The sequence below is a fragment of the Clostridium sp. UBA4395 genome (genome assembly GCF_002390995.1).
GTDB lineage: Bacteria > Bacillota > Clostridia > Clostridiales > Clostridiaceae > Clostridium_J > Clostridium_J sulfidigenes.
Genome location: NZ_DGRF01000073.1, coordinates 1 through 57671, shown reverse-complemented (window position 1 = coordinate 57671; position 57671 = coordinate 1). Strand labels below are relative to the sequence as shown.

Genomic DNA, 57671 nt, shown 5'->3' with positions numbered 1-57671 from the left:
TTTAGCAATCTTAGATAATGATTTGCTTCTCTTAGAACATGATCTCCTAAGAGCGGTAAAATTATGGACTTAATCTTACAATTTAATAATCCTTCTGTTCCTTTCATCTTGAAATCTCTAATGTCTTTAGTGGCCTCTCTACTCTCCTCAGTCACAGTGGATATATGTGATAATGAAATTGTATTATCGTGCATAGTAAGTGCTTCTTCTGTCAATCTATCAAATTGCTTACCAAACATGTCAGCAACATTAAATAATTCCTCTTCTGTTGGATCCAAAAAGCCTCTAATAAATTTAGAATGTTCAGCCATAATTCTGTTCCAGAAAGCTTCTTGATCAACCATTTCCTTATTAATGTCCATCTCAACTCTTTCTTGTAACCTTCCTAACATTCTAAGATAGAACATTGCTTCTCTTAAAATATGATCCACTAAAAGGGGATAAGAACCTGTAAACATCTTGCACTTTAATACATTTACTTTTATTTTATTTTTTAACTTAGCTGTTTCATTTACTACAGGAATAATCTCTTTATTTAAATAAAATACTTCTTCTGATAAACCATCTAGAGTTTTACTATTTTGATAATCTCCTAAAGATAATTCCATTTCAGTTGTATTTGTATTGATATTAATTCCAGTGTAAAATTCTGTAGCTCTTTCTGCTTCTAGTGTATAGTTTGTAATTATTTCTCCTGTATTACCAATGTTGGGATCGATAATTCCACTAGATAATTTTATGGTTTTTCTAAGCAATCCATCTAGTTGTTCCTTTAACATATCTGCATAATGAAGGTAATTTTGAGATCTAGGCATTAATGATGCACCAACAAAAACTAGATGCTCCTTCATTATTCTTAAAATTAATGGCAGTATCTCCACTTACCTTTTCATCAGATTGCCCTTTAGACTTCATTAATTCATTAATGTATAAAGAATCTGCCATTGTTAAGCATTTCACCCTTGCCAATAATTCCTTTGATGCAGATTTTGCTAGAATACTCTTTATACACTTAGGTGGATTTTTACCATCACTAACATAAACTTTTATAATACCACCTTCAAGTATATACTCTATTTTCCTTTTACCTGGTGTTTTTATTTCAGTATTACTAGCTTTTGATTCTTCCAATAATTTTAAAAATTCTCCTTTTGAATTTTGCTTTTTATTTCTATCTTCATAATTTTTTATATAATAATTATTTAAAGTAACTTTCATTATGAATACTCTCCTTAAATTTATAAACTTAATAACTCTTTCTAAATCCCATATTCGTTCTAAAACTATTTCTTTGATAAAAGTCGTCCGCTCCATCCGTTGAAAGTAAATCTAATCTTGTATTCGGATATAAATTATGACATATATCAATTAAAGCTTTTCCTATGCCCATTCCTCTATAGCTATTATCAACTATAATTTCAGCTATATAAGTAGTAATTTCTCCATCTGTTAATGCACGAATTAATCCAACTATTATATTTCCATCTAATGCAACAAGTGTAATATTCGAATTTTTCCACGCCTTTAATGCATCTTCTGATCTTTTTAAGAATGTCATCCATCCTTCTTTTTCATATAATACTTGAATAGAAGAAAAATCTATTTCATTAAATTGTCTAATATAAATTCCTTTTGGCAATTTTACTTGTCCAATTAATTCCTCTGTTAAAATAAGTTTATTCATAAAACCCTTCCTTTGTAATATTTATAAGTTTAGCAACTTCATTGAATTATCAAAATGAATGCCAGACATATTATTTACTCTTGCAATATATTTATTAACTTCATCAATTTCACACCACATAATATCATCAACTTCATTAGAATTATTAAATGGTTTTGCCTTAACAAAGGCAATGAATCCAGCCATTATTAATTCATTTGGCTTAAAGTAATAGCTTTCTACATACTGCATTTTTTCAACTTGTTGACCTGTTTCTTCTAAAACTTCTCTTATTACTGTCTCTTCCAATGTTTCACCATTACTTACATAACCAGAAATTACTCCCCAATGAGTTTTGGAAATATAATTTTGCTTTAATAGCAATATCTGATTATTTTCGTTAATAACTAGAACTTCAACACAGCTGGCAGGACCATCAAAATATGGTTTATCACAATCTATGCAATATCTTACTAATCCTTCATCCCCAATACTTTTTTCGTCTAATTCTTTACCACATATAGGACAATAAATAAATTTCATAAAAGAATTCCCCTTTATATCTTTCTACTAACTTGTAAATCAAATTCTGGATTTGTAACATATGCTAAATATTGAACATCACCATCAAAATCTAAATAGGCTTGAAATCTTTGACGAATTGTTGGTGATGTAATCATATCAAGAACTTTATCCTTCTTTACCCAACGTGATTCTGAATTCTCATCTGAAATACATAAGTCACCATCTACAAATGTACAAATAAAATCCATCATCACCTTTGTAGGTACTGTCTTAACTCCATTATATCCTTCATGTGTGGCTGTATTTGAGGAAATAGCAAAAAGTTTTTTTACTGTAACATTAATCCCACTTTCCTCTTTTATTTCTCTTACAACTGCATCAATAACGTTTTCTCCGACTTCAACTTGACCACCAGGAAAAACCCAGCCCCCATGATGAGCTTTGACTAATAAAATCTCTTCTTTATCATTTTCAACTACTCCTGCTCCTGTAACAATATGTGTTGGCATAATCATAAATATCACTCCTTAGTCAATTACTAGCAATTACTTTACATAATAAAAATTAACTATAGCCTAGCCTTTTATTTTCCTCCATGAACTTTCTTCTAATCCATCTGCTTTTAGATACTTACAGAATCTTTCAAAGCATCCCATCATAGCAGCTATAGCCTCTTCTGTTACTTGATAGTTCTCTTCCCACCACCAATTTTTTATTATCAATGGTTCATTTCCTCGATGTATTTCAGGTTCAAATCTTGCTACAAGCTTATCTCCATATAAAACTGGTAATACATAATATCCATACTGCCTCTTTGAAACAGGTTTATATACTTCCCAACTATATTCAAAATCAAAAATATCTTTAACTAACTTTCTGTCCCAAAGAAGATTATCAAGTGGAGCCAGAAAACTTGCTTTTTTATCAATACTAGAATTAAGATTATCTAACATTGATGTATCGTCAGCCCTTATATAAAAAGTTTCATTTAGTCCTTCTACTTTTACAAGTATAAGCTCACCATCCTCTAGTAGTTCCTTTAATATTTTCTTTCTAAGATTTTTATCGGATACAAAATGACCAAGCCATCCTTCACCATTTCTCTCCCAATAAATCCCTATAATTCCTATTCTCCTTTTAAAATACCACTTATAAAAATCATTATCATTATTAAAAGGTTCCTTCATTTCCAGTAGTTCTTTTGGCAATAGGTTTTCTATCAAATCATAAACCTTTTGTGTGTTCTTCTTTTCTTTAACGCCCAAAATTCCGCTGTTCCACATATAGTCCATGGTAGCGCTGGAAAGTTTCCCATGACCCCAAACTCCACTTTTCACACGTCCAATATCCAGCTTTGAAGGCAAGGTAGCACCATTTTTCTCTATATATTCCTTTGCTACATCAACATAGTTAATTGCTTCAATTGAATTTCTATGATTCAATACTCTCTCAATCTCTTCTTTTCTTCTTAATCTCACTTTTTCAAAATAAGGCCAGTCTTTAACGGAATAGATAGCCATCATCTTATCCCAGCCATCTATGAGTTCTCTTTTATTATAAAGAAGAGTTTCTAGCATCATAGGGTTATAATTTTCAACTCTGGACTGAAGCACCAAATCAGCATTTCTCCCTACCATATTTAAAGGATCATATTGTATGCACCCTACTCTATTTATAAAATTCTTAATACCTTCTTCACCCTTAAAAGATTTTGGTGAAGATAGCCCCTGATACATCACCAGGAATTTTCTCAATTCGCCCTTTGACATGGTAATTTTTTTCATATTACTTCCTCACTAAAATTTTTATTTATTATATTTTCAATTTTAAGACTAGATTTTAAAATAAGTTCCCCTAACAAAACTTCTTATAATAATTATATTTACATGAAAATATTGAGCTTATGAGGTTTTATTTCTTTTACAGGCATTACAACTTCAACAAAACCAATTTCTTCATATCTACTATTTGGAAAAACCTCATAGTTTTCGATTACGTATTTTGTAGCCTCCACTAATGCTGATTCTTTATCTTCACTACCCAGCATAACGGCACAATGTGGTACCCATTGTCCAGTTATGTAATATTCCCAGCCACTATGATCACAAAATGCAAAGGTTTCGTGTATATTTTTGTGTAAATCAATTAATTCGTCACATACAACTGGTGCAAGATATACAGTTCTAGTATTATTAAACACCCCAATACTAGAAAGCAAAGCGGGAAATGATTTTGTATCCTTAGCTATTTCTTTTAATAGCTTGTCACATTTCTCAATATCAATATCATTAAATATAGCTATGGTAATATGAGGACGAGTCTTCCATTCTAAATATTTTTTACTAATTCCCTCTCTTGCAATTCCTTTAGCTAATTTAATAATTTTTTCCTCTGTTTCCTTATCAAAGTATAATTCTATTGCATATTTCATACTAATTCTCCTTCCATATGTAAATATAATTTATTATGAATTTGGCTATAAACAGAGTTCTTTGCTTCAGAAGGAGTTTTTACTCTCTCTGAAGGTTACTAACAGAATTATTATCATCAATTTATTTGATACTTAGAAGTCGTTGTCCTTTAGTGGAAATCTTTATCCAGGTCGTAGCCGCTCTTTACTCCCACTTTGAAGAAGATGGGAGTATTAGAGCGGGTAGTCATCGGATAAATTTCATGTTGTTCAAATATAAAATTCGCTGAAACCCTTGGTATGACAACAACTATTTAAATAGTTAAATAGTTGTATAGTTTCCTATGTAACTATTTTCATATGTAACTATTTTCATATATAAATAGTTACATATTTATTTTATTCTACTTAAAATTTAAAATAATTTCATTAACATAGTCATTCATAACTGTTCTATATTCTTCAGGTCTGTAGTCCATGGATTTTATCAAATTAATCATCTCTTGGGCTGAAATAAATTTAACATCGTCTACCTCTGACTTTTGTAAGGTTAAATCTGAAGTATCAATATCTTTACATAATACAAAAATATCAATGAAATGATTGTATTTTTCCCATAAAACTCTTTTAAGAAAAATTATATCATCTATCTTTATACCTAATTCTTCATGTATCTCTCTAATAATAGCCTCTTTACTTGTTTCTCCAGCTATAACGTGTCCCATGTGAATATCCCATCCACCAGGTAAGAACTGTTTTGATTTTGACCTTTTCTGAATTAAGAATTCTCCCTTTGAGTTATGTATATATGCATGTGCTCCTAAATCATATTGTCCTTCTAAAAGCTCTTCATCTTTTGGTGCTATTTTACCACTTCTACTACCATCTCTATTTAAAATATCAAAATACTCCATGTGTTTTCCTCCTATAAAAATGTCATTATTTTATCACCTACATAAACACTCCTTAAGCATGTTTTCATTGTAACATTTATTTTAATGCTATGTATATATTTTATATATAAGTTAATTTATTCTACAAGAAAAAGCAAAGTGGTTACTTCAAAATGGAAGTAGCCACTTTTATAATTTTTAGAATAAATATAAGATATACCTATATTAATAAATCTCCAAGAATGATGTTATCTTTCCATCAGGATGACATTCTTCAAGAAGTCCAAACTCCAGGTCATAAAATTTGCATTCTTATTCAAAACTAGAGATTAATTTTTCAGGATTTAGTATTTTTCCCTTATATTTTTCTGTTCCTTTTTCGATTTGTCTGCTATCTCCTGTTGCAAGAGCTTGTTTCCAAAATTCTTCTGGCGTAATATCTGGTTTTACTTGACAAGCTAAAGCATAAAGTCCAGCAAGATAAGGCATACACCAGCTCCATCCACCTTCCCTATAAAATACATAATCCTTCTCTCCTGTAGGGCTAGCCACCGTTTTAGAATCAATAGGAATAAGTAGTAATTCTTCTGGTTTGTCCATATTAAATTTCTCTTCATAATACTTATTAAGCTCATCAACATGCTCTATTTTTGATACCCACTTTTTCCATTCTGTAACTTTATAATTAGAAATATCATCTTTATCTGCAAGGGAATCTATATCTAATCCATGGAAATAAAGCTTATCCTCATATGTGTCAAACATATTTACTGTTATAACAAATATATTTTCTTTAATTGCTTTTTTAATTGCTTCTATAAATTCGTTATACCCCTTACTTTCAGGCTTGCATCCTGCTGATATAGATAAAACTCGTATCTTATCATCCTTTGGCAAAGATTTATTTACTTCAATAATTCTTTCAATTGCTTTTGCTGTCCAAGAAAAGTCTAGTTCCATTTCACTATTAACAAAGTTATAGTTTTCGCATGCTATAAAATACAAATCTGCTTCCGATGCAACTCCAGTATTCTTACCTGCTGCAATTGATGCCACTGCTGGAGCATGCATCTGTGCTTCTTCTGGTTCATAATGAACTTCTTCATACATCTTTACTCTATCATGATATTCCTCATGATTTACTAAAAGAGAATAATCGATAAATGCTATGTTTATCCCCTTACCAGTTATACCTCTTTCATGAAGTTTTTTTATTTCAAGACCTGGATTTTTATGAAACTCTAAAAAACTTTCAGGGTTAAACTCCTCTGGAAGTTTACCTGGCCATTTTGTTTTACTATCAAACACTGAATTTAAAAGCTTATCTTTCTCCCCAGATAAATCAAGTTTCTCAAGGTCATATCCTCTTAAATCACTACTATTTTTTCCCCACTGATCTTTGAGTTCTTCAATGTTATTTATACTCCCTCTTCCAAAATCAGCCATGTATGGAAATCTTTCAATTTTCACCTCTTCTTTAACATTATCATTAGTAGAAATTTTTTCTTTGCTGTTAACTTTATTATTGCAGGCAGTGATATTTATTACAAATACTGCTACCAACAACACTATTGCTAACTTTCTTTTCATTTAATATCCACCCTTTCATTTTTTACTTTTCTCTAACTTCAATAAATATAATTTTTAGTTATTTATATAGATGTTGTCTTTATTCTTGAATTTCACGTTCAAATATAATTTCATGATCAGTAGGTTTTCCATAAGAATTATAATAAGTAGGCAATACTTGTACTAACTTCCAACCTTCTTTAGCATATTTATCTATTATTTCATGATGATTACCTTTCGTAAAGAAACCATCTAAAGTTGCTTCAACATATTTATACTCATACACATAAACCCCTCCCTTGTAAAATAATTGTAAACATCCATTACTATCCACATTGGGTTTAGCCATTGTCCCCCCAATATTAACCTCTTCTTTAGTTAGTACAGTACCTCTGAATTTCTTAATATATAATTTAGCTTATCTTCCCATCTATCATGCATATCATAAAAATGCTCTTCTCTATTTATAAACTCGAATCCAAATTTATTAAATATACTTTGCATTCTCTTATTTGAGCCCATCGTATCAGCATATATGCATTTAAGTTTTAATGTATTAAATACATAGTCTATTGCCAATTTAACTGCTTCAGTTCCATACCCTAATCCCTTATAATCATTATTAGCAAGGGCAAGTCCAAGTTCACATCTGCTTTTTTCATAATCAATTCTTTTGAAAGATAATTCTCCAATAATCCTTCCATCCCTAAAAAAAATTCCAACCCTAGGATACCATGATTCCTTTTCTATAATAGAATTATACTTTTTATCAACCTTTTCTTTATCATAAATATAGGTATTTGGATCCATAATTGGATCTGCAACATAGAATTTATAGTGTTCATGATATTCATCTCTAGTACATGTTTTTAAATAAATCTTGTCTCCTTCAATTCTAATCATAGACTCCTCCTTAAAATAAGGTATACTCCAGTTTTCCTAGCTTTACAGTTCATGAATATTATTAGTTAACCTTTTTGACCACATAAAATATTTTATATGCCTTATCATCAATTGGAGATAATCTGAAATCTTTATACCTATTCATTATTTCAAAGCCTGAATTCAAAAGAAATGCGTCCATTTCTTCAACAGTATATGCCTTTTGAATATGTGTTTCACACTGATTATCACCAAAGTCAAAGACAGTTTTACCTATTTTACTTGCCTTATCATATTCTAATATTTGTTTGAATTCTATATTATCAAACTTTCTATCAATTATTCCAAAATGCCTTTCTTCATATAAAACTGGAGTATTAATATCAAATATAAAAATTCCGTTATCTTCTAAATGTAAAAAAACATTTTTTAAAGTTTTTTTCATGTCTGAATCCGTTACTAAATAATTTAGTGCATCAAATGCACAAGTTATAAGCTGAAATTTTTTATTCAAAGTGAAATTTACCATATCTGCAACTTCAAATTCTATTCCCGTTGTAGTCTCCTTTGCTACATTAATCATATCTTCCGAAATATCAATTCCACTAACTTCAAAATTTTCATTATACAATTTAGATGCTAGTATGCCTGTACCACAACCAACATCTAATACAGAATTAATATTTAGATTGTAAATATTAATTACATTGTAAATTAAATCTCCGTATTTAATACTCTCTTTTCCCCAACCTTTTTTATAAAACTTTGCTAATTTCTCATAAGGTTTCATTGATTATACTCCCCCTTTTTACTTCACAATATAATCTACAGATTGTTAATAAATCTATGTATTATAATTTATAAACATATGTTCTTATAGTGTTACACAAACTTTAAAAGTTCGTGAAATCTATTAATTACATAATCATATTCTTTAACTTCCCCAAAACCATATTGTGCATAAATGAAGGGTATATTAGCAATTCGTGATGCTTTTAAATCTCCATCAGTATCACCAACATATACTGAACTAATTAAGCTATTTCTTTTTATTATTAGTTTTATATTCTCACCTTTACTTAAACCTGTTCTTCCTACATTCTCATAATCTATAAAATATTTATCTAACTTATGTGATTTAAAAAAGGCTTCTATATATCCACATTGACAGTTACTAACAATAAATAATTTATATTTTCTAGATAATTCCTTTAAAGTTTCCTCTACCCTATCATATAGAATTGCACCATGTTTGCCTAAATGATTACATTCATCCTTACAGCAATGCTTAACTATTTTAAGTCTATTTTCTTCTTCTAAATATGGGAAAAACTTTAATGCAACATCCTCTATTACTAACCCCATAACACCCTTCATATCATCAAGCGTAAGTTTATTTATCACCTCATCATAGTTACCTATAGTTTTATTCCATGAATCTATAACACTAGATGTTGAGTCCCATATAGTTCCATCTAAATCAAAAATAATACTATCTATGTCCATATTTTTACACCCCATTTAACAGAATAAATGTATTTAACTCTATAAATCTAAAGCCATAATTATTTCATCTTCATCTACTTCTCCTGTATGAAGAAAGCCTAACTTTGTATAAAGATTTTTAGCAGCAATATCACCATCACAGTAACATAAAACTATTCTGCTGTATTTTGCATTATTTCTCATCAGTTCTATTGCTTTGAATACCGCTTCTTCTCCATATCCATTTCTCTGATATCTTCTATCAATCATCATTTGATCAAATACAAAGGCTTGTAATTCATCACACTCTCTATACATTAATAATCCTACTATTTCACTATCATTATATATTGCTTTAGCTTGACTTCTTTGAGATCTAAAAGCATAAGCTCTAGCCAAAATACCAACATTAGAGCATACATAATGTTGCTGTTCTTTTTCCACTTCTAGTAAGTTAACATCTCTCCAATTTTTCTCCGTAACTTCTTTTAAAAGTATCATTAAACTCCCTCCCTAGCATTCTCCAGAAACAGTAATCTTAATAAAATTATACCATATTATATCGGATTATCATCCATATATTTGTATATGTAGTAAAATTAGAAAATAAAAAAATATCGTATACTCATTTCTGAATAATCCGATATTTTATAACCTTACTATTTAATATAATACATGTTCAACTCTAAAGTACTTCCACAATTACTTTCTGCTTTATTGAATCCAACTTCTATTCCACCTAGCGCTTTAACTAACTGAATACTATTAGGATTACGACGATCTGCCTCATAAATAAAATAATCTAAATCCATATGTTCACGAAAAAAGTTAGTTAGACCAGTAATAGCTTCATATCCATATCCCTTACGTTGCTCATTCTTTCGTATCCATAAACCCACCTCAGGAGTCTTAGTATCTATCAGATGAATCTCTATACTTCCAATGAATTTATATTCCTTATCTAAAATACAACACACCAAATTTGTTCCCATTTCTTTAAGTTCTGTAAACTCATCAATAAATTTTCTTGTACTATCTAGGCTTTTAAAAGGCTCTGGATACTGGTATTTTGTTATTTCATCATTAAATTCAGTAAAATAATCATATGCAAATTCTTCTGAAATAGGCACAAGAAGTAACCTACTTGTTTCTATATTAAATCCTTTTTCATTAATAATATCCTTTATCATTCTTACCTCCGTTATATCTGAAAAACCAAATATCTTATCTAACTCATTTATCTACACTAGAGTTTTATCAACCATTATTTTTTGTTTCTTAACTATTTAGTTGAATTATGTATTATAACTGTTTCAAGTCATTAACAGTCATTCCCATTAATCTAGTACCATGGTTTTCACTATCAAAGTGAACATTACTATGTTTAGGATACATAAATTCGATCATTGCGAAGTTTGCAACATCAACTAAAAATTCTGTATTACCAGTTTCTTTATACTTTTTTAGTCTTATTTCTAGATTTTCAACTGAATTAATTAAACCCTCACCATAGTTATTTTTTATAGGACCGTATTTATGATAACTGACAAACATTCTATTTTTTCTTAGTTTATCAAATTCTTCACTATATTCTGTCTGTAATACTTGTTCTATATCATTCATAATTTCCTCCTTAAATTTACTTTATTATCTCAAAGATACACTATTTATACTACTCCTTCCATAACATGCTTATTCTTCTGTATATATGGTTTCCCATGGATATTTAGAGTAAGCCGTTTTATGCCTTTTAAAACCAATTTTTTTATAGAAATCCTCATTTCCAAAGGTAGCGGTAAGATGAATAGGTATATAGTCTTCTCCTTCCAAAAGTGTGTTCATTAAATTCTTTCCTACACCCTTTTTCTGATATTCAGGCAATACCCCCACATCAAATACTGAGCCATAACATATGCCATCTGATATCATTCTACAGGCTCCTATTAATTTTTCATTATCCCATGCTATAACAACTTTATAACTATTTTTAAATGCTGATTGAATTTTATAGTATTCATTATTTTCTATAAACCGTTTCAATAATCCAACTCTTTTATATAGGTCAAAAAGTTTATCCCACTGAATATTTTCTAATCCTACTTTATATGATATCATCTATACTTGCCCCTTCCTACTTTTCATTATTAAAATAATTATTTTATTTTAAATAAACATCACATTAAACACTAAAACTCATAATACTTTTTCCTATATGTGACCTATAAAACAAGTAAACTTAATGAAATTATACCATATTGAACTAAATTATTTTCTATATATCTTTATAGTAATTTATATTTTAAATACCATGTTATTCAACTCTCAAATAATATTATTTTAATTATACAATTTACTATATAGTTAAATCATAAAATAAAAACACCTTGTAATCATTACTGAATACTACGGTATTTTAACCAATGAATATTTATTTTTTATAGATATTTTTAAGTTTAGAATATATATATCTACTTCTTAGTAATAGGAACCCATATTTCGCAGGCATAATCATCATCATTTGTATCTCCTGGTAGATAAACTTCAAGTTCATAGTCTGCTGCTCTTTCATATCCACAGTTAGGAAGCCATTCTGCTGTTATTTTTGTCCACATGACATCAATTGGGTGCGCCTTGCCATTGAGGCTTCCTCTTGCAGTAAATACTGCCCACTTTCCTGCTGGTATAGTATAACTTTGCAAATCCGTTACAACATTTTCATCAGCTTCAGCACCAATAGCCAGTATAGTTTCTCCATTTTCTAAAGTTTTGGTGAAACCCATCTGCCACATGGGGCTGCGATAAAGTTTGTATTCACATGCTATCTTCCTATCAATATCACCATCCAAAAATTCATCCCAAATATCCCATACTTCACCTAAAGCTTCTTTCCAATCATTAGCTTCAGCATTAGCAGACTGCCTCTTTATTTGTTTAACAAGTCCAACCAATTTTATTTCTTTCTTTTCCTCAATACGATACTCCATCTCAACATCTCCTTTTATTGAAATATGAAAAGTGATGGGTGGATAGGCTTTAAGTTTTACTCCCAAAGTGCGCGCTACCTTAGGAGTTACACCATGCATTCCGACGAAAGCACGAGTAAATGCATCAGGCGAATTATATCCATACTTTATAGCAATATCAATAACTTTTTTATTGCTACTTTGTAAATCTAATCCTGCAAGGGTTAATCTTCTACGACGAATATATTCAGATAGAGATACCCCTACAACATAAGAAAAAACACGTCCAAATTGATGCATTGAGCAACAAGAAACTTTTGCTACTTCATCATACATAATATCATCAGTCAAATGATTCTCAATATAATCTATTGTTGCTGTCATTCTATCAACCCATTCCATTTTACCTTCCCCTTTCATATTTAATTGTAACAAAGGAAATATAAGACTACCCTACATTCAGAGTACAAATATGTAGGGTAGTCATCGGATAACGATTTACCCTAATGGACAACTAGTTCTAAGTATCGAAAGTACTGATACTAAGAACTCTATTTATAATTCTTTTGACATGGTTATAAATTCCATTTCTCCCTTAACTGTTTTTCCTATGAATTCATTTATAACTTTAAAATCTAAACTTTTATATAATCTTATAGCTCTTTCATTAAATTTAAGAACTGAAAGCTCTATATTTTTTAAATCGTACCTTTCCTTAGCAAATTCTAAAATAGCTTGTAAAAATTCCTTTCCCATGCCCTTGCTTGTTAAACTTGGTCTCATTTGAATTGAAAAGCTTACTTTATCCTTAAGGTAAAAAGCACAATTTCCTACTAATTCATTTTTATCATTATAAATTGCGTACACATTATCATCCGTAGGAAAACTTTTTACATAATTTATTTTTCCTTCTGAGAAGTCATTATCAAAAAATGAGTAAATTCCTTCATACTTCCATGTAAGCATATCTTCAACATCATTATTTGTTACTTTTCTAAATTCATATTTTGTAATTTTATTCATCCCTAAATCCCCCTAATTAAAATTTAACATTTTGTAAGTTTCATCGCTTATATGTAATTTGAATTTATATATATTACATATTTATACATATTGTAACATACTTTTCAATATATTTATATCTATTATCAATTCAAAGAATACTGTTCTTATTCACCTTTCTAATGTACACATTGCTATATTCTTATAATTTCGCCTTTATTCCTATAAGCGAAATTAATCCATGTGCCAAGGTTTCTCCCCAAGATAAGTAATCATGTCCTCCATTAAACCATTGCAAATCAACTTTATATCCTTTAGATATCAATGTATCTCTTAAATTTATATTGGGATGTATAATTTTATACTTAGTTTCTAAAACCCCCATATCTAGGTAAAATTTAAGATTGAGCGTATTTACTTCTTTAAAAATTTTGCTCATCCAGCAATCCTCATTAGGTACATAGTCTTCTGAATTATACCAAAAATAACCTGATTGAGAAAGGACATTTCCAAAAATTTCTGAATAGTTTAACCCTAAATAAGCTGCTGTTAATCCTCCTAGACTAAGTCCACAAATTATAGCTTTTTCTGGCATGCTAGAAATATTATAATTTTTTTTAGCCCATGGGATTACCTCCCTTGCAATGCACTTACAAAATGAATCATTACACTTTAGTTCTTTTCCTCTATTTTTTGTTGAATCAATAAATATGGCAACTATAGGTGGTATTTCTTTAGCAGCAATAAGATTATTCAAAGTTTCTATTGCAGAAAGAGTAGAGATATAATCATCACCATCAGTTAAAACCATAAATCCATAAGGTTTTTCTTTCTTATCATATCCATAAGGTGTATAAACTCTGATTCTACGCTTATCCTCTAAGTTTTTACTTTCAAACCTATGTTCCTCTATTTTTCCTTTTGGTACATCTTCTATTTTTGTTGACCAAATATCTTCAGGTGACTTAGGCATTAATACATAAGAACCCTTATCTTCTGGATTCTCTTTATCAAAACTCAATGCTCTTTTACAAAACTTATCATACTTAACTCTACTACCAAATCTTTCATTCCAATCATCATCCAATGGATCATTTGGTGAAAAGTAATATATAAATCTTAAATTATTTCTTACTTCATAAGTAATAAACCATAGATCCGTTTCCATTATTTTTTCCATTTGAAAATCTCTATAGTTATCTTTAAATCTATCTAATCCTATATCAGGTATAAACAAAATATTTTTACACTCTTTATTCCCTTCATATATAAAAGTAACTAAACTATTCTTATCATCATTTTCTATATGTTCTATTATTGGAGAACCCTTATGTTCTAGATTCTGTATAAATTCTTCTACAACCCCATGCCCATACTGTTTAATTCTTTTTTCTAATTCAATAATAACCTTACTTTTCAATAAAGATTTTTTCATATCACTCTTTACTCCCTTGCTTTCATTCACTACTTTCTAAATAAAGTGAATCCCCATTTTATAATTCATGCTGAAAATAATTAACTGCTCATTCCTATCTTTAATCCTTATCATAATCCTATACTAATTAATGCTTAAAATATATATTAAAACTATATATCATAGAGTAAATTGTATAAATTAATTTATAAACAGTAAATATTTACAATATAAAATCAGATTTAAGAAAATTATACCATATCATGCAAAATATCTATACATTTGTAATTTACATAAGTCATACTTCTAATGCATACAAACAAATTTTTACAATATGTTATACTATAGATAAAATAGTTAATTTAAACTTAAATTTCAAGATATTAATAACAAAATGAGGAGTAATTTAATTATGAATGATTTAGAAAATATACTTAATTACTATAAAAATGAATTAAAGTGGAGTCCTCCCTTTGCTGAAATACTATCTAAATATTCTCCAGATAGTTTAAATGGATATTTAGTAATGCGTGAGTCAGTCCAAAATGGGCATTTATCTAAAAAGACTAGGGAATTAATTTTTACAATATTAGATAGTTTGGATGATGAAGTAAGTGGGGCAAAAGCACATGCAGTTACTGCCATAGAAGCAGGCTTAACCATGGAAGAATTAGTAGAAGCCTTTGTCATTGTAACTATTGTTAAAGGTATTAATCCTTTATGCAAAACAGGTGTTGAAGCAATAAAAGCTGCTGAGAAAAGACTTGAAGAAATAAATTTAGCAAAAGAAAAGCAAGAATAAAATTTTTATTATATTTAACCATAAAATCATGATTACACATATGATTTCACTACCAATCTAAATAAAACAATTTAAAATACCGTATATTCATTTTAAAGAATAATACGGTATTATAATATTCATTTTCTATTTATCTTTATATACATTTGAGTAGTCTATTTTTATTAAAAATTAATCATATTAATTTATAGGAAATTGTAGCTCTGTTACATATTCATTGGGATCATCTGTTACCCATTCACCTTCATGGTATATTTCACGCACTGGTCCACAGATTGAATACTTATTTTCTGAAATCCATTTGTACATTATTTCATAGGTTTCTCCAATTGTAGCAAATGAGCCATTATGAACTATACAAGCCATTTTTTCTATCATGGGCAGTTCATATACTTTGATAGTATCACCTTCTGGGATTAATTTTGTTATAGGTTCTACAACTTCCATATCCTGTATTGAAGTATTATCTTTATGATAAAGTGTCATACACGGAATTGTACGTTTTCCTTTTACTTTATCTATATATTCATTAACTTGTGCCCATAGGCTTTCACAAAATTCATCATAAGTTTGATTACCATCCTTCACAAAACATTTTCGCAATGATGCAACTAAGATTTTTTCTACTTTTTTAATTGAAATTTCATTCATAGTAGGTATGCCTCCATTCTTTATTAAAAATATATTTGTACGAAGACGTTGAAGCCTACTTGTTTCTAGTTCTAGTGCCTTTTCAAGTAAATCTGCTTTCACTTCCAAAACCTCTATAAGCGACTCATTACTAGAATTATTATTAAAGAAATTGCTAATTTCAACAAGTGAAAATCCAGCATCCTTTAAAGCAATTATTTTATTTATGGTTATAAGTTGACTTGCATCATAGTATCTATAACCAGTAAATTTGTCTATATATATAGGTTTTAAAATCCCTACATTGTCATAATGATACAGTGTATTAATTGAAAGTCCACTCATACGCGAAAATTCACCAATCTTAAACAAACTTCACCTCAACAAATAAGCTCTACAAGTGTGCACCTTGCCATCTATTATTATTATAAACCCTTCGGTAACCCAAGAGTCAACTACTATAAAAAAGTTAGAGGTTAATCCAATTTCCTCTCTTTGCATAAATTTATATCAGCTTCTAATAAAGTAAGAATATAAATTATAAAACATATAAAGTAAATCGAATTGTGACGATAATAATAGAGTGATATCAAAAATATAATACTATATTATATTTAAAATTTATTTTATTTGAAATTTTTGTAGAATAATAAACTCAGTAGAATATATTTTTTATTACATTTATAATTTTTACATATATATTGTATCATTTTGTTTATATGTAATATATATATTTAAACATCAAATTCAAATGTGAATGGGGAGGACTTTATGGGAATAAAAATTCAAGAAGTATCAATATATCATCCTAAAAAAAGAATAGACAATCAACACTTCATTAACAAATATGGACAAGATTTAGAAAAACTTTTAAATCACTTAGGACGGAAGTCTAGGTATTTAGTTGATAATAATACAGAAAATTCTCTTACTATGAGTGTGGAAGCTGCTAAATCCTGTTTGAAAAAAGCTAATATTAAGGCTTCTGAATTAGATATTATTGTATTTGTTAGTGATTCTGTAGAACATTTAATACCTACTAACGCTCTTTTGATACGAGATGCTATAGATGCATGTAACTGCGATTTAACTTATGACATGAACGATAATTGTATAGGAATGATAACAGCTATAGATAGCATTGCAACCTATATGAAATCTAAAAGTAAATATAAAAAATCTTTAATCGTTGGTGCTTCATATGGCTCACTCCTTGCCAAAAGTGATTGTGAGTTAGTAAATTCTACTGTTGGAGATGGTGCAGCTGCAATATTGCTTACTAATAATGAAGAAACTGGTGGGGTTCTTAATTCTGCCTTCCATACTGATTCTAAAAATCATAAATATATGGTTTTCCCTGAATGTGGATTATCCCATATATATGATGAAGAACTGCCTATAGATAGTAAAAAGTATGCTTGGGTAAATCATGATGTGTCTTACTTTAGCGATGAATGGGTAAAACTTATCAATAAACTCTTAAAGGAAGGAAATGAATCTATAACAGATGTAAAACACTTCTTATTTTCACAGTTTTCCCATGCTGATATAAAAGAAACATTAAATAAATTAAATTTAGAGGTTAGTAGTGACACTTATACCTTTGTTGCAGATGAATATGGTTATACTGGATGTACCAGTCCGTTTTTTGCGCTTAATAGAGCTATAGAAACTAAAAAGATAAATAAGGGAGATCTCGTTATTTTTTGTTCAGTTGGTTCTGGATACACAATGGGAGCTTTTTTATATAAATTTTAAAGGAGGAATTTTAAATGTATAAAGTAGAAGTTAATAATGCTAAGAAGGTATTATTTATCACTGTGGGAGGATTTTTTCAAGAGGAGGATGGCAAAAATTTCTTAAATGATTATAATAATGCTGTAAAGTCTATAACTCCATCAAGCTTTACTCTTGCACTTGAAAGCTCTGAATTATCAACATCAAAAGCAGAAATGATTCCAATTCTTGAGAACTGCATTAAAATGTATAAAGCTACTGGGTTCAAAAATATAGTTTCAACACCACCAAGCTCAGCTATTGCTGCAATGCAATTAAAAAGGGTGTTAAGTTCATTAAATGTAGATATTGAATTTATATCAGATTTATCTAAATTATAAAATACATATAGTATAAAAAGTACCCCATAAGACGGACACTTTTATAAGTCTTTCTTATGGGGCACTTATATATCTAATAATTCTGTAGCTACACTACTGAATATTCCCTTTAATTATATCATTTATATTTTTACTCATATATTCCCAAGTATCCACAAAATCCTTTAGTTCTTCACGGCCTTTATCTGTTAAATTATAATATTTCCTAGCAGGGCCAAGGGGAGACTCCTTCATTTTTGACGTTATAAAACCATTCTTTTGTAGGCGTGTATACAGTGGATATAAGGTTCCTTCAGAAATATCAGTAAAACCATTATCCTTTAATATTCTGGCAATGTCATATCCATAAATCTCATCTTTTAAATCTATAATTTTAAGAACACAGCCCTCTAAACTTCCCTTTAATAACTGTGATTTATTATTCATGGTTCCCTCCTTCTATTGATTTTTATTTTCAAAGAGATACTGTATCAAATAAATAGTTATAAGTATGCCCATGAATATTAAATAGTTTACTTCAAAAAGTACCTTTGTCAAAAATAATTTAGTTAATACAAATATAGCTGTTATAATGCAAAAGCCTATCCATAATAAAAATGTTATCTTTCTATCTTTCTTTTTATCCTCTCCATTAAAAACATTATACATATATTGTATTTTAGATAATAAATAATTGGATAAGATAATTACAAGTAATGTATTCACTAACATTGAAACTGTAACTGAAACTGTAAATAGTGTTGTTTTATTTACCCAGCCTTCAATTAATTGTCCAACAAACATTTCAAATACGCCTGTAAAAATAATTAGTATTATAGGTAGTTTAGAAATCTTCCAGTATACTTTTTCTAGCACTGAGTACCCTTCTATTGTTTCTGATATAAACTCATCACAAAAGGAATTTATATCACTATTTCCTAGTACTTCTTCTACGTCAATTCCTCTTTCCTCAGCTTGTAAAAATAAATCTAAACAATGGTGTATAAACTCCTCAGCATCATGATCATTAATATTTGAAAACCGTATTTTAAATAATATATTTTCAAACTTTTCCTCATTTTCTTTACTTAGTTTATTAATAAACTTATTAACCTCTTTTATATACTGTTTTGTTTTCATAAACTGCCCCTCCAAAACTTATTTCCAGTACTATTTATCACAAGGTATATTGTAATGCATAATAGTCCTTTTCTATATTGTATTGCATGGTAGCTATATTGTCAATAGTATTTATACTATTGCAACTCTATTAATCTCTTTGCTCCGATTATTATGTATTCCTTATGTTGTTAAATACTTTTTTAGATATTTTCCTGTGATTGATTCATTACAGTTTATAATATCCGACAAGTACCCTTCAAATATAACTCTGCCACCATCTTCACCAGCACCAGGACCAATATCAATAATCCAATCTGCATGGCACATTACATCTAAATTGTGTTCAATTATAATTAAAGTACTTCCTTGATTAACAAGCTTATTAAAAATATTAATTAATAATTCTATATCTGACATGTGCAATCCTGTGGTTGGTTCATCTAGTATATACACTTTGCCATCACTCTCTAATTCTGCTGCCAGCTTAACTCTCTGTAACTCCCCACCTGATAAAGTGTTTAGTGGCTGACCTAATGCCAAATAACCAAGACCAACTTCCTTTAGTTTTTCTAATACTACCTTAATCTCTTTTTCGTTAAAAAATTCTATAGCTTCGTCTACAGTCATAGTAAGTACTTCGCTAATATTTTTACCACGAAGAGTAAATGAAAGAACTTCTTTTTTAAATCTCTTACCTTTACATGTCTCACAGCTACTTGTCACTGTGTCCATAAAAGCAAGTTCTATATCAACAACTCCAAGTCCTTTACAGTTTGAACAAGCTCCCTTTGAGTTAAAACTAAAAAGTGAAGCATCCATTTGACTTTCCTTTGCAAATAAATTTCTAATAATATCAAATATATCAGTGAAAGTTGCTAAATTAGAACGCTTAGTAGCTCCAATTGATTTTTGATCAATAAAAATAGCCTCAGGATAATACATTGGTAAAACGCCATTTATAAGTGTACTTTTTCCTGAACCCGCTACTCCCGTTACAACATTTATAACATTTTCTGGAATATTCACAGTAATATCTTTTAAATTATGCAAATTTGCATGTGATATTGTTAACCACCCTTTAGGAATTCTAGGCTTCTCTTTTAAAATTGGTTTACGCTTCAGAAATTTTGAGGTTAGAGTATTTTCTAAGGCTAACTGCTGTAATTTACCCTGATATATGATATTTCCTCCACCTCTTCCTGACTTGGGTCCGATTTCTATAACATGATCTGCAACTTTTATTATATCTGGGTCATGCTCCACTATAATAATTGTGTTGCCTTTATCCCTTAACTCCTTTAATAATAGATTTATTCTGCTAATATCATGTGGATGGAGGCCAATACTTGGCTCATCAAAAATATATGTGATATCCGTTAAACTGCTTCCAAGTTGTCGAACCATTTTAATCCTTTGAGCTTCACCACCTGACAAGCTAGACGTTCCACGATCTAAATTTAAATAGCCCAATCCAATAGAATTTAAATTTACTAATCTTTTCAATAAAGCATAAATAATAGTATATGCTTCAGGCTGTTGAATCGCTTTAATAAAATCTATCAAAGCACTAACCTGCATTTTTGCACAGTCAGCAATATTCTTTCCGTTTATTTTACAGGATAACACTCTTTCATTTAATCTGTCACCCTTACATAAAGGACAAACTTCATGCGATACTATTCGCTGAATATGACTTTTATATAATTTGGAATCCCTTGATTCTTTATCTAAAAAAGTACGCTTAATTCTTGGAATAACTCCCTCATATTGTGATGTAGATGGCCAATCTTTTGTAGGATTTGGCGGCTTAAAGCCAGTTTTATATAGTAAAATATCGAGCTCCTCATCCGTATAATCCTTTACTTTTTTATCATTATCAAATAAGCCAGTACATACATACCTCTTCCATCTAAAATCTCCTGGGTAAAAGGTTGGAAACAAAATTGCTCCCTCATTTAAAGATTTATTTTCATCAATTAACTTATCTATATGAACTTTTCTTTTACTTCCTAAACCTTGACATTCTAGACACATTCCCTGTGTACTATTAAATGAAAACATGTCTGAATATCCCACAAAGGGACTTCCAAAACGCGAAAATAGCAGACGTAATAAACCGTAAATATCTGTAACAGTACCCACAGTGGAACGTGCATTATCTCCAATTTTTTTTTGATTTATAACAATTGCTACAGATAGATTCTCTATTGACTCTGCTTCAGGATGTCCATAATGTGGTAATCTATTTTGTATAAAACTAGAATACGTTTCATTTAGTTGACGTTGAGATTCTGCAGCAATTGTATCAAATACTAATGCCGATTTTCCAGATCCAGAAACACCAACAAAAACAGTTATTTGCTTTTTAGGAATTGCTATATTCACATTTTTAAGATTTTTTTCCTGTGCACCTCTTACATAAATAAAGTCATTATTGTTCATTTCTAATTCCCTCCTATTGTATATCCTCTAAAAATAATATATATTAAAACCATGACAATAGTTGTCATGGTTTTAATTTTAGGAGGTGATAATTTGTCAAAGACAAAACTTTTATTCGATTTGATTCTTTATGTCAACACAAAGCGTATTTTTACTGCACAGGATGTGGCACAAGAATTTGATATTTCTACCAGAACAGCACATCGCTATCTAATGGACTTAAGTGAAATGGGAGTTCCTCTTTATACTGAACCTGGTAGAAATGGTGGCTACAGAATATTAAACAACAGGCTACTTCCCCCTATTGTATTCGATGAAAATGAAGCCCTCTCAATTTTCTTTGCTTTTCAGTCCCTAAAATATTATCAATCATTACCTTTTACAATTAATATTGACTCCACTTCTAGGAAGTTATACTATAACCTTCCTAATGATTTGCAACAGAAAGTAAATAATCTTGATTCTGTCCTATCCTTTTGGAATAGAAAAAGAGAAACTCCAACCCAATTTTTAAGAGAAATTATAGAAGCAGCAATGGATAAAAATATATTAAAAATTGAGTATCTGTCAAAATCAGGAAGTAATTTTAGAGAAGTTGCACCAATTGGATTATATTCCTATGATGGTTTTTGGTATATGCCTGCCTTTGATTTTAAATACAATGAAATTCGCCAATTTCGTGGTGATCGTATTTTATCTTTACAGGATACTAATACAAAACATGAAATAGAAATGAGTATTAATGATTGGTTTCGCAGCTATAAAATAGAGTCCCCTATTAGACTTTATGTAAATCTCACTAGCGAAGGTGTTAGACAATGCAAAAGTTCTCCTTGGCTAGAGTCTCATATTATAGCTTCAGATCAAGGGGATGGTTATATAGATACTAAAATCGATAAAAGTGAACTTCAGTTTACAGCTAAGTATTTTTTACAATTAGGTACTGATGCAACAGTAATTGAGCCACAAGAAATTATAAATTATATAAAACAGGAAGCATATAAAGTAATAAATCATTATTCAGATTAATTATATTAATATAAAAGAAGTATTATAAAATCTTCAGTGATATTTAATTATTAGTGAAGATTTTTATATAATATTCTATTTAAATAATTACTAACCTTAAATATCAGTTTCTTACTATGTAAATGAATATAGGTTTAAACACTTTAGAGATTATCAATAACCTAGTTGTTCTCCCACAATAATTACTTTTATTCTATTTTTAATAAACTGACCTCTTATAATTGTGAAATCATTACATATTCTGTTGGGACTTTTACAATCTACACAATAGCCTAAGGTAGTACATGGAGTATCTTTATTTAACCTCTTAGCATCAATAGGAGCAGCATAATTTCTAACTCTCTTTTCCGCCTCCTCTATATCCTTTACAATTTTATTTATTCCAGCTACTAAAATAACTTGCTTTGGACCATATAGCATTGGTGCAACTCTACTTCCATTACCATCAATATTATATAGCTCACCATCCTCTGTTAATGCATTAGTGCTACACATGAATGTGTTTGCAGAAAAATTTTTTAGATAAATTTCCTTCTTCTCTTCACTAGTAATTCCATCTCTATACTTGTCCAAAAATACATAATCACCTTTGCGTAGAAAATCTATAACTCCTGTTTCAAAAAGTGTCATAGAGTCTCCTACTCCAACTGTGGAATTATCATCTATTAGCTTCTTTAAAAGCGTTATTAGCTCATTTTTATCTTTAACAAAGAATCCATCCATGTTTCTTCTGTTCAGATTTTTTATAGTTCTATCAATTCTCTTCTCCATATACCATAAAGTATTGTTATCCATTTTAAGTGCTCCTTTCTAAAATAGAATTTTACATTTTAGTTTCTTTTGTAGATTGTGTTTTTTCATAATACTGTCTTTTCATCTTGTCATAATTTATAAATAACTAGCTGCTATTCTAATAATCTTTTTGAATTTACTTTTATATTTCACAATATGATTGAAAAGTTCTTCATGAGTTGGTTCTTTGTATCTATGAGCAATTCTATTTCTAATTAACTTAGATTTTTCTAAGAATTCATAAGTATCCTGATCTAAAATTCCCTCTTCTCTAAATATTTTTAAGCTATCACTTAAGCTTATACCTATCTTAAATCTTTTTATTTCCTTTAGTATAATGGAGCATAAATCCTCAAGGATGGTATGAAAACTAACAAATAACTGCCTTAAACTTGATTTTGCTAACTTTAAGAGTAATCTATCATTGCTAGTTTTAATAATTTCTATACATTCTTCTATATCACTACTACATTCCTTTAAATCCTCAATTATCCTCATAAGTCTTTCTTCATTCATACAAAACATCAACCTTTCTAAAATGAATAAAATTTTCATTTTCTCTATATATCCACTCCACGTCATCGCAAAACTCTTCAAAGACCTTATTATCAGTTGAATATATAATTTCGCAAGAGTTTAGAATACTTATCTTAACAAATATATCTAAAGTTTTACTCTTTAAATCTACAACATCAATTTCTCTTTCTAAAAACCTTTCTAAAAATAACTCTATTTCTAAAATATCATCTAAAGAGAAACTACCTTTTCCTAATACTGCAATATCTACATCTGATTCTTCATTAAACTCTTCAGTTAAAACACTTCCAAATACAACTATATTTATAATGTCAAATCTCTTTATAAAACCAGTAAATTCTTCTGATTTTAACTTATTTAAGATTTCTTCTTTAATTAATTGGTTTGACAATGTGATCACCAACTTTTCTAATATTCATATCTTTATTATATACAACATTTGTAAAATAATAAACCGTATTGTAAAATAAAATACGCTATACTACTTATCATTTTATTTATTTTATATACATATTTTATTAATATTTTTAATGATTACTTAACAACTTTTGAAATTTATTGTAAATAGTTAATTTAATTAATTTATTTATAGTGTTTTATGTTAAAATAAAACTATAATATTACTTACATTAAAATTTTACGTTTTACATTTTCATTTAATTTTAAACTCTTATGAGATGAATGCTGGTTATGTTTTCGTTTCCATTTCCAGCATTTATCTTATAACCTAAATGTATAGATAATCAACATACCCTAAAAATATATAAGAGTAGTGCTAACTTAATTGTGGTACTACTTTTTTATTTAAGCTTATCTTAACTTTTAGTCATAACTCTGCCTTTCTAAAAATATATTTTTAAAGAAAGGAGCGATGAGAAAATGGGTAAGCAAAGAAGAGGTAAGGTTATTAAGAAAATAGTAGGTTGGAGAGGTACATGCCCTCTATGCGGTAGAAAAGAGTAAAATTGGTATGGACTAAGAAATGTGAAGACGGAAAAACTATAAACATCTGTAAAATCTGTTCATCAACAGTAGCTCAATAATTTTAGAACTTAAAAGGATGTTTTGAAATAACCTTATTTCTAAACATCCTTTATATTTATTTTTAAACTCACTCTTTTAACTTTCTTTAATGTACTTAACTATTGCCCACACTAATCCTTTATTTGATATAACATAATAAATCTTTCCGTCTTTATATAACTTATTTATCATTTCAAGCTTTTCAAGATAGACTAAGTGGGACATACACTCCCCTAGCGCAAAGAATCTTTGAGTTATTGGGAAGTCTTCCCAGTTTTTAATTGTTATACTCCAGTGCATTCTTCCTGCAATTTCATAAGGCGAAAGTTTTTCTCCATTAGCCAAAATATCCATGATTTCCTCTAACCTAAGATCATAATGGTCCTTGAGTTCTCTTATTCTCTTTTTAGTATTCCTTATAATAGCTCTATGAGAAGACAGTGTCACGTCTATAGGTAGAGATGCAACTCTATCTAAGCTATCAAAGTATTCCTGTAAAGGGTTTTCCATCCATTGATCAAGATTATAGGCTATATTGGGAGTTATCTTTGCTAATATTAAATCTCCACCAATTAAAATCCTATGGTTTTCTTCATATAAGCAGCAATGAGCTGGGGTGTGCCCTGGAGTCAAAATGCATTTAAACTCATACTTTCCTACCTTTAATGTTTCCCCATCCTTGATATCTGTATAGGTTGGCTCAGTGAAACTTTCTTCAAAACCTTCTTGATCTCTTAGAGCTTTTAGTGCTGATACCGCCTCGCCCTTAGGAAATCCCATTGCTTCATTAAATATATTAATTTCTTCCATATAAGTTACTTTTCTTAAATTATATATCTCTTCACTTTCTCTTGGATGAATATAAGCCTTATTATTGGAATTTAAAAGAAATGGTACAAGACCTGTATGGTCATCATGAAGATGAGTTAAAAATATATCCGTATTGGCCATATTCACATTCAATTCTTTTAAACTTTGTCTTAAGCTTTCTAAAGATTTAACCTTGCGAAAGCCTGTATCCACAAGTAGATTTCTTTCATTACCTTTAATTAAATAGGCATTTAGTGCCCTTAAAGGATTATCCGGAAGTTCTACCTCTATTTGATATATATCTTCAAATAATTCTCTTATCATCAGTATCTCCTTATCTTTTGCCTCATTATTAAAAACTAAATAAAAACTTTTTATAACATTACGCTCTATAATTTTAATCATACCGACTAAAATATAGTTTATATTTTTTACTTAACAGACTTAAGAACAATTCCTTCCTTAAATCCCCCACGCTGATTCAACTTGCAATTTCTTTTCTCCACTAATTCCTCTTCAGAATATCCTAAATTATGAGCTATCCCAAACAGCACTTCCATAATATCCGCTAGCTCCTCTAAATTTTTATCCTTTAGATATTCATTTACCTCTTCTTTTAGCTTATCTTCTAATAAAGAAATCATGTCATCTTTAGATGCAATTTTTATATCGCACTGATTTCCATCTTCAGCTATCACCTGTGGAATCTTATCTCTTACTAATTTATTATATACTTTCATAATCTATTACCACTGCTCATAATGAACTATTTCTTCTAAATTCTTTCTTGGACGAGGACTTGGTGCTTCATCTGGATAACCTAAAGTTAACACTGCAACCACATACTTATCATCAGGAATATTAAAAACTGGTCTAAAGTCATTCTGTTCAAACCAAGCAATCCAACAAGTTCCCAACCCTAAATCTGTTGCTTCAAGTGCCATATGTTCAATGGCAATAGATGTATCTCTAATAATTTGCTTAACTTCGAATTCCTTACTATATTCATCAATATAAAGGCCATCACACTTAGGTAACCTTGATTTTATATCTGCAACACACACAAGGTGGACAGGTGCACTAACCATCCACTTTTGATTATACGCAGCAGCTGCAATTTTTTCTCTATTTCTCTGCTCCTTAACCACAATAATTTGCCATGGTTGTGTATTACTACCTGATGGTGCTAGTCTTGCACTATGAAGAATTTGTAATAACTTCTCATCTTCCACTTGTTTATCCATATATCTTCTTATGCTTCTACGCTCTTCAATTGCTTTAATCATAATTCTACCTCCAAACTAATTTTTATATTAAATTATGTAGGTATTCTATCTTTAAAATACGCATTTACATGTATCTATTATAACATGTTTGCTACAATTATATAAATCATCCATAACACTTATTGATTGCCTTGTATATCTTTGTAATATGAAATATGATGAAGATATTATATTTCTGTGTTTGTTTTAATAAAATTCCCCATTATACCTGCCACTATAACTGGAACTATCCAGTTAAAACCCAAATTCGCAAATGGAAGTTCAGTTACTATTGGTACTCCTATTGAACTGCCTATTCCCATATCGTTTAAAACCGTTAATACACTTATAAATAAAGCTGTATATGTTGAAAAAATAAACACATAATTGTTCTTAATTTTTTCTTTAAATAATGTTAATATTACCAATGTAACTGTTGGAGGATAGATAACACTTAATATTGGTGCTGAAAATTTTATTATAGTACTTACTCCAAAATTAGCTACTATACTACTAAACACGCATACGAATATAACTATATCTCTATATTTCCATTTTCCCTTTGATACTTTACTAAAATACTGGGCTGTTGCAGACGTAAGTCCTATTGCTGTTGTAAGACATGCAAGACCTATTATTATTGCTAATAATATCTTTCCTGGTTTTCCAAGTAATATATCTGTTATATGTACTATTAATGCAGTTTGAGATATTTCTCCTAATGGTATGTTTTCATATTGATTTGAAATGGTAGCTCCTAAATAAGTCAACCCACCATAGACTAAAACTAGTCCTATTGAGGCAACAATAGATGCTTTTAAGGTTAATTTTATTTTTTCCTTTATTCCTTTATATCCTTTATTACTTAATGTTGTTATTACAACAGTAGATAATGCTATAGCTCCTAATGCATCCATGGTTTGATAACCTTGGATTACTCCTTCTGCAAATATACTTTCTACTCTTGGCGCTATACTGATAGAATCAATTGGATTTATTATTCCAACTAATATGAGTAATAGTAGAGTTATGAGAAGCATTGGGGTTAAAAACTGACCTATTATATCAATTACTCTAGATGGTTTTATAGATAAAACCAAGGCTATAGCAAAAAATATTATTGAAAATACTACTGGGCTAAATCCTTTGAATATTGGCACAATACCCATTTCATAGGTTGTTGCTGCTGTCCTCGGTATGGCTAAAAGTGGTCCTAAGCATACCATTATAACAGCACCCAAAATTATTGATAATTTTTTACCTACCTTCCCAAAAATCTCACTTACATCTCCATTGCATTTAGCTGCAGCTATAATTGATAGTATAGCTAAACCCACATCAGCTAAAACAAATCCAAACAATCCACTACTCCAACTTATCCCTGATTCTAATCCTAAAAATGTTGGAAATATAAGATTTCCTGCTCCAAAAAACATAGCAAATAAAGCAAAACCAATTACTATAGCATCTCTCGTCATATCTTTAGTTTTCATTTAACCTACTCCTTAACAAATTCTGTCTTTAAATATAATTATTTAACCTCTTAGGTATACGTTCAACCAATCTTAAAATGGAATTTTAATTCATTCTAAAATTCAGTTGATATTGCTCATAAATAAAAAAAGATTATCTCACTATAAAAATATGAGACAATCCTTTTAGCTCTAATTTAATAGGTCTATTTTAATTTTATCTCTATCTTGTCTACACTTGGAGTTAATTGAGTTAATTTCACATTAGCCTTTTCAAACATATATTTAGAGGCTTTTATAGAATCTGTTTCAGCATACTTATCACTAAGATAATAAACTTCCTTTATGCCTGATTGAATGATGTTTCTAGCACATTCATGGCAAGGGAATAAATTTACATATAGTCTACAGCCTTCTAAAGACTTACCTCTAGCATTTAAAATAGCATTTTGCTCAGCATGCACTACATAAGGATACTTAGTTTCTAAAAATTCTCCATCTCTACTCCAAGGAAAATCTTCATCACTACATCCATTAATAAATCCATTATATCCAATAGAAACTATCCTATTGTCGCAATCAACTATACAAGCCCCAACCTGTGTTGATGGATCCTTACTTCTCATTCCTGATAACAAAGAAATACTCATAAAATAATCATTCCAAGAAATATAATCTTCTCTCTTCATACATAACCTCCTTGAAGTATTTATTACTATTTTATATTAAAAACCTTCATAATTAAAGATACTTTTCTAAATCTGTTATGGATTTCATATAAAAATATCTGTTTATTGTGCTCATTAATATTACATGGTAAAGCAAAGATCCCAAATATATTGATTAATTTTTTTCTATAATGACAATAATTATTATACGAGGTGATTCTTATGAACAAATATGAAATTTTAGTACTACTTATAGTACTCATAATACTTATAAAGAGCTTTACTCAATTTATTGAGAAAATAAGAGGCTTTAAAGATGAACAACTAAAATTTACTATGAGGATTAAAAAAGAAAATATTAATAGATTAACAGGACTTCAATTTGAAGGCTTCTGTCAATGGCTTTTTCATAATAACCCTGAATATAAGGATATAAAGCTTACACCTCCTAGTAATGATGGTGGAGTTGATTTAATTCTTACAAATTCAGACGATGAAAAAATATATGTTGAATGTAAAAGATATGATTCTAGTAAAACTCTAGCCTCTAATGATGAAGATAATGCTTCTGATGAGTTTTTTATAGGAAGAGTTATATGCCAAAAACTTGTTGGTGCTATGATGGCAAACAATATAAAAAAAGGTATTATTCTTACTACAGGCAGTGTGTCCCCTAATGCCCTAGAATACATTGGTAAACTAGAAGACAACAGTGATTTATCTCTTAAAATATATACTATGGATTATATTTTAAAGCTTATTGAAGAACGAGAAAATCAAGATGACTATGAACTCGCCGTAGAGATTTAAAGACTCAACTACTCCTTAGATAAATAGAGTTCTTAGCTTCTATGAGCTAAGAACTCTATTTATTTATAAGGATTTATAAGTATTTATAGCAATATATAACTACTATTCTCTTAATTACTTTAACTGTTTTAATATATTTTCATAATAATAATTAATAAGAAGTTCTTGATAACCTGCCTTACCATGGATGAGCATCTCATCAACTAAGGGTTTTAACTCCTTTGATGTAATAGTATTTAATTTTCCTAATCTTTCATGAAATGAAATATTCCCAATTATCCTTAGATAATTATCTACATTCATTCCAAAAAAGTTTAAACCTCCATCATATCTATATTTTAAATTATCAGCTATTTGTAACCCTTCAGGATCAAGATCTCCACTATAGTATATTTCTGTACCGCTTTTATAGAGTTTATCTAAAATAATTAGAGAACTATAATTAGGCTGTCCACTAGTGCAAAGTAAAGTAACTGAGATGTCTTCTGTCATCTTCATTAACTCATAAAATACTGTTGGATTTTCAAAAACGAAAACTTTACTTTTAACGGCTTTAATTTCCTTTATTGAATTAAGATTATAAGTATTTAAAATTATTGGTTGCCTTTCTCTTCTAAACCATTTATACCCCTCTAGTTCTTCATTGTCATCATAGATTTGCAATCCATATGTAATAGTAAAATTGGATATTTCATCTCTTATTATTCCCACTTTAGCTAAAAGCTCATTGATTCCATAAACTGTTGAAGCCTTCATGCCATGTAGATATCCAAGAGCAGCTAAAAATAGCTTTCCTGGAATGTTATCTACATCAAAGTAATGAGAATCTCTAGTTATAAGGGACGAAAATTTGGCTAAGGGTATATACTCTCCTGTAGGTGGCATAAGAAAGCTTAAACCCTTATCTATATTTAACATTATATCTTTTAGTTCCTTAGAATTAGCCTTGTAACACCTAACTATTGAATTATAACCATAATTTTTATACTGCAGGGCACCTTCTAACCACAATTTAATTCCTTCACATTTAAATAAATCTAATAATTCTTGAAAGAAATCTTCTTTTAGAAAATCTTCTTCCTCTTTCTTTTCTTTTTTAGTTTTTATATCTCCACCAAAATAACATTTTAAAACCGCTAAAAAGTCTACTTCATGAAATTTCCCCTGGGAGAAAAAATCCACAAACTTTTTTACATTTAGACTCCCGCCCTTTTCTTCATACAATGTATAATCAATATCCCCTAGGAGCACTCTTTCTTCATAGGAAAGATTAGTGAGCATTACTTTTCCAGTTAACTTTCCAGTATTTTTATACTTATCCTTCAAGGCTTTAAGAACTTTATCATACTCTTTTCTTTCTTTTAAATATTTCACAGCCTCTTTTACTATTTCATCTTTTTCCATAATTCCTCCTAGGGTAACAGAACCTTTTCTTTTCCATTCCAATGATATCTAAGTACTGTCACCACATCATCATTTTCTTCCCTTATAAGTTCACAAATAGATAAATCATCTACAGTATCATAATCTCCCCATAAAATTTGAGAATTTAATATATACTGTAGGTCTAACTGCTTAAGCAATCTAAACATATCTCTAATATTATTTTCATCTACACCAGCAAAAGCTTCATCCATAGAAATTATCCTAGGACAATCCCCTCTTCCCTTTTCATAACGAGCATAAATAGCAGAGAAAAGTGGAATGTACATAGACATCGCCTTTTCTCCTCCGGAAAATTGGAAGAAGGCATTATTTGTTAGTTCCTTTCGTCTCTCATTGTTTTTTACAAAATGAAGTTTAAATTCATACCACTGCCTATAATCTAGAACTTCTTTAATGATAGAGTGATAATTTCTAACCTCACCTGTACCCTCATACTTTCTAAGCTCAGTTCTTATCTTTTGAGAAAAATGTTTCTCTAGTTTACTAAAATCACTCTCAGTATTTCTATCTCCACGTTTTAAAATTTCTATTATCTTTAAAGTATCTAATTGACCTTCTTCATCAGCCTTTTTAGGATTCCAAGATAGATTTAATTTTAATGAAGAAGATGTATCCATACTATTCATTAACGCATTAATTTTCTCTACCCACTTTTCAGATTGATTAATCTTGGCTTTAATCTTCTGACTTATAGTATTCATGAGAATTTCCTCAAATATCTTTTTTTCCTCTTCACTAATTAAAAGGTCTAATTCCTCAATAGACTTTTTAATTTCCTCTAGAAGTACTGTAAATGAAACTTCCTTCCCTTCAACTTTGCATCTTAAATCTCTTCTTTCCCTTAACCACTTAGTTTTATCTTCACTTTCATTAGAAAATAAATTAATAAATTTAAGATTATATTCTCTTAATTCTCCTGAATTTTTATTCATAGACTCAATGAGGTTATTAGAATAAAATTCCCTATTCTTATCTTCACTACTTGGAAGTTCAGATACTATAGTCTTACAAATTTTAAGGAAATCTCCATCTTGATTTTGAGTTACATATCCAAGATTATACTCTTCCTTAAATATATTTATAAGTTCATTATAGGATTTTATTCTTTCCTCAATTATAGCTTCAAGTTCCTTAATTTGCCCCTGTAATAAAGCCATTCGTTCCTCTTGTTTGCCTAGTTTTGAGCTTAGCTGTTTTATCCTCTCAGGGTTTTCTCTTTTAACCCTTAAACAGGAATCTATTTCTTCTTCTATTTCCTTCATATCTACTTTCTGTAAGGATTCTATAATGGCATCTCTTCTTATTTCATCCTCTTTTAATTTCCTAGTAATTAAGCTTATATCATAGTACAGATCATCAACATCCTTCAAAATATTCCTTAGAGCTTCTTCCCGTGCATCTAGTAAATTTAGTGACCCTGTAAGCTTACCTAAATTCACCTTTATGCTATTCATCTCTTCCTTATAAAACTGAATGGATTCTAATACTTCCCTGATCACCTTTAGATTATTAATCTCCCCAAGACCATCTAGGCTTTTCATTACTAAAACCTTTATAGAATTTAACTTTTCTTTTTCTTCAAACTCCTTATTCCTTAAAACAATAATTCTATCATCCATATTTTTAAGCTTTACCTCTAATTCCTTTATTAGCTTTAGAGCTTCATGGATATTTTCAGTACTTGGTAATCTTTCATATTCTCTTTGAAGTATAGAAATATCATTAGTTAATAATTCTATACTTTTTTTATGCTTATCTATATTATTCTCTATGTTTTTTATTTCTTCTTCATTATCTTTTATAAGTTCTTCCCTATGTCTTCTTCTAGAAGCTTCCCCTATATATTTTTGTACATATCCACTTGTAGTTTTACCACCTAGTATTCCTAACTTATAAAATCCCTTTTCATCTAAATAAGTAGAACCACTTTCATCTAAAAACACACTTTGTAAAACATTATAGACTTCTTCATGTAATTTATTTTCCTTTAACTGCTTATCTATAGTTAAAAGATTACTTAGATTATAGCTCATTAAATTTGGATCTGAAAAAATATATTTATCTGCCATTCCCTCTTCAAACTTAATGGCTACCTCCTTATCCTTTGGATCTATAACTAAAGCATCTAAAAGTCCCATATCTATAAGAGCTGATTCAATATTTCCCTTTACTTTTTCTTCAATGTCTTTACTAAAATCTAAAGCCCTATACAGTGGAATAAAGTTTATACCACTTTCTTTTAGTCTTTCTCTGTTTTTCTTTACTTCTTCACTTCTTTCAGGTTCAATTTCCTTATTATTTTTTAGTTCATTAATATATTCTTTAATTTTTTCAATATCTTCAAGATATACTTCTATGAATCTATTTTCTAACTGTATATTACTTTTTATCTCATTAATTTTACCATTTACAAAGTCTTGCAACAAATTCTTGCAATTTTGAATATGAAAAAAATCATCTATTATATCTACAGCTTTAAATATATCTAATTTTTCTTTCTCTTCTAAGGAAAATAAAGTACTTTCTTTCATTACCTTATTAATTTTAACTTTATAGTCTTCCTTTTCTTCAAGAAATATCCCCTCAACTCTTGTCATATTCTTCTTTTCTACTTCATAATCCTTTTCAGTGCTATCTAATTCCTTAGTTACTTCAATTAGTTTTTTCTTCTGTTCTTCAAAATCATTTAATGCTTTCTCAGCTTCTTTTAGTTTCTTTTCATATAATTTTATAGCAACTTCTCTATAAGTAATATCCTCTTCCTTTAAACTACTAATATCTTCATTACTAAGTCCTAACCCCTGTTGAAAATGAATTTCTTTTCCTAAGTCCTCAGCCTCATCTATACTTTTCTTTAAAGCTATTAATAATATATCAGTTGCATCCCTTTGAACCTTTATATCTCTGTTTAAATCTACTTCTAACTTCTTTTTATTCTCAAGGGCTTCTTCCTTCTGTAACTTGCCTCTTAAATTTTCTTCTAACCTAACCTTAATACTTTCTAACTCTCTTTTGCTTTTAAGTTCTTCCCTATCTATAAGCCTTTCATATTTTTCTTCAGCAATTTTCAAGGTGGATTCTTTCTCATCTAAATCTTCACTAAGTGTTTTTTTATAACCTAAACAATCCTCATATTCTTTACTTTTTTCTTCTTTACTTTTTTCAGCTTCCTTTAAACTTTTATAGGATTCTAAAGTCACCCTTCCTTTTTCAACAAGAACCTGGCTATTATATCTATCATAGTGATATTTTATATTATTAGCTGCCTTTAATGCACTTTTACTTTCATCTAAGGAATCCTTTAAGCTATCCATATTTTCCATAGAATCTGAAATTGGTCTTAAATCTTCATCACTTAAAACCTTTAAGGAATCTGTAAGTATCTTATATATTTCTGTAGGTTTAAAATCCTTAGATAGCTTTGGACTTCTTATGCTTATTAAAAGGTTTAATAACTCCTCATAAGCTTCTAAATCATCAAAGCCAAAAAGATATCTATTAACAGCTTCCATATAACTCTTTTGACTTTCAGTAAAGAAATTTCCTTCTCCTAATTCATTTTGCAGCTGCTTTTTAGTAAGAGGAATAAGTTCTCCAGCATCTTTATATAGAAATAGTTCTTTATTGATCCTTCTACCATCACTTAGTATAAAGTACCAACTTTGCAGAGGTTTATTTTTAATAGCCTTTAATCCTATACCTATAGTTATGTAATTTTCATTATTTCCCTTTTTAAATTCCATATATAAATAAGCAGTTTTTTCAGTATCATCTTCATTTAAAAGATAATTTCCAATGGTTCTAGCCTTAGTTCCAAAGGGGTCTAATCTATCAGGAGCCTTGTTACCATCTAATAATAAGGGTATAAAACTTTGCATTGTAACAGATTTTCCACTTCCATTACTTCCTCTTAACAAAAGCTTTCCTGAAGATAATTCAAACTCCTCCATATCATAATACCAAAAGTTTACTAACCCTAGTTTATTAATAAAATATCTATCCTTCATTCTTTTCCTCCCATACATAGTCTTTAGGATAATCCCCCATAACTTTACCGCATAAGGGTAAAATTTTTATAGTTTCTTTTTCTTCTCTTATAAAAGAAAATTTGGCAAGTTCTTCTATAACTTCACTTAAAAATTTACCTTGAGTCATCTCTCTAAATTCCTTACTCCATCCATGACTCTTGCTTAGTCTTACCTGTATAATAAGCTGTTCAAAGTCGATTTTATTCATCACTGCAATATCTTCTTCATTAAGTGATATAACTCCCTCTTCAACTTTACTTCTTATTTCACCTAAAACATGTAGCATAACGTCACTAATACCTTTTCCATTAGGGAACATATAAAAACCATTATCCTTCTCTTGTGGAATTAACAATGCTCCATTTTTATGTACATGAAGGTTCCAACCTAAATACTTATTAAAATCCTCTTCAATATAATTTCTATAATTTCTTATATATTCATAATCTTCCGGAGAATCTTCTCTATAAACTATAGGCGATAGTAATAACCTCCTATAAACTCTATTTTTTCTTAAAATCCCCCTATCAGCTTCGTGATTTTGAGAAATACATAAAATTAAATCCTCAACATTTTTAAACTCTAGTATATCTTCATCAAAATTTCTAATTACATATCTTGAAACTCCTGTACTTTCAAAAAGTACTTCCTTGGAATTATCTAGTGCAAAATTATCTTCATCGCCATCAGTTATAGAAATAAGCTTATTTTTTATGACAAATCTTAAAACTTTAATAAGACTTTTTCTAGTGGAATAATCAGTCCAATCAAACTTTTCATCTATATCATTGGAAGAAAGTGCTTCTGTAATATGAGATAATAGAAATTGCTCATCTTTCCCCTTATCCTCTAAAAAAATCAAAAGAAGCATGACCATTACATATTCAATTTTATTATCAAAGTTCTCAATTCCCATCCACCTTTCCGGCTTACCTGGTAACTTTTCCAACTTAATAAAATCACTTCTTAAGATAAGATTATATCCAAGTTTTTCTGTAATAAATGGCTTGAAATATTTATAATTATCCTTAATTGAATAATAAAGCTCTGTTTTATCTTCCTTTAATATGATGTAGCTTTTTAAAAGAGCCTTTAATTCCTCCATCTACTTCTCCCCCTTAAATATTATCTTATAATGAGGCATTGAAAATTCTCCATCCTCACATTTTACAATAACATTGTCTACTCCTTGAAGCTCCACCCTATAATCTAGACCCATGTCGCCTCTATGCCATTGCCTTTTTTTGCTTATACCCTTAGTAAGAAGTCTAAGTAGCAAAGCTCTATCCTTTGCCGGAATTATAGGTAATGTGCCAAAATCAATGGATTTATCCTTTATATAGGTATATATTACCTTTTGTTCCCCTAATCTTCGCTCTAAAACCTTAGCTAATTTTTCCTTCTTCTTTTCTTCCTTATTTTTTATAGGATTTTTAACTATTTTTTCTCTATATGTTCTTATTTTGGGTCTTATAACAAACTCCCTTGGAGTTTCATCATATATTGAACTATTTATGCTCTCAGTATCTCTATTTGCATTAGCTATCACCTTCATAACATTAAAGGAACCTAGAACCAAAGAAGAAATTTCATTTGCTTCATGAATATTATTAGACTCTTTAAAAAATCTAGCTATTTTTTTATATTCCTCTTTTCTATTTGCATTATTAGCCTTTTTATCCGCTATGGCTGCTGCATATCTAGTTATTCTTCTTATGATTTCATTTGTATTGTTTATAAGTTGATCTACTAAAGGTTCCCTTTCCTTAAAGGTTACAAACCACTCCATCATGGATGTAATTCTACCCTTGTTTAACTCTTTATACTCTTCTTCATTTAATTGCAATCCCACACTTTGAATTTTCTTTTCATAAGTAAAAAGTTTATTTATTAAATTATTAATTAAAATTTCATCTACTTCCGCAAATACATCTCTAATAGGCGTACTATTTAGTTGCAAAGTTCTTATAAACTCCCTTAGATACTTTATAAATCCCTCTTTATAGACTAAAAATTCTGTAGTCTTCATAAGCTCGTCATTCTTTGAGGAATAAAATTTAGAAATATAGTCTTGATAATTTCTATTTAACTGTTGAAAGCTCAGATTTAACTCTTTAAACCATTCATAAACGCCCTTTTCTTCTTCCTTTATAATTATAGGCAACTTTTCTATAAGCCCCCTAAACTTTTCAACTAGTGAACTTTCCAAAGAAGATGTATTTTCTATAGACATATGTTCTAAGGATATAAGCATTCTTTCAATTTCTACAGTTACAGGAGATAAATCATATCTAAACTCTCTGTTTTTAAACTCCTCAATAGTATTTACCTTAGTAGTATCTGCAGTTGCATTTAAGTTTCTCCAATTCACCAATTGATCTAAATCACTTTTTAATTGATCTATGGTATAATTCTGAAAATCTTCATAAGATTTTAGAGCTTCAAAAATATCTTCCTTGTATATGGAATACTTCATCTGCTCATATTTTTTATATATAGTTCTTATAATAGTTCTATATCTCCAAGTATTTTCTGTGGCTAAATATTTAGCTTCTTCTATCTGTCTTGTAATGGTTCTATCAATTTTCATACTCACTCTCACCCTATAATTCTATTCTACATAATTATATTTCTACATAATTATATCATATATGATACTTAACTTTATTATAAAAACACTACTATAGAACCCCGTATAATTACTTAATATATTTTCTATTAACTTACTTTCTATACCTTTATCTTAATACTCACAACTAACATATTGAATTAGTACTATGCTTTTTTAATTATTGACAATTTAGTTTCTTTTAAACACTTGTTCGTATAAATTCAATTAAACATTATTAAAACAATTAATTTTTAGTCATTTCTAGTGGTTTATTTCATTAATCCACTAAGTACTTTATAATTTTGTAATTTTTACGTATATGAAATCAATTACTGCAAACACTAACCTTGTTAGTATATTAAAAACAAGGAGGAGTAAATATGGAAGCAATCGTGAACAAAGATACCTGTATAGGCTGTGGAGCTTGTGTTGGTGTCTGCCCTGAGATTTATTCATTCGATGATGATGGTAAAGCTGAAGCTATAGATGGAGATGTTCCTTCTGATCTTGAAGCTGGAGCTGTTGATGGAAGAGATCAATGTCCTGTAGATGCCATAGATATTAAAGAATAATGAGCTAGGCTTACTGCCTAGCTTTTCTTATCTTAATACTTTTTTGTGATTATATTATTAATTTTAATAGTTAAAAATTAAAAGTATAATTTAAATTTTATAACATACAATAACTTTACTAGTTCATAGTGAAGTTATTTACTTCTTAGTGATAATAATTATATATGGTAAAGAAATTTACTATGACTAAAAATTAAATTAGATATTAAATCTTATCTTAATATCTAAAAATAAAACTTAGGAGGAAATTATTATGCAACAAAATCAAGGAAAAAATGCAAGACAACATGTTCAAGATGTACAAAGTAAACTTCAGGATTCAACAAACTGCTTAAATCAAGCATTAAACTCTGTTGAAAAACCACAAAACAGACAAAAAATCCAAAATACTCTTAATTCAGTAGAAAGTGCATTAAACTCAGTAAATAGTACTCTTTCTAACTATCAAGAATAGCAAAACACAAGGTTAATCCAAAAACCTTGTGTTCTATATGAATATCAATTAATTTTATAGAGAGACTGAGATATTAAATAAAACAATTAATATCTCAGTCTTTTTCTATATTATATTTCATCATTTTAATAAGCAAAATTTATCTTTTTATATTGGTTATATCAATAGATAGATGTTATATATAGGATAATTCAATTATACATATTTATTTTTGTCTTATATAATTACTTTAGAGTTATGTAATTAATATGTAAAATATATTTTTGTTAGGAGGGAACCTTTAAGTGATTAAAGAAGAAATGACTCCAAAAGAAAGAATGGATGCATTTTCTAAAGGATTAGAAATTGATAGACTAATTTGTATCCCAGACATGGGAGCAACTATGGCGCCATTCATTCGTATAACAACTAAGGATTACTATCATTCTGCACGACTAATGGCAGATTTAGAAATAGCTTTGTTTAAAAAACTTCGTCATGATAGCGTAGGCATATCTACTAGTCTTAGAGGAGTTGCCGAAGCTATGGGAGCCAAGGTATGCTATCCTGATTATGCTATCTCCTATTTACTAGAACCTGCTATTAAATCAATAGATGAAATTGAATCTCTCAAAATAGTAAACCCTCTAAAGGATGGAAAATTACCTTTACTACTGGAAGCATTAAAACTTACTAAAGATGCACTTATAAATGATGTAGATATCAGTGCCTCTATGTCTGGTCCTTTTAGTGTTGCAGCCTCTGTAGTAGGAACTGAAAATTTATTAAAATGGATGATTAAATATCCTAAAAAAGTTCATACTCTTATGGAAATAGTGTCAGAATCTAATAATAGATACATAGAAGAAGTTGCTAAACTGGGTATCTCAATTAGTTTTGCTGATCCAGTCTCATCAACAAGTCTTATAAGTCCAAAGCAATTCAGAGAATTTTCCTTACCTGCTCTTCAAAAAAACATAAATAAAATAAAAGAAAAAACTGGTAGTTACCCTGGTATACACATCTGTGGAAAAAGTAAAGACATCTGGGAAGATGTTGTGAATACTGGAATTTCTAATTTTAGTATTGATAATATAGAAGATATAGAAGAAGCTAAAAATGTGATGGGTGATAAAGTTGTAATAACCGGAAATGTTCCTCCTGTTGATGTTATGTATGCTGGAACTAAAGAAGACATTTTTAAGTCAGTTAAACAATGTATTACAAAAGGTTACAATTCTGAAAAAGGTTATATTTTAAGCACTGGATGTCAAATTCCAATGCACACTCCAATGAATAATATTGAAGCCTTTATGGATGCTGGTAAACTATATGGAAAGTATCCAATAGATTTAGAAGCGCTAATGAATGATTAATAGAACTCTTTACTGAAACCTTAAGAAATAAATTCTTTAATAATCTATTTCTTAAGTTTTTTTCTTTCATAAGCTAAACTTTCCAAGTATGATTTTAAATTTATGACATATAATAATTTTGATATTTCATAGTGAAATTCTTCTGATAATAATGGTGTTAATAGGACTGTTGTAGATGAAGAAATTTACTATGAACAAAATTTCACTCTTGGATTGAGCTTAAGCTTATTTTCATAATATGCTAGCTCCATACCTTAAAAATAAAGTTTTAGGAGGTAATTGTTATGCACAATAATGAAGGAAAAAGCGCTAAACGCCATCTACGAGATGTACAAATTGAACTTCAAGATTCAAAAACTTGCTTGGATCAAGCATTAAAATCTGTTGAAAAATCACAAAACAGACAAATAATCGAAAATACCCTTAACTCAGTAGAAAGTGCACTACATTCATTAAATAACACACTTTCTAACTATGAAGAATAGTAAAAACTAGTGCTATTATATTCCACTATTTCCTCTTCGCCAATATCCCTTTTAGGGTATTGGCGAATTTTATTTCACTATAACTTCACTAGTTATAACAACTTGATGCTAAATTCTTATACAATCTCTGTCATTATATGCTCATAGGCTGGTGGTAAGTCATAACTTTTTATATGCTCAAACTTTTTCACCTTAACCCTTCCATTTCCTTCTATTGTGAAATCAATATTATCAGTTCCCACAAGAATATGAGGTCCTATATAGGGATTTACTTGAAGGCTTATATCAAATACAAAGGAACGATAACCATTGGGTCTAGAAATACTATTTATATATATGGAATAAGGATCAACTAGTGGGGTTTGAGACAAGTATGTAGAATAATATTTTTCCACCTCAATCTGGATATAAGGCATTAGTAAAGCTAAAAACACATCCTGATACAGTTCTTCTGTGGATTCCTTAGGTGGTTGATGGGGTAAGTCTATAGTTAAATATACACAATTAAACCCTTTATTACCTTTTATCTTGCCATACATTTGAACCTTTTCTATTCCAAATACTACTTTACCATTGATATTAACCATTAACACCATAAATGCCAATACTATTAGACCACTCTTAATATTTTTTCTAAAATTTATCACTTCGTATACTCCTATTTTCTTTTATTTACATTAACTCTATATTTTCTGTAGATATAAATTAGATATTCTAAATTATTTTTATGTGTCGGATAGCGTATCTCCATGCTAAACTATCTCACCTATATATATGTATTCTTAATTTGTATATTTATTTTATATAGTATGTGTATATATACTTTACCTATGTATTAAATAGTCTTCATACTTTATCACAAATAAATAAGCATAACTATGTTTAATCCTTATTATTTCAAGCAAAATATGAATAAATCTAACTATTTAAAGCAAAATAAATTTGAAAAAGATAAATGAGGTGTTTAAATTATGTTATATATATCTATATTTTTTGTTGTTCTATTTGTTTTATGTGCACTTGTATCACCACAATATTTTATAGCCATATCGAATAATGCCTTAAACTTTACTACAGCTAAATTCGGTTGGCTATTTCTTATTATAACTTTTATTATTTTAATTTTTGTAATTTGGTTGGCATTTAGCAAGTATGGCCACTTAAAATTAGGAAAAGATGATGACAAACCTCAATTCAGTAACCTTACTTGGTTTTCTATGCTATTTAGTGCTGGTATGGGCATAGGTATAATCTTCTGGGGTGTAGCAGAGCCTTTAGATCACTATGTTTTTCCACCTATAGGTATTAAAGAGTTAACTGTTGAAGCCGCTAATACAGGTATGGTTTATTGCTTCTTTCACTGGGGCTTACATGCTTGGGCTATCTATTCATTTGTAGGGCTTGTCCTTGCATATTTTAGATTCAGAAAAAATAAAAGACTATTAATTAGTGAAACAATCAAACCTTTAATTAAAGAAAACTTACGTTTTAAAGGCATATTAATTATAATAATAGACGTATTAGCAATAATAGCTACAGCCTTTGGTGTGGCTACTTCTTTAGGGTTAGGTGCTTTACAAATAAATGGGGGATTAAATAATGTTTTTGGCATTCCTATAAATAGTTTTATACAAATACTAATAATAATAGTTGCGACTATACTATTTTTATTATCTTCATCAACAGGTATCGAAAAAGGGATTAAAATTTTAAGTAATGTTAATATAGCTATTGCAGTTCTACTTATGCTCTTTGTCTTTATTTTGGGACCTACATCTAATATTTTAGAAATTTTCACTAATACTCTAGGTGAATACTTTCAAAACATTGTGTCTTTGAGCTTAAAACTAAGACCATTTAGAGACTCTAGTTGGATTTCTAGTTGGACTTTATTTTATTGGGCTTGGTGGATAGCTTGGTCTCCATTTGTTGGTGTATTTATAGCTCGTATATCAAAAGGAAGAACTATAAAAGAATTTGTTTTAGGTGTTTTATTAGTTCCAACTTTATTTAGTTTCTTTTGGTTTGCGGTGTTTGGTGGAACAGCCCTTAATCTTCAAATGAATACTAATTTAAACTTAGTAGAAGTTGTAAAAAATAATATTACTTCCACACTATTTATCACCTTGAAAAGTCTCCCCACTGGTACAATATTAAGTGTTATTTGTATAATTTTAATTATGACATTCTTTGTTTCATCAGCAGATTCTGCAACATTCGTTCTTGGTATGTTTAGTTCAAAGGGTAATATGAATCCTAAATTATCCATTAAACTTATATGGGGCATTCTTGAATCATTGATAGCTGTATCACTCCTATTAAGTGGAGGTTTAAAAGGTCTGCAAACCATGGCTATACTTACTGCCCTACCTTTTAGCTTTATATTAATCTTAATGCTTTCATCTTTACTTAAAGAATTAAAAAAAGAAAATTTACCTGAAATAAAACACTTAAAAACTAAACATAAACCCTTGAAATAAATCTTTATATTTATAAATTAACTCTTAATTAAACTCATTCAATATTTCTAAAAGAAAATAACCATTTTAAGTATTAGCTTAGTATCGACACACTAAAATAAAGCAGTAGAATTTTAGCATTCTACTGCTTTATTACTTAATCTAACCTCACCTTTCTATTTCTAAAAGCTTTATCTATGATGTAACTTAATAGCAATATTGCTACTAAAACTATGAATGTGTATAATGAATTAATTTCTACAACAAAATTTGTAATTAAGACAAAGTTTAGAATTGCTCCTGGTATCACAAATAAAATATATAATAATAACACCTTTATTATTTTTTTTGTATTTCCTCTATTTTTTATTATTACTTTCCTTAATCCTATACTAAAAATAAACCTACAAAATAAAAAGTCAACTATAAACATAAAAATTATATTTAAGGTGAATTTCATATGAAATATATAATATAATAATGACATCATTGCTGACATAAATATAGCCCACCTAATACTTTGATATATATTAAGTATTGTACTACTATTAATATCCTTTGATTTTATTATTTCTTTGCAAAACTCTTCAATATTATTACCAATAATACTCTTCACATCAATACCATCATCCTGTGCACTTATTAATAAGTCCTTTACATCCTCACTTACTTCATCCATAAAGCTACCTTCCATACCACTACTTGATAAGTACATTACTATACTCATGTATGCTTCCTTATATTCATCCCTCAATATGCTATTATTCATCATCCATCCCCCCTATAATCTTATTTACATTAACATGTAGTTTATTCCAGTATTCTATAAAACCTTCAAGTTCTATGCTTCCCATTTCTGATAGTTTATAATATTTTCTATTAACTCCCGCGGATGATTTCCTTCTTTCAGCAATTATTAACTGATTTTTTTCAAGCCTAAGTAATAATGGATAAAGCGTTCCCTCAACAATATCTTCAAAGCCACATTGTTTTAATTTTGTTAGTAGTTCATAACCATAGGTCTCTTCCTTTGAAATTATACTTAGTATACATCCTTCAAGAATACCTTTAAGAATCTGAGAATTATTATTCACAGCAACTCCTCCTTTACCTTGTAATACAAAGTATATTATTATTATATTAAAATGTATTTTGCATTGCAAGGTATATTTTAATATATCCTGAATTACTTGATACTTACTAAAAATAATCACTAAAAAAAGAAGGTATAGCCTCTAAGACTACTCCCTCTTTCCTACTATATAATCCATAAAACTATGATTTATTTAAATCATAGTTAGCCAATTCTTTTACCTAAATTCTTTTGAGAAAGGCTTGCTTCATAAACAATCATAGTAGCTGCTACTCCTACATTTAAGGAATCTGCACCTCCAAACATGGGGATTATTATTCTTTCACATTCATATTTATTCCAAATTTCTGAAATTCCATGTATTTCATTTCCTACAATAATAGCAATTCTACCCTTATAATTAGCATCATAGTAATTGTTACTGGCTTTTAAATCAGTAACAATAATCTTAAATCCGTTACTCTTAAGCCACCTTACAAGTAATTCTATGTCACTACTTACAACTGGCAACATAAAACTAGATCCCATGCTTGACTTTATCAGCTTTTGATTTGTTTTTCTAACTTTACTATTACAAATAATTACTCCATCTCCACCAGCACCATCAACTGACCTTATAATTGTTCCAATATTTCCTGGTTTCTCTAATCCATCAAGTATTACTAGCAAATTATTTTCCTTTAGCTTTACATCCTTAAGGTCATACTTTGGAAAACTACATAATAGAAAAAATCCTTCTCCACTATCTCTGCTACTCAATCTTTTACACAAATTACTTGATATTAAACATGAATTCTCTGCTACCATAGAAATACTCTTAACCATATCAAGGATAGATTTGTTTTTAATAAACTCTAGACAAAATACAAAGTTTATTATTCTAATATTACTTTTAATTATCTTTTCATAGGCCCATAATCCCTCTATAACAAATAAATCTTCATCTTCAACCTTTTTATTCTTTATTATTCCATTGATTAGTCTTATTGAATTGTCCTTACTACCAACAATTTTTAAATGAGAAAACTCTTCACCTAATTCCTCTATATCTAACCCCATTTTAAATATTATTCCTTTCTGTATACCTAATTCAAAAAATTTATTATTTATATTTCACCCCACAAACATAAATATCTTTAATTAATAATTTCACATATCAAAATTTATCATCATACTTATCTTAATATACGTAAGCGTAAAAGAATTCCCGCATAGTATATCAATACTAACCTTTGTTAAAATTGAGTTATCAATTAAAAAAGAAAGGTTGGTATATTTATGTCAAGATTATCGGAGGAGCAGACAACATACTGGAATGAAGCACTAGAAAAACTATCTACATACAGTGGTACTGTCTCAGATTTTTGTAAAGAATATAGTATTGATAGGCGTAAATTGTACTATCATAGAAAAAAGGAAAAAGATCTTTGTTCTAAAAGAACAGTATTTCATGCTATCTCAACAACAAAGGATGACAATAACATAAGTGCTCCGCACAAATATCCGAAGGATTATACTCAGATTAAGATTGAAATAGGAAAAGCTAGACTATTGATTCCATCTCATGATATAAAGTTACTATCAAGTATAATTAAGGAACTAGAGTCATCATGTTTAATTTAAATAATGTTAACACAGTATATCTCGCCTGTGGAACTACTGATCTCAGAAAAAGTATTGATGGATTAGTAATGCTCGTAGAGACAGAGCTTAAGCTAGATCCTTTTGAAAAAGCACTATTTGTATTTTGTAATAGGCAGATGAATAGGTTGAAGATACTTCATTTTGACGAAGGCTTCTGGTTATATTATTTTAGATTAGAAAATAATAGACTAAAGTGGCCTACGACAAAAGAAGATGCACTTAAAATTAATAAAAATGAATTAAACTGGCTTCTTAAAGGATATGAAATTATAACTACTTCAAAGTTTAAACCTATAACAGCAAAGAACTCTTTTTAGTGTGAAAAATCTATATAAAAACACCTCAAACCCTTTATAAATCAAGGGTTTTGTGGTATAATGTAGATAAATAAATCAAACTAATGAGGTTAAAAAAATGTATAGCTTAAACTTGGAGAATCAGCTTGATGAAGCTACAAAAGAATTAATTATAAATATGGAAAAGCAACTTGAAGAAAAGGCTTCTGAAATAAAATCTAAAGATAAAGAAATAAATGATTTAAAGAATCAATTAGCTTATCTTCAAGGACAAATTCTAAATAAAAATAGAAAGATATTTGGTCAGTCTAGTGAACAGGTGGATTCTAACCAAATATCTATTTTTGATGAGGCTGAAAAGAATAGTAACTCTAAAATAGAAGAACCTACAATAGAGGAAGTAGTTTATCAAAGAGCAAAGCCATCTAAAAATACGGGCAAGAAAGATAACTTAGCTAATTTAGAAAGAGTAGTAATTGAACATAAGCTATCGCCTGTGGAAGCTATCTGCAGTGAATGTAATAGTGAACTAGAGGTTATTGGTAAAAAGACTAAAGAAGTATTAAAATATGTTCCAGCTAAACTTTATATAGAGGAGCATGTTACTTACAGCTACGCTTGTAAAGCTTGCGAAGCAGCTTCAGGCGAAGCCAGTATAGAGACAACTAAGGGCTATGAAGGTATTTTATATAAGAGTATGGCCTCTAATGAGCTAGTAGCTCATGTTGTAAATATGAAGTACCAACATGCCATGCCCCTATATAGACTCGAAACTTATTTCAAAATGCTTGGTGCGAATCTTTCAAGGCAGACTCTTTCCAATTGGGTTATAGGCGCAGCCGATGCAGTAACACCTATAATTGAAATAATGAAAGAAGAGCTATTGAAGTCTCCTTATGTCCAGGCTGATGAAACTACTCTTCAGGTTATTGAAGATAATGGCAAGGAATCTAAGTCTAAGAAATATATGTGGTTATATAAAACTGGAGGTAATGTTCGCCCAATCATAATATATGACTATCAAAAAACTAGATCTAGTTCTTGTCCTAGAGATTTCCTTAGTGGGTTTTCTGGATATCTCCAAACTGACGGCTATGCTGGGTATAATAGTGTAGAAAATATTAAAAGACTCTACTGCCTAGCACACATAAGAAGAAAATTCCATGAAATCATAATAAATTTAGATGAAGAAGCCCTAAAAAAATCAAGAGCAATAATAGGGTTTAATTTATGTGAGAAAATTTATAAAGTAGAAAAAGATATAAAAGAGCAATATGGCGATAATGAAACCTTTTATGAAAAGAGATATGAAATAAGACTTGAAAAGACAGCTCCGCTTCTTGATGAATTCGAAGAATATGTAAACAGAGAAATTAAAGAGGCACTACCTAAAAGTGCTTTAGGCAAAGCTCTAGAGTATGCTAGAAAGTTATTGCCAGATATGAAAACAGTTCTAGAAGATGGTATACTAGATATAGATAATAATGCCTCGGAGAGAGCTATAAAACCTTTTGTAATAGGCCGAAAAAATTGGTTGTTTTCTACATCATCTAAAGGAGCGAAGGCTAGCGCCATGATCTATAGCATAATAGAAACAGCTAAAGCTAACAACCTAATAGTTGAAAAATACCTAACATATTTATTTGATATGCTCTCAAAATCAGATGTGCAGTCTAAAGAGCAATTTTATGAGCTTATGCCTTGGTCGGCAGACCTTCCAGAGGATGTTAAAATTTTAAAAGTTGAAAATAACTAAGTATAAAAACCCCAGTAGGTCCATATGAATGTCCTTACTGGGGTTAATTATATAATCATTTGAAATCAAGATACAAGACATCTACTTTTTGACGCTTACTAATATACAGAGATCATCAATTAATATATAAAGAACAATTCTATATTATTCTTTGCACATAAAAAGCTACCACTCATTATTAGAGTGATAGCTTTTCATTTCTATTTTTACTATATACAATTTTTTTAATACTATCTATAGAAAGAAAAAATTCTTCTGACAGCTCATCAATGGTATATCCACTTTCATGCTTATTACGTATAACTTCATTTCTATTTTTTATACGCTGCCTAGTTCCTGACTTTTCTCCCCACTTTTTCCGTGTTGTATGTTCAGATGGAATATATACATATTCTCCTTGAATATACTTTTGAATTTCTCTTAATAAATTATCTGGTAAGATTGTTTCAGCCTTTACATATCCCATAAAGCTCAGCTCCTTAAATTTATACTTTAAATTAAGGAAACAAAGCCTGTATAAGTATGAATTTATTTAGTAATGGCGACTAGATATTTACCTCTGTGCAATTGTCGCCTTAAGCCATACTTACAGACTTTGCACAGAGTATTTTGAGTTGTTCTTTCTTTGCTAATTGAAATCTCATATTTACTACCCCCAATAAACCTTATTTTCTACATAATACCAAATACTTCATAAATTATTAATTAATTTTCCAAATTATGTTGAAAATTAACAATATAACTATCCTCATATCAGAAATCTCAAATTATATATATGTTATTAAGAATTATCTCATTAAACTATTCCCTACTAAATGTCTGTACTTCTCCCAGTAATGTAATTGCACTATTATCAACAATTATTCCACCAGTGTCTTTAATAGCATATACAGTGTCCGCTCTTTCATTTAATACCTTATTTATATAATTTTTTTCTATTTCTGTATCTTCAAAATGAACTTCAATATGAAAATCTCTAATCAAATTTAGTCCTCTATTATATGAGAATGTATCATAATCTTTATCAGGAGTAATATGGTAATCTTCTATCTGAATCATCGCTCCAGCACTAATCCCTATAATTACTCCTAGAAAACTTTCAATGTCATTTATTAAATCAAACTCCTTTAAACGATGCATCATTTTATCAGGTAATCCTCCAGTGAAAAATAATATGTCACTGTTTCCTAATTTCTTTTTTGCACTTTCCTCTGTATCCTTAAAATAATTTACCCATTCTATATTTTCTTCCCTGATTCCATAACTCAAAAATGGCAAGATAATAGTATTATAATACTTTCCATTACCTTTACTATAGGCATCCTGCCAATCCATATCATTACTTATATTTTCACCGAAAGAAAATGGAATTACCAAAACCTTATCATCACACTTTATATATTTTTCCATTGTATCTTTTGCCCAATTTTCATGGAAATTATATAAACTAAATAATATATTGACCATTAGTATTCTCCCTCTCTTTATAATTCACAAAGTAATAATAGTTCCAATTATTATTTATGTGAACTACTTCATTTTGCAATAATATACTACTGTTTCATAATCAAAAATCAATGTACCATTTTTATTATACTTTTTAAATAGAAGTTCAAGTTCCGTAATCATATAATTGAATCTTGGATTTTCTTCATTTGGAATATATGAATAAGATACTAAATCCCCTTTTAATCTTTCTAAATTATACACTTGAGGATTAGAAAATATTTCTTTATCGATTGTTTTTAAATCAAAGAATTTGGGTAAATCCGTATTAAGTGAATTCCCACCCTCACGTTCTGAGTATTTTTCAATTAGTTCCATATATTCATTCATAAATTGGCTATTGCTAAATTTTCTTCTATTATTAATAATTACTACGAACCCGCCAGGTTTTAATATTCTGAGGAATTCTTTTTTTGTAGCTTTTGGTTCAAACCAATGGAATGCTTGTCCTGATATAATTACATCTACCGATTCTGATTCCAACTTTGTATATTCAGAAGATGCATCTATTGAATGAAAATTTGTGTAATTAATTAGATACTTCTCTCCAGCGCACCTCATTTCTGCATTAGGTTCAATGCCGTATACTTCGTTTCCATTATCCAAAAATAATTTAGCAGAAATTCCTGTTCCAGAGCCAATATCAGCAATAATTGCTCCTTTAGCTAAGCCAATTGCTGTATTTAGAAACCTTATTATTTCATTAGGATAGTTAGGTCTATATTTTGCATAGTTCTCTACTCGACTACTAAATCTACCTTTAGGATTAAGCTCTGTTAAATTCATAATATCCTCCAAATTAAAAAATTTAATGTTTCCTTGTAAATTTTACTTGTATTATAACTCCCCATCATCAAATGCCTTTCGAGTCGCATTTCCTTTTTTTGCATCAAAATCTATAGGAAGGTGATCTTCATCAATTATTTTTTCATAGTTAATGTCAGAAAAATAATTACAAAAATTAATTTCAACATAAATCAATCTGCTATTTTCTTCATCAGCTAAAGCATAAATATAACCATTATAACTATCAGCGTAAACTGCACATACTGGATAATTAAAACCAGTTGCACCATATATAAGATTGTCTTCAGAGGAATTCAATTTTGACAACCTTTCTATTTCTTTTGTATAATCTTCATCATTACATGTATATACAAGATATGCTACATAATTTGGGTCAAATGAATTATAGTAATAATAAGTAAAATCTTCTACTTCTGCTGAATCCGGTATTTTGTTAGGGAATATATCATTAGGATGTTTACCTTCACTTCCAAGATAATCACTGTAATTTGAAATATCTGTAGTTTTGTCCTTTTCCACACCCAACATTTCACAACCACTACAAATCAACATGGCTATCATAATTGAAAAAATTATTAATATCTTTTTCATTTATTAACGCCTCCTTAAACCTCATTTTCTATATAATACCAAATACTCTAGAAATCATCAATTAATTTTCCGAATTATGTTAAAAATTAAGAATTTAAGCAAAATAAATTGTATTCATAATTTGTTTTCGTACCCTTGGGATACTTCCACATTAAGCTTAAACAATGTTTATTTTAAAATACTCATAACCTTATTGTATACTGTGTCATATTTACTTCTTTCAATGTTATCAATACCCGAACTTAAATATTTTAAGTAATCATTTAAATCTTGTTCTATATACATATCAGGTTCAGTATGAACTTCTTCATTTGCAACACCTACACTGTTCGTAGACAGGGTTGATGAAAATTGTATAGCTATCTTACTATTTGGAAGAAGAGTAGCTATTGGCTCTCTACCTAAACCATCTCCACCTGTAGTTGTTCCTATTATTTTTGCAAACTTAGTATCCTTAACTATACCTATAAAGTACTCCGATGCAGAATAAACCATATCATCAACTAATACATATATATCCCCTTGGAAATTTATAGAATTACCATAGGGGTTTATAGTTATATCTACATCATATATTCTAAAGTTGTTTAAATCATAATTATTCTTTGGCATCTGAGATTGAGTTATTTCTTCATTAAATATTTTTGAAAAGTAATATTCATCCATAAACTTAGTATCTCTAAAACAATCATAAGAAGACATATATAGAGGTTTATCTGATAAAGCTGAAATTATAAATTCACCAAATTGATTATTTCCACCACCATTACCTCTTATATCTATAACAATATTATCAACATCTGCACATTGATTTAATAAGAAATCTTGTATAGTTGCTTGATTCTTTGCCATGAATTCGCCATTAAAACTTCTAATTTTTATATAGGCAGTTTTACCTTCGTTTACAATATCTAATACAATATTGTTATCGCTAGAATTTATAAAATCGCCATAATACCAATCTTCTAATTCCTTACTATAGGTCTCATAGTGTATGGTTGAATTTATTTTTTTATTATTATATTTTATTTCTATATTATCTGGTGAACCATCCCTTTTAAAATAACTATCTTCGTATATATAATATTGATTTCTTTTAGAATCCTTTAATAGATAATATATATCTTTATTGTCATATAAATAATCACTTACACTTTTTCCATTAAATTTAGTAATCATACTTCCTACTGGTATCTTTTCATTTTTAGATTTTGTAACAATATACTTTCCTTGAACATACTTCCACTTTATTTCTGGGATATAAAATGTTTTTAAATATCTGTCAGCCCAGTATTCAGTTTTTTCTTTTAAATCAACGTTACTATCATATAAACCACTGTGCTCAAAAATTAATGAGTTAAAGGATATATGGCTATGATTATTTTGTAATAAATTCATAGTTAAACTTACATTTTTAATAAATTCAGTATCGTTTTTAGATTTAGATATTTTTTTTATAAGTTCTTCTTTAGAGTCTAGAAAATTATAATTTAATTTTTTTGCTTTTACCTCAAAGAAAGGATAATTATCTTCTAAAAAATCTAACAAAAATACTGCATCTGTTTTATAAGCATCATACTTTTTATATCTTTTATATCCATAAACTCCTCCAATGATTAAGAATATGGAAATCATAATAATTAAAAAAATCTTTAATTTTTTATTCATTAATTATTTCCTCCAAAACGAAATATATGTTTTCATTGGATATTGGGCACCTTTTAATTACTAACCTTATTCTTAATATAATCATCTATAATCTTAATATCCTTAATATACTTCTCTCTTCCTAATTGCGCCTTCTGCTTTTTTATACTTTCTAAACTTCCTACAGGTAATCCATCAATAAACTCTATTTCATCTACGAACCAATTTTCTAGTATTTCTATTGTATTATTTGTGTGAACAATTCTTGAGTTATCTTTTTCTACTGTGTACTTACAACCTTTTTTTACAAATAGCTCAACTAAGTTTGTAGTACCCCCTAAATCAATATCATTTGTGGTTTCTTTAACACCATGAATTACTAAACCTGCACCAGAGGTTATCCAATATTCATTTAAAGGTAATTCCATGTCTTTAATCATTTTAATTATGTCTTCTTTTCCTAACATCTTAATAATCCCCTTAACTACATTCATTTTCATCTAATTTCTAATACTCCATAATCCATTATAAATTTCAATTAGCAACTTTATATTATCCCTATGATATGGACTATTGCCCCTGATAATAAAGCAACAATAGTGCCAATTACTATTCCTATAACAGTACCCCTTATATGATGCCAGGGATTCTTATATTCTTTATCCATATCCTCAGTTCCAGGTATTCTTGTTCTTTTACTGTGACAAAAAAGTCCAATATCTAATACTATCATATCGTAAATATTCACTACAAAAAATAATATAAAAACGTGGATATATGCAGACTTAAAGTTTTTTGCACCAGAGTAATATGCCACTACAGCAAGAACAATTGCAAAAATCAATACTGCAATTAATTTAACTGATAAATGTCTTTTTTCTTCAACTTTAATAACATCTTTATACTGAGGCAGATTTTCTACCCTATCTCTAATTTCTTTAGGGTAAGACATAATATGCTTAATAGGGTCTTTATAAAGAGAAGGTAATATAATTAGCGTGAAAACTGCACAGGAAATAACACATTCTACAAATAAAATCATCCTTTTATCTCTCCTCTAAAGTGTAAATAACTATCACATTAAATATTTTTAGCTTTTTTTATTTTCTTGCAGGATCATCCGTATAAACTTTTTTTACAATCCCAATACCACTATTATCAGGAGTAGAAAATTTTATTTTAAACCAATAGTTATTTCCCTCAACTATCTCGTCATATTGCTCTGATGTTAATATTAGTGTGCTATCAATAGGTTTTAAAGGATATATATAATTATGATATTTTAATGTGAATTGATTATTTTCTTTTTCTTTAAATGCATAAGGATTTTTATATTTTTCATATTTAGCTATGTCTTCCTTGTTATTGACATCAACAATTTTTATAGCAGATGTATATGTTATTGTTTTTGGTTTTCCCCAAATCATATAGCCAAACAATGCCAATATTCCTACAAAAACCATTGCTATTAGTAATAGCTTAATTCTAATTTTTGAATCTGATTTCATCCCTTTAACCTCCCAATTATTTACTTATATTTATGAATTCATTAACCTTTGTTTAGCAGCCTTGTAATGCCTCCAGTAATTAGTATAATACTTATGGTTATTATCACCACATTATTAAATATAGTTTCAATGCTAAAATTCTTAACTAAACTAAATATTATTGGTATTGCAAATATAACTCCTATTATTAACATAATTATAGGAGACTTTAATATATTCTTCATAGGTAATGGTGCTTTGCCTGAGCCAATAAAATAACCAGGATTATTAGCATTCTTTTGCCACTCATTTATCTCTTCTACTTGGTTTTCTAATGGATTTAACTTTGATTCATTATTTTTATTATTAATAATTTTCACCCCCTATTAAATCTATATAAAAGAGTAAAATCTATCTTAAATTTCTACTTAATACTTCCGCTAAAGAACCATCATCTATTTCAAATATCTTACGAGAACTAAAACCATTCTTTATATATTTATTTTTCTCCAAATGCATATATTACTGGCATATTAAAATAAAATCCATCACCTTTGCTAAACTTTTCTAGTCCTTTGAATATGTCTCTTTTAAACTCTTCAAATACATCACAACCCAAATCTTCTATTTTTTCAAATATTCCTCTAACTGCGTTGGTACACATTTCTTGCCACCATTCCTCTTTATCCCTATACACAACATCTTTACTTTCTTCATAAACTTTAACATTTTTAAAACCTGAGTTATCTAATATTTTTATTACATCCACTACTGTATCAAACTTTGGAATATATGGCTTTCTATCCTTATTTTCCCTTTGTACGTTCGTAGGTAAATATTTATTAACTATTTCAGTTAACCACTTTTGATCTTCTTGTTTACCCCATATGCTAAATCCTGCTTGTCCTCCATCTTTTAATACTCCTAGTATTCCATTTAATCTATTTTCACTAAGTAAAAGATATCCTATTCCAAATCCACAAATAACATTATCAAATGAATCTTTTTTAAAGTTTAAATTCTGAGCATTCATATTCTTAACTTCTGCATTACATATTTTCTTATTTAAAATATCTTTATGAGTTTCACTTACCATAACTTCTGAACTATCTATACCTACAGCATATCCATCTTTACCTATTTTATCTATTGCAGCAAATAAAGAAGCACCTCTACCCATTCCAATATCTAACACTTTAGCTCCATTGTCAATCTTTGAGAGTTCAACTAATCTATTACCAAAGCTATTCCAATATTGTGGCCCTACCTTTCCAAAATCAATGGCAACTTTGTCCCATATTGTTACTAACTTCATTTTATTCCTCCAGTTACATTCCTCTATTTCTCCTATATAAACATATCACTATATCATTTTATAATACTCTATAGTCCATTACAAAATTCAATTAATAGCTTGATTGATGATTTATCTGTAAAATCTACCACTTGCCCATAGGTTTCAAGCATCATTTTTGCTTCATCATCCATTTTATCCTCAGGCATTTTACTTACTTTGTTTTTTAATAAAGCCATCATAGACTTGTGGATAAAACCAAGATTTTTATAATCAATAGCACCTCTAAAATGAAATAATTTTATCCTATCCTGCATTTCCTTCGTAAAATTCTTATCAATAACAGGTATAAATTGTTCAGTGTTACTTGGATCAGCAAGTCCTACAGTAAATATAACTAAATTTTTATCTTTAAGCTTATCAAAGGCTTTAGTAATTAATGAAACACCAAGTATTCCACTTGCATAAAGACCGCCTCCATAAATAATTGTAGAATAATTTTGCATACCAGTTACATCAATTTTAGATGCCTCAAAAATATCCGCATCAAGTGCAGTAGCAATCCATTCTGCATATTTTTTTGTTGAACCATATTTTGATTTGTATATAACAACTGTTTTACTCATATATTTCCTCCTATATATTTAATCACTTTATAACCTTTGAATAAAAGTTTTTATTTTAATAATTAATTTTCATTATTCACTTTACATTTAAATTAAACCATAATTCTTCTCTACTTATTTTCGATAATCTTAGCTCCATAATCAGTACCTACAATTATTCTTTTGCATATGTCAGAAAACAATCCAACTTCTAACACTCCTGTAATTCTCATAACTTTATTATAAACATACATGATATCTTTTGATTTCCCTACATGTAAATCAACTATATAATTTCCATTATCGGTTATAAAGATTTTATTATCTTTTATTCTTATTATAGGATTTAAAGAGTATTCATCTAACTTTTTAATAATCTGGGTATATCCGTAAGGTAATATCTCCACAGGTAACGGAAATGACCCTATCTTATCAACTAGTTTACTTTCATCCATTATCCAAATTACCTCTTTAGCTAAATTAGCTACAACTTTTTCTCTAAATAATGCCCCACCACCGCCTTTTATTGCATTAAATTTACTATCTATTTCATCAACTCCATCAATGCACAAATCTATTGTATCTACTTTATCAATTGAAATTAAAGGAATTTTCAACTCATTTGCTAAATCTTCAGTAAATTTCGAAGTTGCAACTGCTTTTAACTTCATTCCATCTTGAACTAAATCCCCTACTCTTTTAATCATATAATAAGCTGTTGAACCTGTTCCTAATCCTAATATCATTCCATCTTTTATATATTCTGTTGCCTTTTCACCAGCAATTCTCTTTTTATCTTTTAAAATTTTGTATGAAAATAATTCTTTATCAATTCCATTACGCTTATCTATTTCATTCAAGCTCTATTTTCCTCCCACCCAAAAATCATTTTTAACTTTCCAGCTATATCCATTTTTGTTTCTTATTAATATTTTCATCTATTGCTACTCCAACACTAACTCCTAAACAAATACCAATAGCTAAATTATCAAATAATATCCCATATATGACCCCTAATGCAATACCAAGAGCAATATAAGCACCTTCATCAGATAGCTTACTTTTAAATTTATTCTTACTTGTATTTTTCAACTCATTTCTCCCTTTAATGTCCTTCATATTCACCTCTCATACCATCGTATGATTTACTCTATTCTAATTTTCTAAGTAAACTTCATCTTTTTAATAAGTTTTTTATATTTTTAATTATTGATTCATTGTAAAATGAAAT

The 57671-nt window shown here is 29.0% G+C and carries 66 protein-coding genes (1 of these 66 running past the window's edge); 13 read left to right on the top strand and 53 right to left on the bottom strand.

The genetic code is table 11. The features are described 5' to 3' along the window. From B2694_RS13155 to B2694_RS13060, 20 genes are all read right to left on the bottom strand, one after another. Positions 1 to 851 carry the 5' portion of a DUF2935 domain-containing protein gene (locus B2694_RS13155; RefSeq protein WP_346886130.1) on the bottom strand. It extends 37 nt beyond the left edge of the window, so the window shows 851 of its 888 coding nt (coding positions 1-851); it begins with the start codon at positions 849 to 851; the stop codon falls past the left edge of the window. Next, positions 808 to 1218 carry a hypothetical protein gene (locus B2694_RS13150; RefSeq protein WP_346886129.1) on the bottom strand — a complete coding sequence of 137 codons (411 nt, stop codon included), beginning with the start codon at positions 1216 to 1218 and terminating at the stop codon, positions 808 to 810. Before B2694_RS13150 ends, B2694_RS13155 begins: the two co-directional genes overlap by 44 nt. 28 nt (positions 1219 to 1246) lie before the next feature. Then, entirely contained in the window at positions 1247 to 1684 is a 438-nt protein-coding gene (locus B2694_RS13145; protein ID WP_346886128.1) for a GNAT family N-acetyltransferase, read from the bottom strand. A 21-nt stretch (positions 1685 to 1705) separates the two neighbouring features. Continuing rightward, positions 1706 to 2206, bottom strand: coding sequence for an NAD(+) diphosphatase (locus tag B2694_RS13140; protein WP_346886127.1), 501 nt, complete (start codon positions 2204 to 2206; stop codon positions 1706 to 1708). 14 nt (positions 2207 to 2220) lie between these two features. Next, the gene (locus tag B2694_RS13135) at positions 2221 to 2703 is read right to left on the bottom strand and encodes an NUDIX hydrolase (RefSeq protein WP_346886126.1); all 483 of its coding nucleotides are present in this window, start codon (positions 2701 to 2703) and stop codon (positions 2221 to 2223) included. A gap of 60 nt (positions 2704 to 2763) precedes the next feature. Beyond that, on the bottom strand, positions 2764 to 3972 hold the full coding sequence (locus B2694_RS13130; RefSeq protein ID WP_346886125.1) for a DNA glycosylase AlkZ-like family protein: 1209 nt from the start codon (positions 3970 to 3972) through the stop codon (positions 2764 to 2766). Between the two features lie 98 nt (positions 3973 to 4070). Next, positions 4071 to 4619, bottom strand: a complete 549-nt coding sequence (locus B2694_RS13125) for a 2'-5' RNA ligase family protein (RefSeq protein ID WP_346886124.1) — start codon at positions 4617 to 4619, stop codon at positions 4071 to 4073. A 383-nt stretch (positions 4620 to 5002) separates the two neighbouring features. Then, entirely contained in the window at positions 5003 to 5512 is a 510-nt protein-coding gene (locus B2694_RS13120; RefSeq protein ID WP_346886123.1) for an NUDIX domain-containing protein, read from the bottom strand. Positions 5513 to 5803: 291 nt separating this feature from the next. Further along, positions 5804 to 7081: a S8 family serine peptidase gene (locus tag B2694_RS13115; RefSeq protein ID WP_346886122.1), complete on the bottom strand. Its 1278-nt coding sequence runs from the start codon at positions 7079 to 7081 to the stop codon at positions 5804 to 5806. Positions 7082 to 7160: 79 nt separating this feature from the next. Beyond that, the gene (locus B2694_RS13110) at positions 7161 to 7409 is read right to left on the bottom strand and encodes a DUF4177 domain-containing protein (RefSeq protein WP_346886121.1); all 249 of its coding nucleotides are present in this window, start codon (positions 7407 to 7409) and stop codon (positions 7161 to 7163) included. 29 nt (positions 7410 to 7438) lie between these two features. Then, positions 7439 to 7963, bottom strand: coding sequence for a GNAT family N-acetyltransferase (locus B2694_RS13105; RefSeq protein ID WP_346886120.1), 525 nt, complete (start codon positions 7961 to 7963; stop codon positions 7439 to 7441). A 61-nt stretch (positions 7964 to 8024) separates the two neighbouring features. Next, positions 8025 to 8732, bottom strand: coding sequence for a class I SAM-dependent methyltransferase (locus tag B2694_RS13100; RefSeq protein WP_346886119.1), 708 nt, complete (start codon positions 8730 to 8732; stop codon positions 8025 to 8027). A gap of 92 nt (positions 8733 to 8824) precedes the next feature. Continuing rightward, positions 8825 to 9448 carry an HAD family hydrolase gene (locus tag B2694_RS13095; protein ID WP_346886118.1) on the bottom strand — a complete coding sequence of 208 codons (624 nt, stop codon included), beginning with the start codon at positions 9446 to 9448 and terminating at the stop codon, positions 8825 to 8827. Between the two features lie 39 nt (positions 9449 to 9487). Next, positions 9488 to 9928 carry a GNAT family N-acetyltransferase gene (locus B2694_RS13090; RefSeq protein WP_346886117.1) on the bottom strand — a complete coding sequence of 147 codons (441 nt, stop codon included), beginning with the start codon at positions 9926 to 9928 and terminating at the stop codon, positions 9488 to 9490. Between the two features lie 158 nt (positions 9929 to 10086). Further along, positions 10087 to 10617 (bottom strand): GNAT family N-acetyltransferase, encoded by a 531-nt coding sequence (locus B2694_RS13085; RefSeq protein ID WP_346886116.1) that lies wholly within the window; start codon positions 10615 to 10617, stop codon positions 10087 to 10089. A gap of 112 nt (positions 10618 to 10729) precedes the next feature. Next, complete coding sequence (locus B2694_RS13080; RefSeq protein WP_150843937.1) at positions 10730 to 11050, bottom strand: hypothetical protein; 321 nt, start codon at positions 11048 to 11050, stop codon at positions 10730 to 10732. 69 nt (positions 11051 to 11119) lie between these two features. Next, positions 11120 to 11542 (bottom strand): GNAT family N-acetyltransferase, encoded by a 423-nt coding sequence (locus tag B2694_RS13075; RefSeq protein ID WP_346886115.1) that lies wholly within the window; start codon positions 11540 to 11542, stop codon positions 11120 to 11122. Between the two features lie 353 nt (positions 11543 to 11895). Beyond that, the gene (locus B2694_RS13070) at positions 11896 to 12792 is read right to left on the bottom strand and encodes an AraC family transcriptional regulator (RefSeq protein ID WP_346886114.1); all 897 of its coding nucleotides are present in this window, start codon (positions 12790 to 12792) and stop codon (positions 11896 to 11898) included. A 153-nt stretch (positions 12793 to 12945) separates the two neighbouring features. Next, positions 12946 to 13413, bottom strand: a complete 468-nt coding sequence (locus B2694_RS13065) for a GNAT family protein (RefSeq protein WP_346886113.1) — start codon at positions 13411 to 13413, stop codon at positions 12946 to 12948. Between the two features lie 181 nt (positions 13414 to 13594). Beyond that, entirely contained in the window at positions 13595 to 14857 is a 1263-nt protein-coding gene (locus tag B2694_RS13060; RefSeq protein WP_346886112.1) for an alpha/beta hydrolase, read from the bottom strand. Between the two features lie 361 nt (positions 14858 to 15218). Here B2694_RS13060 and B2694_RS13055 point away from each other — a divergent pair, with 361 nt between their 5' ends. Beyond that, on the top strand, positions 15219 to 15608 hold the full coding sequence (locus B2694_RS13055; RefSeq protein ID WP_346886111.1) for a carboxymuconolactone decarboxylase family protein: 390 nt from the start codon (positions 15219 to 15221) through the stop codon (positions 15606 to 15608). 180 nt (positions 15609 to 15788) lie between these two features. Here the strand turns inward: B2694_RS13055 and B2694_RS13050 are convergent, their stop codons facing one another. Next, on the bottom strand, positions 15789 to 16610 hold the full coding sequence (locus B2694_RS13050; protein ID WP_346886110.1) for a MerR family transcriptional regulator: 822 nt from the start codon (positions 16608 to 16610) through the stop codon (positions 15789 to 15791). A 399-nt stretch (positions 16611 to 17009) separates the two neighbouring features. Here B2694_RS13050 and B2694_RS13045 point away from each other — a divergent pair, with 399 nt between their 5' ends. Both B2694_RS13045 and B2694_RS13040 read left to right on the top strand, forming a co-directional pair. Further along, positions 17010 to 17996: a 3-oxoacyl-ACP synthase III family protein gene (locus tag B2694_RS13045; protein ID WP_346886109.1), complete on the top strand. Its 987-nt coding sequence runs from the start codon at positions 17010 to 17012 to the stop codon at positions 17994 to 17996. 14 nt (positions 17997 to 18010) lie between these two features. Continuing rightward, positions 18011 to 18355, top strand: coding sequence for a hypothetical protein (locus B2694_RS13040; RefSeq protein ID WP_035131772.1), 345 nt, complete (start codon positions 18011 to 18013; stop codon positions 18353 to 18355). A 93-nt stretch (positions 18356 to 18448) separates the two neighbouring features. On the opposite strand, the gene B2694_RS13035 is transcribed toward B2694_RS13040, so the two are convergent. From B2694_RS13035 to B2694_RS13025, 3 genes are all read right to left on the bottom strand, one after another. Then, positions 18449 to 18781, bottom strand: a complete 333-nt coding sequence (locus B2694_RS13035) for a PadR family transcriptional regulator (RefSeq protein WP_346886108.1) — start codon at positions 18779 to 18781, stop codon at positions 18449 to 18451. Between the two features lie 12 nt (positions 18782 to 18793). Next, positions 18794 to 19474, bottom strand: a complete 681-nt coding sequence (locus B2694_RS13030; RefSeq protein ID WP_346886107.1) for a DUF1048 domain-containing protein — start codon at positions 19472 to 19474, stop codon at positions 18794 to 18796. Between the two features lie 162 nt (positions 19475 to 19636). Beyond that, positions 19637 to 21898, bottom strand: a complete 2262-nt coding sequence (locus tag B2694_RS13025; RefSeq protein WP_346886106.1) for an excinuclease ABC subunit UvrA — start codon at positions 21896 to 21898, stop codon at positions 19637 to 19639. Between the two features lie 93 nt (positions 21899 to 21991). On the opposite strand from B2694_RS13025, the gene B2694_RS13020 reads away from it, so the two are divergent. Beyond that, entirely contained in the window at positions 21992 to 22927 is a 936-nt protein-coding gene (locus B2694_RS13020) for a YafY family protein (protein ID WP_346886105.1), read from the top strand. 153 nt (positions 22928 to 23080) lie between these two features. Here B2694_RS13020 and B2694_RS13015 read toward each other — a convergent pair whose 3' ends face one another. The 8 genes from B2694_RS13015 to B2694_RS12980 form a co-directional block, all read right to left on the bottom strand. Beyond that, positions 23081 to 23722, bottom strand: coding sequence for a lactate utilization protein (locus B2694_RS13015; protein ID WP_346886104.1), 642 nt, complete (start codon positions 23720 to 23722; stop codon positions 23081 to 23083). Between the two features lie 93 nt (positions 23723 to 23815). Further along, on the bottom strand, positions 23816 to 24235 hold the full coding sequence (locus B2694_RS13010) for a HepT-like ribonuclease domain-containing protein (protein WP_035131763.1): 420 nt from the start codon (positions 24233 to 24235) through the stop codon (positions 23816 to 23818). Continuing rightward, positions 24228 to 24647, bottom strand: coding sequence for a type VII toxin-antitoxin system MntA family adenylyltransferase antitoxin (mntA, locus tag B2694_RS13005; RefSeq protein WP_414632432.1), 420 nt, complete (start codon positions 24645 to 24647; stop codon positions 24228 to 24230). The genes B2694_RS13010 and mntA overlap by 8 nt, the downstream gene beginning before the upstream one ends. Positions 24648 to 25375: 728 nt before the next feature. Next, the gene (locus B2694_RS13000; protein WP_346886103.1) at positions 25376 to 26413 is read right to left on the bottom strand and encodes an MBL fold metallo-hydrolase; all 1038 of its coding nucleotides are present in this window, start codon (positions 26411 to 26413) and stop codon (positions 25376 to 25378) included. Between the two features lie 107 nt (positions 26414 to 26520). Then, complete coding sequence (locus B2694_RS12995; protein ID WP_346886102.1) at positions 26521 to 26829, bottom strand: nucleoside triphosphate pyrophosphohydrolase; 309 nt, start codon at positions 26827 to 26829, stop codon at positions 26521 to 26523. Positions 26830 to 26835: 6 nt separating this feature from the next. Beyond that, positions 26836 to 27375 (bottom strand): nitroreductase family protein, encoded by a 540-nt coding sequence (locus B2694_RS12990; RefSeq protein ID WP_346886101.1) that lies wholly within the window; start codon positions 27373 to 27375, stop codon positions 26836 to 26838. Positions 27376 to 27542: 167 nt separating this feature from the next. After that, positions 27543 to 28847: a branched-chain amino acid transport system II carrier protein gene (gene brnQ, locus B2694_RS12985; RefSeq protein ID WP_346886100.1), complete on the bottom strand. Its 1305-nt coding sequence runs from the start codon at positions 28845 to 28847 to the stop codon at positions 27543 to 27545. Positions 28848 to 29032: 185 nt separating this feature from the next. Beyond that, complete coding sequence (locus B2694_RS12980) at positions 29033 to 29515, bottom strand: dCMP deaminase family protein (protein WP_346886099.1); 483 nt, start codon at positions 29513 to 29515, stop codon at positions 29033 to 29035. A gap of 201 nt (positions 29516 to 29716) precedes the next feature. Here B2694_RS12980 and B2694_RS12975 point away from each other — a divergent pair, with 201 nt between their 5' ends. Continuing rightward, entirely contained in the window at positions 29717 to 30304 is a 588-nt protein-coding gene (locus B2694_RS12975; protein WP_346886098.1) for a restriction endonuclease, read from the top strand. A 114-nt stretch (positions 30305 to 30418) separates the two neighbouring features. Here the strand turns inward: B2694_RS12975 and B2694_RS12970 are convergent, their stop codons facing one another. Genes B2694_RS12970 through B2694_RS12955 form a run of 4 tightly spaced genes read right to left on the bottom strand, consistent with a single transcriptional unit; the run spans position 30419 to position 38368 of the window. After that, positions 30419 to 31708 carry a TIGR02679 domain-containing protein gene (locus B2694_RS12970; protein WP_346886097.1) on the bottom strand — a complete coding sequence of 430 codons (1290 nt, stop codon included), beginning with the start codon at positions 31706 to 31708 and terminating at the stop codon, positions 30419 to 30421. An 8-nt stretch (positions 31709 to 31716) separates the two neighbouring features. After that, entirely contained in the window at positions 31717 to 35757 is a 4041-nt protein-coding gene (locus B2694_RS12965) for a TIGR02680 family protein (protein WP_346886096.1), read from the bottom strand. Continuing rightward, positions 35747 to 36883, bottom strand: coding sequence for a TIGR02678 family protein (locus B2694_RS12960; RefSeq protein WP_346886095.1), 1137 nt, complete (start codon positions 36881 to 36883; stop codon positions 35747 to 35749). Before B2694_RS12960 ends, B2694_RS12965 begins: the two co-directional genes overlap by 11 nt. Then, positions 36884 to 38368, bottom strand: a complete 1485-nt coding sequence (locus B2694_RS12955; RefSeq protein ID WP_346886094.1) for a TIGR02677 family protein — start codon at positions 38366 to 38368, stop codon at positions 36884 to 36886. 401 nt (positions 38369 to 38769) lie between these two features. Between B2694_RS12955 and B2694_RS12950 the strand changes: the two genes are divergently transcribed. The 4 genes from B2694_RS12950 to B2694_RS12935 all read left to right on the top strand — a co-directional run bounded on the left by B2694_RS12950 (position 38770) and on the right by B2694_RS12935 (position 41255). After that, complete coding sequence (locus B2694_RS12950) at positions 38770 to 38961, top strand: ferredoxin (RefSeq protein WP_035131751.1); 192 nt, start codon at positions 38770 to 38772, stop codon at positions 38959 to 38961. Between the two features lie 253 nt (positions 38962 to 39214). Then, positions 39215 to 39415, top strand: a complete 201-nt coding sequence (locus B2694_RS12945) for an EscE/YscE/SsaE family type III secretion system needle protein co-chaperone (protein WP_346886093.1) — start codon at positions 39215 to 39217, stop codon at positions 39413 to 39415. A 284-nt stretch (positions 39416 to 39699) separates the two neighbouring features. After that, positions 39700 to 40770 (top strand): uroporphyrinogen decarboxylase family protein, encoded by a 1071-nt coding sequence (locus B2694_RS12940; protein WP_346886092.1) that lies wholly within the window; start codon positions 39700 to 39702, stop codon positions 40768 to 40770. A 284-nt stretch (positions 40771 to 41054) separates the two neighbouring features. Continuing rightward, the gene (locus B2694_RS12935) at positions 41055 to 41255 is read left to right on the top strand and encodes a hypothetical protein (protein WP_035131744.1); all 201 of its coding nucleotides are present in this window, start codon (positions 41055 to 41057) and stop codon (positions 41253 to 41255) included. 116 nt (positions 41256 to 41371) lie between these two features. Here the strand turns inward: B2694_RS12935 and B2694_RS12930 are convergent, their stop codons facing one another. Next, positions 41372 to 41902, bottom strand: coding sequence for a DUF3888 domain-containing protein (locus B2694_RS12930; RefSeq protein WP_346886091.1), 531 nt, complete (start codon positions 41900 to 41902; stop codon positions 41372 to 41374). Positions 41903 to 42226: 324 nt separating this feature from the next. On the opposite strand from B2694_RS12930, the gene B2694_RS12925 reads away from it, so the two are divergent. Further along, positions 42227 to 43735 (top strand): glycine betaine uptake BCCT transporter, encoded by a 1509-nt coding sequence (locus B2694_RS12925; protein ID WP_346886090.1) that lies wholly within the window; start codon positions 42227 to 42229, stop codon positions 43733 to 43735. A 136-nt stretch (positions 43736 to 43871) separates the two neighbouring features. Here B2694_RS12925 and B2694_RS12920 read toward each other — a convergent pair whose 3' ends face one another. From B2694_RS12920 to B2694_RS12910, 3 genes are all read right to left on the bottom strand, one after another. Then, on the bottom strand, positions 43872 to 44483 hold the full coding sequence (locus tag B2694_RS12920) for a DUF1048 domain-containing protein (RefSeq protein ID WP_346886089.1): 612 nt from the start codon (positions 44481 to 44483) through the stop codon (positions 43872 to 43874). Continuing rightward, positions 44476 to 44808, bottom strand: coding sequence for a PadR family transcriptional regulator (locus B2694_RS12915; RefSeq protein WP_346886088.1), 333 nt, complete (start codon positions 44806 to 44808; stop codon positions 44476 to 44478). Before B2694_RS12915 ends, B2694_RS12920 begins: the two co-directional genes overlap by 8 nt. Positions 44809 to 45011: 203 nt before the next feature. Continuing rightward, positions 45012 to 45866: an RNA methyltransferase gene (locus B2694_RS12910; protein WP_346886087.1), complete on the bottom strand. Its 855-nt coding sequence runs from the start codon at positions 45864 to 45866 to the stop codon at positions 45012 to 45014. Between the two features lie 219 nt (positions 45867 to 46085). Between B2694_RS12910 and B2694_RS12905 the strand changes: the two genes are divergently transcribed. The 3 genes from B2694_RS12905 to tnpC all read left to right on the top strand — a co-directional run bounded on the left by B2694_RS12905 (position 46086) and on the right by tnpC (position 48503). Continuing rightward, positions 46086 to 46430, top strand: a complete 345-nt coding sequence (locus B2694_RS12905; RefSeq protein WP_346886086.1) for a hypothetical protein — start codon at positions 46086 to 46088, stop codon at positions 46428 to 46430. Continuing rightward, entirely contained in the window at positions 46418 to 46768 is a 351-nt protein-coding gene (gene tnpB, locus B2694_RS12900) for an IS66 family insertion sequence element accessory protein TnpB (RefSeq protein ID WP_346886085.1), read from the top strand. Before B2694_RS12905 ends, tnpB begins: the two co-directional genes overlap by 13 nt. 97 nt (positions 46769 to 46865) lie before the next feature. Further along, entirely contained in the window at positions 46866 to 48503 is a 1638-nt protein-coding gene (gene tnpC / locus B2694_RS12895) for an IS66 family transposase (RefSeq protein ID WP_346886084.1), read from the top strand. 178 nt (positions 48504 to 48681) lie between these two features. On the opposite strand, the gene B2694_RS12890 is transcribed toward tnpC, so the two are convergent. The 13 genes from B2694_RS12890 to B2694_RS12830 form a co-directional block, all read right to left on the bottom strand. Beyond that, the gene (locus B2694_RS12890; protein ID WP_346886083.1) at positions 48682 to 48969 is read right to left on the bottom strand and encodes a CD3324 family protein; all 288 of its coding nucleotides are present in this window, start codon (positions 48967 to 48969) and stop codon (positions 48682 to 48684) included. A gap of 335 nt (positions 48970 to 49304) precedes the next feature. After that, on the bottom strand, positions 49305 to 49970 hold the full coding sequence (locus B2694_RS12885) for a Type 1 glutamine amidotransferase-like domain-containing protein (RefSeq protein ID WP_346886082.1): 666 nt from the start codon (positions 49968 to 49970) through the stop codon (positions 49305 to 49307). A gap of 63 nt (positions 49971 to 50033) precedes the next feature. Continuing rightward, a complete protein-coding gene (locus B2694_RS12880) occupies positions 50034 to 50795 on the bottom strand; it encodes a class I SAM-dependent methyltransferase (protein WP_346886081.1) in 762 nt (253 codons plus the stop codon). A gap of 51 nt (positions 50796 to 50846) precedes the next feature. Then, positions 50847 to 51407, bottom strand: coding sequence for a hypothetical protein (locus B2694_RS12875; protein ID WP_346886080.1), 561 nt, complete (start codon positions 51405 to 51407; stop codon positions 50847 to 50849). Positions 51408 to 51575: 168 nt separating this feature from the next. Next, positions 51576 to 53075 (bottom strand): S41 family peptidase, encoded by a 1500-nt coding sequence (locus B2694_RS12870; protein ID WP_346886079.1) that lies wholly within the window; start codon positions 53073 to 53075, stop codon positions 51576 to 51578. 53 nt (positions 53076 to 53128) lie between these two features. Further along, entirely contained in the window at positions 53129 to 53521 is a 393-nt protein-coding gene (locus tag B2694_RS12865) for a hypothetical protein (RefSeq protein ID WP_346886078.1), read from the bottom strand. Positions 53522 to 53601: 80 nt separating this feature from the next. After that, positions 53602 to 54096 (bottom strand): hypothetical protein, encoded by a 495-nt coding sequence (locus B2694_RS12860; RefSeq protein ID WP_346886077.1) that lies wholly within the window; start codon positions 54094 to 54096, stop codon positions 53602 to 53604. Positions 54097 to 54154: 58 nt separating this feature from the next. Continuing rightward, positions 54155 to 54562: a hypothetical protein gene (locus B2694_RS12855; RefSeq protein ID WP_346886076.1), complete on the bottom strand. Its 408-nt coding sequence runs from the start codon at positions 54560 to 54562 to the stop codon at positions 54155 to 54157. Positions 54563 to 54603: 41 nt separating this feature from the next. Then, on the bottom strand, positions 54604 to 54921 hold the full coding sequence (locus tag B2694_RS12850) for a hypothetical protein (protein WP_346886075.1): 318 nt from the start codon (positions 54919 to 54921) through the stop codon (positions 54604 to 54606). A 119-nt stretch (positions 54922 to 55040) separates the two neighbouring features. Further along, positions 55041 to 55856 (bottom strand): class I SAM-dependent methyltransferase, encoded by an 816-nt coding sequence (locus B2694_RS12845; RefSeq protein WP_346886074.1) that lies wholly within the window; start codon positions 55854 to 55856, stop codon positions 55041 to 55043. 68 nt (positions 55857 to 55924) lie between these two features. Then, positions 55925 to 56461 carry a flavodoxin domain-containing protein gene (locus B2694_RS12840; RefSeq protein WP_346886073.1) on the bottom strand — a complete coding sequence of 179 codons (537 nt, stop codon included), beginning with the start codon at positions 56459 to 56461 and terminating at the stop codon, positions 55925 to 55927. A gap of 110 nt (positions 56462 to 56571) precedes the next feature. Next, positions 56572 to 57291 carry a ribose-5-phosphate isomerase RpiA gene (gene rpiA, locus B2694_RS12835; RefSeq protein WP_346886154.1) on the bottom strand — a complete coding sequence of 240 codons (720 nt, stop codon included), beginning with the start codon at positions 57289 to 57291 and terminating at the stop codon, positions 56572 to 56574. A gap of 52 nt (positions 57292 to 57343) precedes the next feature. Next, on the bottom strand, positions 57344 to 57559 hold the full coding sequence (locus B2694_RS12830; RefSeq protein WP_346886072.1) for a hypothetical protein: 216 nt from the start codon (positions 57557 to 57559) through the stop codon (positions 57344 to 57346). Positions 57560 to 57671: the final 112 nt, after the last annotated feature.

What these genes read in the sequence shown, in the direction of transcription:
- B2694_RS13150 (WP_346886129.1), bottom strand. Translation starts at nt 1,218, where the DNA reads ATGAAAGTTACTTTAAATAATTATTATATAAAAAATTATGAAGATAGA.
- B2694_RS13145 (WP_346886128.1), bottom strand. Translation starts at nt 1,684, where the DNA reads ATGAATAAACTTATTTTAACAGAGGAATTAATTGGACAAGTAAAATTG.
- B2694_RS13140 (WP_346886127.1), bottom strand. Translation starts at nt 2,206, where the DNA reads ATGAAATTTATTTATTGTCCTATATGTGGTAAAGAATTAGACGAAAAA.
- B2694_RS13135 (WP_346886126.1), bottom strand. Translation starts at nt 2,703, where the DNA reads ATGATTATGCCAACACATATTGTTACAGGAGCAGGAGTAGTTGAAAAT.
- B2694_RS13130 (WP_346886125.1), bottom strand. Translation starts at nt 3,972, where the DNA reads ATGAAAAAAATTACCATGTCAAAGGGCGAATTGAGAAAATTCCTGGTG.
- B2694_RS13125 (WP_346886124.1), bottom strand. Translation starts at nt 4,619, where the DNA reads ATGAAATATGCAATAGAATTATACTTTGATAAGGAAACAGAGGAAAAA.
- B2694_RS13120 (WP_346886123.1), bottom strand. Translation starts at nt 5,512, where the DNA reads ATGGAGTATTTTGATATTTTAAATAGAGATGGTAGTAGAAGTGGTAAA.
- B2694_RS13115 (WP_346886122.1), bottom strand. Translation starts at nt 7,081, where the DNA reads ATGAAAAGAAAGTTAGCAATAGTGTTGTTGGTAGCAGTATTTGTAATA.
- B2694_RS13110 (WP_346886121.1), bottom strand. Translation starts at nt 7,409, where the DNA reads ATGGCTAAACCCAATGTGGATAGTAATGGATGTTTACAATTATTTTAC.
- B2694_RS13105 (WP_346886120.1), bottom strand. Translation starts at nt 7,963, where the DNA reads ATGATTAGAATTGAAGGAGACAAGATTTATTTAAAAACATGTACTAGA.
- B2694_RS13100 (WP_346886119.1), bottom strand. Translation starts at nt 8,732, where the DNA reads ATGAAACCTTATGAGAAATTAGCAAAGTTTTATAAAAAAGGTTGGGGA.
- B2694_RS13095 (WP_346886118.1), bottom strand. Translation starts at nt 9,448, where the DNA reads ATGGACATAGATAGTATTATTTTTGATTTAGATGGAACTATATGGGAC.
- B2694_RS13090 (WP_346886117.1), bottom strand. Translation starts at nt 9,928, where the DNA reads ATGATACTTTTAAAAGAAGTTACGGAGAAAAATTGGAGAGATGTTAAC.
- B2694_RS13085 (WP_346886116.1), bottom strand. Translation starts at nt 10,617, where the DNA reads ATGATAAAGGATATTATTAATGAAAAAGGATTTAATATAGAAACAAGT.
- B2694_RS13080 (WP_150843937.1), bottom strand. Translation starts at nt 11,050, where the DNA reads ATGAATGATATAGAACAAGTATTACAGACAGAATATAGTGAAGAATTT.
- B2694_RS13075 (WP_346886115.1), bottom strand. Translation starts at nt 11,542, where the DNA reads ATGATATCATATAAAGTAGGATTAGAAAATATTCAGTGGGATAAACTT.
- B2694_RS13070 (WP_346886114.1), bottom strand. Translation starts at nt 12,792, where the DNA reads ATGGAATGGGTTGATAGAATGACAGCAACAATAGATTATATTGAGAAT.
- B2694_RS13065 (WP_346886113.1), bottom strand. Translation starts at nt 13,413, where the DNA reads ATGAATAAAATTACAAAATATGAATTTAGAAAAGTAACAAATAATGAT.
- B2694_RS13055 (WP_346886111.1), top strand. Translation starts at nt 15,219, where the DNA reads ATGAATGATTTAGAAAATATACTTAATTACTATAAAAATGAATTAAAG.
- B2694_RS13045 (WP_346886109.1), top strand. Translation starts at nt 17,010, where the DNA reads ATGGGAATAAAAATTCAAGAAGTATCAATATATCATCCTAAAAAAAGA.
- B2694_RS13040 (WP_035131772.1), top strand. Translation starts at nt 18,011, where the DNA reads ATGTATAAAGTAGAAGTTAATAATGCTAAGAAGGTATTATTTATCACT.
- B2694_RS13035 (WP_346886108.1), bottom strand. Translation starts at nt 18,781, where the DNA reads ATGAATAATAAATCACAGTTATTAAAGGGAAGTTTAGAGGGCTGTGTT.
- B2694_RS13030 (WP_346886107.1), bottom strand. Translation starts at nt 19,474, where the DNA reads ATGAAAACAAAACAGTATATAAAAGAGGTTAATAAGTTTATTAATAAA.
- B2694_RS13025 (WP_346886106.1), bottom strand. Translation starts at nt 21,898, where the DNA reads ATGAACAATAATGACTTTATTTATGTAAGAGGTGCACAGGAAAAAAAT.
- B2694_RS13015 (WP_346886104.1), bottom strand. Translation starts at nt 23,722, where the DNA reads ATGGATAACAATACTTTATGGTATATGGAGAAGAGAATTGATAGAACT.
- B2694_RS13010 (WP_035131763.1), bottom strand. Translation starts at nt 24,235, where the DNA reads ATGAATGAAGAAAGACTTATGAGGATAATTGAGGATTTAAAGGAATGT.
- B2694_RS13000 (WP_346886103.1), bottom strand. Translation starts at nt 26,413, where the DNA reads ATGATAAGAGAATTATTTGAAGATATATATCAAATAGAGGTAGAACTT.
- B2694_RS12995 (WP_346886102.1), bottom strand. Translation starts at nt 26,829, where the DNA reads ATGAAAGTATATAATAAATTAGTAAGAGATAAGATTCCACAGGTGATA.
- B2694_RS12990 (WP_346886101.1), bottom strand. Translation starts at nt 27,375, where the DNA reads ATGATTAAAGCAATTGAAGAGCGTAGAAGCATAAGAAGATATATGGAT.
- brnQ (WP_346886100.1), bottom strand. Translation starts at nt 28,847, where the DNA reads ATGAAAACTAAAGATATGACGAGAGATGCTATAGTAATTGGTTTTGCT.
- B2694_RS12980 (WP_346886099.1), bottom strand. Translation starts at nt 29,515, where the DNA reads ATGAAGAGAGAAGATTATATTTCTTGGAATGATTATTTTATGAGTATT.
- B2694_RS12975 (WP_346886098.1), top strand. Translation starts at nt 29,717, where the DNA reads ATGAACAAATATGAAATTTTAGTACTACTTATAGTACTCATAATACTT.
- B2694_RS12970 (WP_346886097.1), bottom strand. Translation starts at nt 31,708, where the DNA reads ATGGAAAAAGATGAAATAGTAAAAGAGGCTGTGAAATATTTAAAAGAA.
- B2694_RS12965 (WP_346886096.1), bottom strand. Translation starts at nt 35,757, where the DNA reads ATGAAGGATAGATATTTTATTAATAAACTAGGGTTAGTAAACTTTTGG.
- B2694_RS12960 (WP_346886095.1), bottom strand. Translation starts at nt 36,883, where the DNA reads ATGGAGGAATTAAAGGCTCTTTTAAAAAGCTACATCATATTAAAGGAA.
- B2694_RS12955 (WP_346886094.1), bottom strand. Translation starts at nt 38,368, where the DNA reads ATGAAAATTGATAGAACCATTACAAGACAGATAGAAGAAGCTAAATAT.
- B2694_RS12950 (WP_035131751.1), top strand. Translation starts at nt 38,770, where the DNA reads ATGGAAGCAATCGTGAACAAAGATACCTGTATAGGCTGTGGAGCTTGT.
- B2694_RS12945 (WP_346886093.1), top strand. Translation starts at nt 39,215, where the DNA reads ATGCAACAAAATCAAGGAAAAAATGCAAGACAACATGTTCAAGATGTA.
- B2694_RS12935 (WP_035131744.1), top strand. Translation starts at nt 41,055, where the DNA reads ATGCACAATAATGAAGGAAAAAGCGCTAAACGCCATCTACGAGATGTA.
- B2694_RS12925 (WP_346886090.1), top strand. Translation starts at nt 42,227, where the DNA reads ATGTTATATATATCTATATTTTTTGTTGTTCTATTTGTTTTATGTGCA.
- B2694_RS12920 (WP_346886089.1), bottom strand. Translation starts at nt 44,483, where the DNA reads ATGAATAATAGCATATTGAGGGATGAATATAAGGAAGCATACATGAGT.
- B2694_RS12910 (WP_346886087.1), bottom strand. Translation starts at nt 45,866, where the DNA reads ATGGGGTTAGATATAGAGGAATTAGGTGAAGAGTTTTCTCATTTAAAA.
- B2694_RS12905 (WP_346886086.1), top strand. Translation starts at nt 46,086, where the DNA reads ATGTCAAGATTATCGGAGGAGCAGACAACATACTGGAATGAAGCACTA.
- tnpB (WP_346886085.1), top strand. Translation starts at nt 46,418, where the DNA reads ATGTTTAATTTAAATAATGTTAACACAGTATATCTCGCCTGTGGAACT.
- tnpC (WP_346886084.1), top strand. Translation starts at nt 46,866, where the DNA reads ATGTATAGCTTAAACTTGGAGAATCAGCTTGATGAAGCTACAAAAGAA.
- B2694_RS12890 (WP_346886083.1), bottom strand. Translation starts at nt 48,969, where the DNA reads ATGGGATATGTAAAGGCTGAAACAATCTTACCAGATAATTTATTAAGA.
- B2694_RS12885 (WP_346886082.1), bottom strand. Translation starts at nt 49,970, where the DNA reads ATGGTCAATATATTATTTAGTTTATATAATTTCCATGAAAATTGGGCA.
- B2694_RS12880 (WP_346886081.1), bottom strand. Translation starts at nt 50,795, where the DNA reads ATGAATTTAACAGAGCTTAATCCTAAAGGTAGATTTAGTAGTCGAGTA.
- B2694_RS12875 (WP_346886080.1), bottom strand. Translation starts at nt 51,407, where the DNA reads ATGAAAAAGATATTAATAATTTTTTCAATTATGATAGCCATGTTGATT.
- B2694_RS12870 (WP_346886079.1), bottom strand. Translation starts at nt 53,075, where the DNA reads ATGAATAAAAAATTAAAGATTTTTTTAATTATTATGATTTCCATATTC.
- B2694_RS12865 (WP_346886078.1), bottom strand. Translation starts at nt 53,521, where the DNA reads ATGTTAGGAAAAGAAGACATAATTAAAATGATTAAAGACATGGAATTA.
- B2694_RS12860 (WP_346886077.1), bottom strand. Translation starts at nt 54,096, where the DNA reads ATGATTTTATTTGTAGAATGTGTTATTTCCTGTGCAGTTTTCACGCTA.
- B2694_RS12855 (WP_346886076.1), bottom strand. Translation starts at nt 54,562, where the DNA reads ATGAAATCAGATTCAAAAATTAGAATTAAGCTATTACTAATAGCAATG.
- B2694_RS12845 (WP_346886074.1), bottom strand. Translation starts at nt 55,856, where the DNA reads ATGAAGTTAGTAACAATATGGGACAAAGTTGCCATTGATTTTGGAAAG.
- B2694_RS12840 (WP_346886073.1), bottom strand. Translation starts at nt 56,461, where the DNA reads ATGAGTAAAACAGTTGTTATATACAAATCAAAATATGGTTCAACAAAA.
- B2694_RS12830 (WP_346886072.1), bottom strand. Translation starts at nt 57,559, where the DNA reads ATGAAGGACATTAAAGGGAGAAATGAGTTGAAAAATACAAGTAAGAAT.